The sequence below is a fragment of the Pseudomonas paraveronii genome, assembly GCF_963681955.1.
Lineage (GTDB): Bacteria > Pseudomonadota > Gammaproteobacteria > Pseudomonadales > Pseudomonadaceae > Aquipseudomonas > Aquipseudomonas paraveronii.
In genome coordinates this window covers 3313444-3365496 of the sequence record NZ_OY817130.1, presented here as the reverse complement: position 1 = coordinate 3365496, position 52053 = coordinate 3313444, and the positions used below count along the sequence as shown (strand labels likewise).

Below are 52053 nucleotides of genomic sequence, written 5' to 3'. Positions count from 1 at the left end.
CCCCTTGCCATCGACGAGTTCGCGCTTTAGAAGAGGCTGGAGTGATCAAGGGATACCGCGCCCACCTCTCTGCCCCCGAGCTAGGGCTCAATTTCTCTTCACTGGTGTTCGTGACGTTACAAGAAGGGCATCAGCAGGCCGTAGCAGACTTCGAAAAAGCCTTACCAAGCATTCCCTACATCGTCCAAGCTCAACGACTGTTTGGTGATCCGGACTATCTGCTAATGGTCGTAACCGCAGACCTTCCGGCGTTTCAGAAGCTCTATGATGAGGAGCTATCGAGGCTGCCAAATGTACAGCGGCTAACCTCGACCTTGGTAATGAAACACGTCATCACAGATCGCCCACTGCCGTTGGAATGAGCGCCACGAATCCGGTTGTGTCAACCTGACTTCACCGGACGCTTACGTATGGCCGCTGATCGATAGGCTTTGAGAGTACGCTTTCCAGATACAAGAAGCCCGGCGCTGGGCTGTGTTATCTGTTGACTCGGGCGAGGGAGTATTCAGGGGAGGGCATTGCCTTGTCTCCACTAGAGGGCATGGAAAGCGAAGCAGCAGGCAAAAAAAAGCCCGCTTGTGGGCGGACCAAAAGGGAATTCTTCAACTGAGTAGCGCGACTTTGCACTCTGTCCTGTAAATGCCAGGTGAAAAGGATGTCGCAGAAACGAAAGGTATGGTGCGGCGGTTAGTTTGAAGGTCGAGCTCAGAATGAAGTCGCGATTGCTGAGGCGAGTTGATGGTCAGTCATCAGCGGTGGTGCGTAGGTCGTGTGATAAAAGCGTACTGCCTGTTCAAATTGTGCGCCGCGAATCTCGCCTTTTGAGCCGATGAACGCAAGTGCGTCAGCCTTTGCAGGCTTGAAGTTATTTGAGGCCAGCATGGTAAGTCCGGTAGTTCCCGCAACGGTGTAGGTTGGAGCCATTAGCACTGACAGCATCGAGTTATTGTAGGAGTCATCGGACCCCTCTGAAGCATGAGCATTGATCGATACCATAAGGGCTGCTGCTACAATCTTCCATGTGTCCATTCTTCGATGCTTCCATTGCGGCCTTAGTGGGACGCTACCATAGCAGAGTGCGTTCTTGCTGGGACAAGAGGAGGGGACAGTCTTACGCCGACATCAGAACGAGGTCGCGATCGCCTGCGCCAGTTGCATGTCAGACATATGGGGCGATGTGTAGGCCGAGCGATAATACCGGGACGCCTGCTCAAACTCCGCGCCGCGAATCTCCCCGTCCGAACCGATGAAGGCCAGAGCGTCAGTCTTGGCTGACTTGAAAATCTCAGGCGGCTCGGTCGTGAGGGATGTGGTCGCCCCAATTAAAATGGTTGGCGCGGAAATTGTGAGAAATATCGCGGCAGCGATAGGGTTGGCGCCATCACCTGATACGGCCTGAGTGCTGACAGATGCCAGTAGGGCGATCGCCAGAGTCTTCCATGAGTCCATTCTTCGATGCTTCCGTTGCGATCCGAGGGCGCCACCATAGCAGAGTAGGGTGCTTGCCAGAAGCAAGACGCGCCGCCACATTATTCGTTTGAAACCAGAAGCACTAAAGCCCTGTAAAGCGCTAAAAACCAACCGATGCCAGTCCAGCCAGCAAGCAGGTTCAGCTTGAATATCGATATACGGGCTTTCTTGGCATAGCCGATTGCAGATATCGAAGGGTAGAGATACAGCGCTAACGCGCTGGAGAAGAACAGAGTGTTGGCAGGTATGGCGACCTCGCTGCCGCCGCTGCTAACCAGGTAGCTGAATGCGCACAATGGAATCAGAATACCAAGCCCAAAAACTTTCACCAAAACGCCTTCTACGCATAAATGTAATCAAGCCTTTTAGTGGCGTAATGGCATCAATGTACGTAGGGGCATATGAATTGGGTAATGGAGAAAAACTATCCGCTGGATAGGCAGATACAAGAAGCCCGGCGCTGGGCCGGGCTTGACTGCAAACAGCCCGCCAAAACGGGCTAGACTATTAATGGATTGACTCTGGTATCCCTTTCTTGATCTCTTCGAGGAGGCTGCTTCGGCTTTCAGCGGTGCTTGTAACCCTAACCCCCGGAAAGCCTTTGAGTTCCTGGCAAATTTCCCGAAACGCTTTGAGCAGCTTGGTCTTACCTTCCTCTGGCGGGCTAGCAATGAACAGCGTGTCTTGTGCTAGTTGCTCAGCAGAGCTCAGGCGACGAACCTTGGATATCCACGCATCGCCATGCTCAATGATCTTTGATGGCTCGTCGTGACCCAGGTGAATTGGCTTCAGTGCCTGAACGGGTTGCGCGCCATTTATCATCACGAATGGAAACTTGACCGGGTAATCAGCCGTGCCCAGCTTATGTTCGCTATAGCGCTGCTTTAGGTTGCTGGCCGATAAGAGCTTGCCAAGCTGGCGTTCCAAAATGGTTTCTTGGTACTCCTTGGTCGCGAAGCTGTGGTTCACGTAGTGATCAAATAGTTCGCTGACTGCCTGGTTGGCGTTTTCAATTGCCATCGTTCCAGGATCGCTGAAGCGCATCATCGTCTCGCGAGGATGAACAAGGTGCTTAAAGGTGCCAAGAAGCGAGTTCAGATTAGACCTGTTTGCAGTGAAGAAGCCACTAAGCCTCGTTAGCTCTGCCTCCATCTCGCGTCGAGCTCTGAGGAAAATCTTAGAATCCAGGCTAGGGAAGAAATTGGTGACACGCTGGCGCTTTTTCTCAATTTTGAAGCGAAAGTCTCCGTTATCGGCTATCAGGACGATACCAATATTCACAAATTCGCCTGTTTCCGGGTAAGGCAAGAACCGCAAAATTGAGTAGTTGCAAATGTGTTTCATAACTCTCCCCAGAACCGCTCTTCCTTGAACACTTCCAGCATTTCCAGCCTTTCAGCTACCGTCGGCTCTGTTAGATCGATGTTATCACTGTCGCGATAGAGCCAGTCGTCTGGCAGAAGGGCAGTGATCGTACCCCAGTCGCCTACGGCCTTACTAAGGATTTCCATGTGCTCCTGACGAACGACAAGGTCTCTGAAGAATGACCTGCACTCGCGAAAAACATGCGTCTCCATCAAGTCTGTGCCGCTGAATGTTCTGTCAAACGCCATATTGTGATCTATGACGCTCAGGCTTCCTGATGAGTCCAAGATTAAATTTACGTTGCCTCCTAGTTCGCCGAGGCACCGGTCGCCGTTTCTAACCCATAGGTCGAATAGGAGAACGCGCCGCCGCAGATCGACCGGCGTGCGATCAATATTGCTCACACTGAAGTCGGATGCATTCTCGACCGCTCTTGATGCAAATGCCAAACCCCCGCCTAGGTCGGTAACATTTGGTATAGCACTGAAGGCGATCAGCTCATTAGGCACACGCATCAACTTCCAGTCAGGGATGGGTAGCCCCAGGCGAATTCCGAGTTCCGCGCCGAGCACCTCGGAAATGAGCGCAGGGCCTCCGGCCTTCTCCAGCCCTTTCACGAAATAGGGCGCCCCATCATCACCTCGCACAATGAAAGGCTTTATGGAAATTCCCTGATGGCTTTGCCTGATTATCTCAACAGCTGTAATGCTCTCAGGCATTAGGTTTCTTCCATGCTCGAATGCGTCGCTTAAAAAATTTGAGTAGGCTGCACGCCTAGGCCTCGAGTGATATGCCCGGCCTTCACCTCATCCGCATAACCGCTGAGCTTTTCCTGATGGGCAGCGAGCAGGGCACACATCTTCATCAAGGCGATGGCATCTTCCGGTGATTTGGCGAGCCCCGCGACAGTGGTCAGCTCGGCTACCGACCAGGCTATAACTGCCGTCGCGTCTTCAAGGTCGTAGAACAGCTCCTGCTGGGCGGTCCTGGGGCCGTCGAGCTTTTCCATCAAATCTGCCATTTACCCGTCCTTCCCATAGAAGTGGTTCAGCGCTATCAGCTCAAACACAGCCACGAAAACGCAGAGCATGAGGAAGCCAGGGCTGAACACGCGCTTACGGCCGGATGAGCCCCAGCTAAGCCCGGCTGCGTCGGAGTAGCCGGGAATCATCATAAGCAACGCCAGGCAAGCAATGACCCCAACCTTGCTCCAGAAGCTCTGATTTCGCCATGCAGTCATTTGCGCTATTCCGCGACCCGCTTTATTCGGCCGGCCTTCACTTCCTCGGCATAACCCACCAACCTGTCGGCTTCCTCATAGAGCGTGCCCACCAGCCCCATCAGGGCTATGGCATCGGCATCGCTGAGCTTTTCCGCCAGCTTTCCCAGGTCGATACAGGACTGCTCAAGGTTGAAGGCGATGGCCTTGAGGTCGCGGCGTAGCTGCTGGTTTGGTTTGGTCAGAGCCATGGCGTTATACTGGCTGTCCGTTCCACACGTAGAGCACCCGAGCCAGGATGTGGGTGTCATCCACTCGGATGTCCTCGGGGTCATGGTGCTTGTTGTCCGAGATCATCTTGAAGCGATCCTTGCCTTTCTTCTGCAGGCGCTTCACGTACAGCATCTCGTCGTGGGAGAAGAGGTAAATACCGTCTCCAGTGAACTCCCGGATCGTGATGTCCACGAGCAGGGGGTCGCGATCTTTGATCGTCGGCGCCATCGACTGACCCCACCCAGTGATCATCTTGAGGTGGAAGTGCTCTTTGAACGTGACGCCCATCTCGCGCAGGTGCTTGGGGCTGACCCGTATGTCCTGAAGCATCTCTGGGAATTCGTGCGGGATCTGCCCGCCGCCCATCGCTGCGCGCACGTCGTAGTGGGCAATCCAAACCTCATCGCCGACCTGTCCGGGGCGAGAGAAGTCAACGGTGATTACGTTGCTCGATTTCGTCTCGGCTGTATCTTGGGCAGCCTCGGTAATTTTCTGTTTTGCCTCGTCAGAAAGGCCAGCGCCATGCTTGGCAAGCATGCGGCGAACTAACTCGGCGGCCGACTTCGGCTCTTCAACCCTGAACTGGTCATCGGCACCCACTTCCCCCTTCAAAGGGTAATCGGCCGATCCGAATTGAAGCCACTCAATCTTCACACCCAGGAAGTCTGCTATAGCCCGCATTTTCGCTGGGCCAGGCATTGACTCGCCGTTGAGCCATTTGCTGGCAGCCTTTGGCGTCACCTTTGTCACTTCCGCTAGGCGAGCGCCAGCTCCCCAATCATCAACACCCTTGGAAGCCAAGGATTGCTTTAGGCGGGCAACAAAAGCGGCGCGAATATCTTCTATGTGAACCATACGTTCACTATCGCATGCGCTTGCGTGTACTTTCAGTTCCGACATAATATGTACCGCAAGTTCATATATGACTCGGAGGCCTTATGCGGTCGCTCAAGAAATCGATTGAAGATGCCGGTGGTGTTCCGTCCGTGGCTATGGCCTGCGGGAAGACCCCGCGCGCTATCTACAAGTGGCTTGTTGCCGACGCATTGCCGCGCACCGAGTACACCGGCGAAACCCAATACGCCAAGAGAATTGCAGAACTGGCTGCCGCCAATGGCAAACCGTTCGAACCTTCTTGGCTTCTTTCTGAGGCTCATCCGAAGAAAACCGCCGCCTGACATCCCTGCCCACCGCTCCATTAAGCAAATGATCGCCTCTGCACCTAGCAGGGCGCCACGTAAAGAAATTCGAGGTTTTAGGCATGCAGGACTTTTTAAGGGCTTGTGACACCGCCGTCGAAGAGGCGAACACCAAGAATCTCGCCATGCTGATGAGCATGCCGCCGGTAAGCCTGCTTCAGCGCGCCAATGCGAATTACGACGGTGCCTGGTTCAACGTCAAGCACTTGTACTCCTTGCTGCTTCACACGGAAGACATGCGGCCCTTGGCTGCCCTGGCTGGAGAGTTCGGTTATTCGATCACGAAAACCACTCAGCCCATGGCGATTGACATCCATGAAGCGCTCGGGCGCGCAACGCTGGAGTTCGCCGAAATCACTGTCGAGACACATGCGGCGATGGCCGACGGCCGATGCGATCAGGTTGATCGCACCCGAATCCTTCGCGAGATCGATCACGCCGAGAAAGCACTGGCGCAACTTAAGGCCTCGGTGAAGGCCGCCTGAATCCCAGGCACAAAAAAGCCACCGGACGAGGGTGGCTGATTCGATAACACTTTGTGAGGCCGATTATATGCAAACCCAGCCACATATCAATAGCGCTACAGATCTCGCGCCACGTTTTCCGCAATCTGAAAACGTGGCGCGCAAAACTATGACCTCCCGCGAGATCGCCGAGCTGGTCGAATCTCGCCACGACAGCGTGAAACGCACCATCGAGAGATTGGTCGAACGGAAGGTTATTGGTTCTCCACCAATGGTGGAATACCTCGACGGCCTCGGTCGCCCGGCCGCCGAGTACCTGATATGCAAGCGGGACAGCTTCGTTGTTGTCGCGCAACTCAGCCCGGAGTTCACTGCCGCCCTCGTTGACCGATGGCAGGAACTGGAAGGGCAGGTTGCGCAACCACAACAGCTCTCCACCATCGAAATCCTGCAGATCGCCATGGAGTCTGAAAAGGCCCGCTTGATGCTCACCGCCCAAGTTGAGCAGCAGGCCACGAAGATCCACTCCCTGGAGAACCTCTTCAAGGAAGGCATGACCCATACCCAGTTCTGCAAGGCCCTGAATGGGGTCAACAATTACTTGGAAGCGCGCAACTGGCTCTACAACGAGAGCAAGTCCGGCACCCGTCACCGTGTTGGCTCTTACGCCCGCGACAAGTACATGACTGAACACCAGGTCGAGGTCACGCCTCACGGCAAAGATCCCTTCATCTCCTACACGCCTGTTCTGCTGAAGAAGGGCGCGGCACGCCTGTACGACCTGTACCTGGCCGGCGAACTGCCCATGAAGAAGACCTGGGACGGTTTATTTACCCACGACAAAGCACTGAGGGCTGCGTAATGGCCAGAGCACGCAACATAAAGCCCGGCTTGTTCAGCAACGAGCTGCTGGTCGAGCTTCCGGCATTTGACCGCCTGGCCTTCATTGGTCTGTGGTGTCTGGCAGATCGGGAAGGGCGCCTCGAGGATCGCGTGAAGCGAATCAAGATCGAACTGTTCCCGTGCGATGACTACGACGTGGAAGAAGGCCTCGCACGCCTTGCTGCCGCCGGGTTCATTTCTCGCTATCAGGTCTCGGGCTTCTCCGTCATTGAGATCGTGAACTTCCAGAAGCACCAGAGCCCGCACGGCTCGGAAAAGGACAGCACACTCCCGGACATTAACGGTTACCTCACTGTTTACGAACGGAAAAAGAACGTTGTAGTCGCAGGCTCTCAACGTAAGGTTCTTGTTGGTGAACAGACTTTTAACGTTAAAGAACCGTTAGAGCACGTTAACCCACCGTTCGATAACGCCCTGATTCCTGATTGTGGAATCCTGATTCCTGATTCCGTATTCACTGATTCTCCGAATCAAGACGAACACCACTCTCTCAACGCGGGCGAGGAAACTCCAGATTCCAGCAGTGAGGCGGGCGGCGCTTTCGAAGGCTTCGATGACCTTGAGGACCGTCCACCGGAAGAGTCCGAGAAATCTGTCGACCCAAAGGCCCCAGTGGAAATGACCCTGGAGTGGATGCCTGACGCCAACCTCTTGAAGACTTATGCCATTCACTACGGCATATCCCCTGACCTGTTTACCAAGGAGGCGGTGGCGCCATTCACCGCTCACCATGAAACCGATGGCGGCCTGAATACTCAGGCTAAGTGGGTATCCCTCCTGGTGAAGTGGGTCAAGAACGACCAGACCCGGGCGAGCAATATTCGCCAATTCCCGAAGCCACAAGCCATCTCCCGTCACACTCTGACCGAGAGCCGCGATTACAAAGCGGGCACCAAGGAGAACGCCAATGGCACGTTCCGTCTCTGACCTCGGCCCGCACCTGGACCGCAAGTTCGGCGTCATTGGCCGTCAGCCGGCGCGCTGTGACACACACGGGGAATACTCGGCGGTAATGCTCAGGGCTGGCGGTGTTTCTGGTTGCCCGATCTGCGCCAGTGATAAGCGCGATATGGAAGAGCTTGAGCGCAAGCGCTTTCAATTCCGGACGCTGCAGCACGACGCCGCCAAGATCCCCAAGCGTTTCGCGGATAAGTCATTCGCCGGCTTTGTTGTGTCTTCTCCCTCCCAGCAAGTCGCTCTGGACGCCTGCATGGAATACGTCGACAACTTCTCGAAACACAAGCGGGAAGGGCGCTGCATGTTGCTCCTTGGCAAGGTCGGGACAGGCAAGACGCACCTGGCCACGTCAGCGGCGAGCTTTCTGATCAACGAGCGCATGGTCAAGGCGATCTACCGCACTGTCGGCTCCGTCATTGGCGATATCAAGGCGACCTTCAGCGACAAGTCTGGCGACTCCGAGGCTCACATCATGCGCGAGTTGATCGGCGCCGACCTATTGGTGCTGGACGAAGTGGGCGCCACCAAGCAAAGCGAGTTCGAACTGGCCACGCTATTCAGCATCATCAACGGCCGCTACGAGCAGGGGCGCCCGATGATCATCGTCAGTAATCTATCGCCCGCTGAGCTGAACGATGCCCTGGGCGTGCGCTGTGTAGACCGCATCCGCGAGAACGGATGCATTGGCGTGGCGTTTGAGTGGGAATCTCAGCGCGGCAAGGAGGGGTTCTGACATGACCAAGCCGGCAAAGCCCCGCCCAATGCCCGTGTACCTAGTTCTGCGCCGCCTGGTCGATCCAGCGACCGGAAAGGAGGTGGCCGCGTTCGTGCCGTCATCCGACGCCGACCGGTCGATCCTTCGCGAGCGGGATTTCCGGATCAACACGAAGATCCGCGCCGACCTCAAGCAGCCGCGCAACCCACGGTTCAATGGCTTGGTCCACGGCCTTGGCCGGGTGCTGAGCCAGAACATCGACCGGTTCTCCGGCAAGCAGTCCCACGACGCAATCAAGGCCCTGCAACTTGAGTCGGGCGTGTACTGCGACGAGGAGCTGTTCGACATTCCCGGCCTGGGCCAACTCACCCGTAAAACACCCCGCAGCCTTTCCTACGACTCGATGGGAGAGGAGACATTCCAAGATTTCTGGCGCCAGTGCTGCGCGTACCTGGTGCTGAATGACTGGCCAACGCTCACGGAAGAGCGACTGACCGAAATGGCAGAATTTGAAGCATTTAAGGAGGCCGCATGAGCCATAACTTCAAGCCGGGCGACCTGGCGTTGACGCTGGTTTCGAAATACCAGATTCCGGCTATGGCCACTGTGTCGCTGGTCGTGTTCATTCCTGCCGGGGAGGGTGCGATCGAGCCGGATGGCTGTTTGTGGTTCGCTCCGCACGCAGGATGGGTCGTTGGACGTGATGATGAGGACGGCTACGGATTCTTCAGGGCAGCAGACCTGATGCCATTGAGGGGCGACTTTACCCCAGAGTTGCATAAAGCCAAGGAGGCTGTATGAAGCGCACCCCACTACAGCGCAAAACCCCGCTCGCGTCCGGCGGTCCACGCCGCCGGCGCTGCCCAGCGTGCCGAGTGATGTTCGTCCCCGTCCGCGCCTCCCAGGCCGTATGCGGGGAGATCGAGTGCGCCATTGCTCATGGGCAGTCGGAGAAAGGCCGGGCGATCGCCGGGAAGGCCTTGGCAGAAGTAGGGCGCCGCGAGATCAAGGTCCGCAAGGAGAAGCTGAAGAGCAGGGCGGATCACCTGCGCGAAGCCCAGGCGGCGGTGAATGAATACGTGCGTCTCCGTGACGCGCACCTGCCCTGCATCAGCTGCGACTCCACGCCGAACGATAACGACCTCATGACTGGCAGCCGCTGGGACGCCGGGCACTACCGGTCTGTCGGCGCCTGCCCGGAGCTGCGCTTCGAGCCGCTTAACATCCACCGCCAGTGCGTGAAGTGCAACCGCAACCTGTCCGGCAATGCCGTGGAGTACCGCATCCGTCTGGTGCTGCGCATCGGCGCCGAAAAGGTTGCGTGGATCGAAGGGCCTCATGAGGCGCGCAAGTACACCGTCGAAGAGATCAAGGCCATCAAGGCTGAGTACAGGGCAAAGACCAGAGAACTTAAGAAGGGGCAGGCAGCATGAAACTGATCAACGCAAGGCAGGTATGGACCGAAGCTCAGCACGAATCGAACGCGTCGATCAGCGCTGTGGCGATCGACAAAGCGCAATCGGCATCGATCAAAAAGGGGCAGCGCATGCGCCGCGCCGAGGCCGTGTTCGCTGCGCTGGGGGATGACAAGGAAGAGCGTATTCAGGTCGTGCGCCAGAAGATCAGCATCAGCGAGACGCGCGGCACCCCGTCAGGACGATCCACGGCCAGGGCAGCGCACCTGGCCACGATCGGCAAGGTGCTGCGGGCCATCGACACGCTTCCGTTCCAAGTCCAGCAGTTTGGGCACTACCTGTATCACCCGGCGATGAACATGAAGCACCTTCTGAACGCGGTGCTGCTGGTCACGGCCAAGGCGGCGCTACCAGACCTGACATCGGCCAAGCGTGTGAAAGCGCAGTACCTGGTTACCCTGGCCCTGCAATCGTATAAGGGGGAGGTGCATGGCGCGGCAGAGTGGGGGCCGGCGCGTGTCGCTGCTGAGATGATGACGTTCTTCGGGGCGTCAGTAGATCAAAACAACTGGAACCGGGACTGGCGAGATCTGTGGATTTCCCTGAGAAAGGTCATTGAGGAGGTGGATATACAGGCGCAACAGCCAATCTGGCAGGTGATCCACTCGGAAAAAGATCAAGAGGCGGCATAATGTTATTGACATGAATGAATAATGCGGGTACTTTTCCCATAGTGCACAAGTAACGCGAAACGCACACGAAACCATGAACCCGGCCAAGCGCCGGGTTTTTGTATTAAAGGTTTCAGCTTTGCAGACGACATACCGGCGTTGATATCAAAACGCCGGAGCTAAAAATGGGATTTTTCGATAAGGTCAAGGAGCTAGCTCTCAAGGCTAAATGCGGAGTTGGCATGCACGCCGGCGATTATGCGAAGGCAGTTAATGGTCCTGCGTGTCTGCTGGAAAAGACATGTCCTGACTGCTTTGAGCATGTCACCAAGCATAAGCACGAGCATGGAGAGTTCTCCTACAAAAACCATCACACTTGCACGATGATTCGCAACTGTGTGCATTGCGACCACGAAGACTCAAAGGTAAAGCATGAAGATTTCGTGGACATGGGAAGAGATGATTTTTGCAAGGTGCAGGAAAAATGCATCAGGTGCGGATTCACCCAGGTTAAAAAGGAAGACCACTACATGACTGAGGTCTCCCGTAACGATACGCACAAAACCCTATCCTGCATCCGCTGCAACAAGAGCGAGACGCAGAAGTTAGAGCGGTACTAGGTAGCAAAAGTTTTATAGAGCCCAGCCATCGCGCTGGGCTTTTTCGTTTTCGGCCCCGCCACACCCTTCGCTCTGAGCTGGGAGTGCCGCCGGGGCTGATTCAAATCTGCAGGTCATGGCCTGTCATATTCATAACTCCCTGACGGGGAGGAACCGAGATGTCCAACATGCCAGACAAACCAGACACATGGGCGATTGCGCTTGCGTGGTTGAGCCAGCATTCGCCAATCCTCTATGCGGCTGCGCTGTCCTGCGCCATGGCCGTCCTGCGCATCACCTACGGCGGCGGCACGCGGCGCCAGATGCTGGTGGAGGGCGCGATCTGTGGCGGACTGACGTTGACCATCATCAGCGGTCTAGATTTTTTCGGTCTGCCCCAGAGCATGGCCACCTTCGCAGGCGGCTGGGTTGGCTTCCTGGGTGTGGAGAAGATCCGGTCGATTGCTGACAGGGTGACTGACTTCAAACTGCCCAGTCGCAAGGTCGATTAATCCGCGCCACGTTTTTGAAAGCGCCAAATCGTGGCGCGAGACAGGTCACATGAAAGTAATCGTAACCAAGCTCCTGGGTTCGGCCGAAGTCGAGTTCCTGCGTCAGGGTGTGGTCGTTCATCGTGAGCGGTTCACCGGGAAGACCAACTCACGCTACGAGCGCACGATCGCCACCCAGGAAGAGTTCGACGCCCACCGGTGCCGGTTTGTGACTGCCATGCCTGCTGATCGGGCATTTCAGTATGAGGTCGCGCCGTGAGCAACGTCACCCGCCTGCGCCACGCACTGCCGATGAGCCAGGACATCAACAAAGCCCTTACCGATCTGGATGGTGCCATCGCTAAGGCAGTAGACGCAGCAAAGTCTGCCGGACTACCACAAGGCTTGGTGGTGGCAGTCCTACACGGGCACACTCACGAAATGGTGATTGTGTGACCGAGAAACTGATCGAATTAATCGTTGGGGATGGTGAGAGCCGGTACGCAAGGCTTGTAAATCTCATATCACCGCATTGCTAGGTCAGCAAATCGACTAAGTATCAAAGAGGTTGGCACAAGTAACGTTTCGCCTGCTGTGCTTTGTTTCAGTTCCACAGTTTCTGGCGGCGACGTATTGAGCAGGCAGAGGAAGTCTTCTGGGCTCAGGCAGTGTTGGCCGCGAATCCACACTGCGGGGTGAAATGAGCGTTTCGTAAGTTCGTCATGTGCGTCTCCATGGTCGGTTTTCGCCGAGCTCATGCCTTCTTCAGAAAGATTGTCGCCGCGCTGAATCAGGAGTTTCGCAGCGATATAAATCACAGCGACCTGTTCTATGGGGGCTGCCTGGTAATCAATGGGTTTCATTGGTAAATCCTATGTACGAGACGACTGATATGGGGTCTCAGGGCTGGAATTCCAATGGCTAAAAACTGTTTTGTATCCAGGCCAGTACCGCCGCCGGAAGTGCTTGAACTGTCCGAATTATCCCGCTTCGGTATCCATCTGGCTCCTGCGCCTGAGGTATGGGAGTGGCTCCAAACCGAGATCCTTGCCGACGCCGGCACCATTCACAACGAAGACCATGCCCATCTACTGGATGCAGACATCCGGGTCATGTGGGCTTCGTCGAGCTTCGAGAAGCAAGGCCGTACAGTCCTGGGCCAGACCGAGCAGGTAGCGTTTCGCGCGGGTGGTTGGCAGAAGGCGCGTATGGAGCAGCAGATGCGTGATTGGTTCGGCGATGTGCCGGCTTTCATCATCACGCTGGCTGCCGATTACTGCGCCCAGTGCAGCGACCTTGAGTTCTGCGCCCTGATCGAGCACGAGCTGTATCACCTGGCTCACGCGACCGACAAATACGGCCAACCAGCATTCACCCAAGACGGCACACCGAAGATCAAGCTGCAGGGCCACGACGTCGAGGAGTTCGTCGGTGTGGTCCGCCGCTATGGTGCAAGCCCTGACGTTCAAGCGTTGGTGGATGCTGCAAACAGTCCTGCCGAGGTGGGGAAATTGAATATTGCGAGGGCCTGCGGAACCTGTCTGCTCAAGTTGGCCTGATGTAAGACAGGCGTGAGACGGAATCTAACTTATGGCAGCCCTGAAAAATGAGGTGAAGAGCTTCATCGTTCAGGCTTTGGCGTGTTTCGACACTCCGAGCCAGGTCTCACAAGCGGTGAAGCAAGAATTCGATGTGGACGTAACCCGGCAGCAGGTTGAGCAGCACGACCCAACAAAGCGCGCCGGCTCCCACCTGGCGCTCAAGTGGCAGACCCTCTTTCACGACACTCGCAAGCGGTTCCGCGAAGAGACGGCAGAGATCCCGATCGCCAACCGCGCGTTCCGCCTGCGAGCCATGAACCGCTTCGTGGAGAAGGCCGAGACGATGAAGAACATCGGCCTGGCCATGCAGATCCTCGAGCAGGCAGCGAAAGAAACCGGCGACATCTACGTCAACCGGGCCAGGAAGGAAGAAGCTGGTGATGAACCGGTAATCCCGACCCGCATTCAGGTCGATGTGGTGGATGCGAGGAAGCCGAATGCCGAGCCTTAATGTCCCGCAGGCTCAGTTCCTCACGCTACCCCATAAATTCCGTGCGTTCGTTGCCGGGTTCGGCTCAGGTAAGACCTGGGTGGGATGCTCGGCACTGAGCAAGCACTTCATGGAGTGGCCCGGCGTCAACGCTGGTTACTTCGCACCGACTTACCCGCAGATCCGGGACATCTTCTATCCGACCATGGATGAGGTGGCCTACGACTGGGGGCTGAAGACCAAGATCAACCAGGCGAACCACGAAGTTCACATCTACAGTGGCCGGCAGTATCGCGGCACTGTTATCTGTCGGTCGATGGAGAAGCCACAGACGATCGTCGGTTTCAAGATTGGCCATGCCCTGGTGGATGAGCTGGACGTGCTGACTGCCGTCAAGGCACAGCAGGCCTGGCGCAAGATCATCGCCCGGATGCGTTACAACCTGCCTGGGCTGAAGAACGGGGTGGACGTCACCACGACGCCGGAAGGCTTCAAATTCGTCTTCCTGCAGTTCGTGAAGCAGTTGCGCGACAAGCCATCGCTCAAGGAAATGTATGGCCTGGTGCAAGCCAGCACTTTCGACAACGAGCTGAACCTGCCGGATGACTACATCGCATCCCTGATGGAGTCGTATCCACCACAGCTGATCATGGCGTACCTCAAGGGCCAGTTCGTCAACCTGACGTCCGGGACGATCTACACGGCCTACGATCGCAAGCTCAACGAATGCTTCGACACCGTAAAGCCTGGCGAGCCCCTGTTCATCGGCATGGACTTCAACGTCGGCAAGATGGCGGCGATTACCCACGTAAAGCGCAATCAGGGCTTGCCCAGGGCAGTAGATGAGTTGATCGACGGCTACGACACGCCTGACATGATCCGCCGCATCAAGGAACGCTACTGGCAGCACGACGGCAACGACTTCAAGAAGACGTGCGAGATCAGGATCTACCCAGATGCATCGGGCGATTCGCGCAAGTCCGTGAACGCCAGCATCACAGACCTGGCCATGCTCAAGCAGGCCGGATTCGCGGTCATCGCTCCAGCGGCAAACCCGCCGGTGAAGGACCGAATCAACGCAATGAACGCCGTCTTCTGCAATGCACAGGGCGAGCGCCGCTATCTGGTCAACCCGTTCACCTGCCCAACCTATGCTGATGGCCTGGAGCAGCAGGTGTGGGGCGCGAACGGGGAGCCAGACAAAACTGCCGGGATCGATCACGCGAACGACGCCGGCGGTTACTTCATCCACCGCGAGTACCCGATCATCAAACCGGTCACCGCTATCAAAATGGGATACGCCCGATGAGCAACGACGTCTCCTTCAAGCGGGCGGATTACATTGAAGCGCTGGACCGCTGGGCGACAGTCCGCGACGTCTGTGCCGGTCAGCACCGGGTTGTCGATCGGCTGCCGTACATCAACGGACACGATAAATCGCCGGAAAACGAAGACCGGAACCGGGCTTACCGTGAGCGGGCGGTGTTCAAGAACGCCACTGGGCACACTCGTAACGGGCTCTTGGGCCTGGCCTTCCACAAAGATCCGACGCTCACGGTGCCGAAGAAACTGGAATATCTGCAGGACAACGCCAACGGCTCTGGCGTCAGCATCTACCAGCACTCCCAGGGCACGCTTGAAAAGGTGCTTGAGGCTGGTCGGCATGGTCTGTACGTCGACTATCACCAGGACGACAGCATCGGCGGGCACTCGGTGATCCTGTCCTACTGCGCTGAAGACATCATCAACTGGCGCACCGGGATGGTGAACGGCCATAGCGTGCTGACGCTGGTGGTGCTGCGTGAGTCGCCGGAGATACCCGACGGTTTCGGCTTCAAGACAGTTGAGCAATACCGGGAGTTGGCGCTGGAGGATGACGGTTTTGTCTGTCGCGTCTGGCGCCGGTCCGGCCCGAAAGGTGGTGGGCCACTGGCGGTCACCGAAGAATTCAGGCCTGAAGGTGTCACCGGGCGCTTCAAAGAGATCCCGTTTACCTTCGTTGGCGCGCAGAACAACGACCCGAGCATCGACGAATCACCGCTGTACGACATCGCCATGATCAACCTGGGCCATTTCCGGAACAGCGCCGACTATGAGGACAGCGTTTTCTGGTGTGGACAGGCCCAACCATGGATCAGTGGCTTGGATGAGCAGTGGCGCGACTGGATGGAGAAGAACGGCGTCTATGTCGGCTCTAGGGCCCCGATGATGCTGCCAGTCGGCGGCGCATTCGGTTACGCCCAGCCCGCACCGAACACGCTGGTCAAGGAGGCGATGGCCGACAAAAACCAGATGATGATCGAGCTGGGCGCACGGATGGTGGTGGCGTCACTTGCCACCAAGACCGCTACGGAGTCCCGCGGCGATCAGTCGGCTTCCACTTCGGTGCTGGCCGGCTGCGTGGCAAACGTCAGTGAGGCTTACACCCGGGCAATCATGTGGTGCTGTGCCTACATGGGCATCGCTGACAAGAAGGTTGCCTACCAGGTGAATCAGGAGTTCGTCGAGTTGACGGCTGATCCGCAGATGATCACGGCCCTGGTCGGCTTGTGGCAGAACGGCGGATTCGCGAAGGCTGACCTTCGGGCCTACCTGCGGAAGCTGGGCCTGATCGCGCCAGAGCGCACTGACCTGCAGATCGACGGCGAATTGCAGGAGCAGGGCGACGGCCTGGGCCTGGACAACGAGGGCACACCAAATGGCGGCAAACCAAGCAATTCATGACGCCACCATCCGGCACGCGGTCTTCCTCGAAAAGCTGAAGGCGGGGGAGGTGGGCAAGTTCGCCCCCTTCCTCAAGGAGATCGATCGCTCGGTCCGCGACCGGCTCACCCAGTCGGACCTGACCGAGTACAACGTCAAACGCCTTGAGGCGCTGCTGAAAGAGGTGGATAGCCTGCTGCTGGGTATATTCGACCGCTACAGCGCGCAACTGAACCTCGACTTGGTGGATATCGCCAACTATGAGGCAGAGTTCGAAGCGACCAGCCTTGCCCGGTCGGCGCCGGTTGGGGTTTCGCTGGACGTGGTCGCCCCGACGGCTGCGGCAATCCGAACCGCAGTGCTGACGAATCCGCTCAGCGTGCGCGGTACCGGCGGCGGGAAGCTGCTGAAGGCCTTCATCAAGGGTTGGACCGGCGCCGAGCGAGAGCGCGTCACCGGCACGATTCGGCAGGGTTTCTTCGAGGGGCAGACGAACTTCCAGATCATCCGTAACGTTCGCGGCACTAAGGCGGCAGGCTACAAAGACGGCATCCTGGCGACCACCAACCGCAATGCCAGCACGGTCGTACATACCGCGATTCAGCATGTGTCGTCTCAGGCGCGCATGGAGGTGGCCAAGGCCAACACTGACATCGTGGAAGAAATCCAGATGGTGGCCACGCTGGACAGCAAGACCAGCCAGCAATGCCGCTCGATGGACAAGCGCAAGTTTCCGGTGGATTCAGGCCCACGGCCGCCGTTTCACCCGAACTGCCGCACCACTTTCATCTTGCTGACAAAGCTCAGCGCGTTGTTCGCCAAGGGCGCTACCCGGGCTTCGGTGGGTGCCAATGGCGGGCAGCAGGTAGGTGCTGACCTCGACTATTACCACTGGCTTCAGCAGCAGCCTGCGTCGTTTCAGGATGTGGCGATCGGGCCGGTGCGGGCCAAGCTGTTCCGCGAGGGCGGGTTGACGGTGGAGCGCTTTGCCGAGTTGCAGCTTGATCGCAACTTCGCGCCGCTGACCCTGGTGCAGATGAAAGCCCTTGAACCACTGGCATTTCGTAGAGCGGAGTTGTTAATGTGATGGGTAAATCCAAGGAGCGGTGCCCATACATGATTTTCAGTCTAACGATATCCGAAGAGTATGAAGTGGTAATGAAGTTCCACTTGTACCGCTCGGCCATTGCCGCGAAAAATAATGCGAGAGCCGCGGCTATTCTTTCAGAGCTAGACGTCATTGTTCAAAAAGCTCTGAATCAGGGCCGGTTGCCTGATGATGAGCTGAACAAAATTATTCTATTTACCGGGCAGCATCCGGAATTAAAAGATATGGCTAGCAAAAGCGGATTGGGGTATTCGTCCATTATTAATGAAGCGTATCCGCGACGACCCTACAACGCAGATGTCGCGAAGACTCTAGAGTTAATTTACTACTGATGATGATTTCCCAATAACCCGCTTCGGCGGGTTTTTTTATGCCTACAAGGCAGGCGTACCAAACCCAAGGGGTGCATAAACGTGGCAGAAGAAAACGAAATCGACCTGGAAAACCCGGCAATCAAGGCCGCTATCGCGACTGCCGTTGAAGCATCCGTTTCTGGTTTGAAAACCAAGAACTCAGAACTGCTGGGTAAGCTGAAGGAAACCTCCGGCAAGCTGACCCAGTTCGAAACCCAATTTGAAGGCATCGACATCGACGCCGTCAAAGGACTGCTCAGTCGAGCGGGCCAGGACGAAGAAACCAAGCTGCTGACCGAGGGCAAGGTGGACGAGGTCTTCAACCGTCGCACAGAGCGCCTGCGTGGCGACTACGACAAGCAGTTGAAGACCATCAGCGAGCGTGCCGAGAAGGCTGAATCCTTCGCTGCCAAGTTCCAGGGCAAAGTCCTGGGCGACTCGGTACGTGGTGCGGCTCTGAAGGCCGGCGCACTGCCGGAAGCAACCGACGACATCATCCTGCGCGCCAAAGGCGTGTTCACCCTTAACGAAGATGGCGATGCAGTCGCCGTTGATGAATCCGGTCAGGTCATCCTCGGTAAAGACGGCAAGACCCCTTTGACTCCGCTCGAATGGGCTGAGTCTCTGCGCGAAAGCGCACCTCATCTGTGGCCAAGGGCTTCAGGGACATTTGCCCCGGGCGGGGGTGGCGGCAAGGCTGCATTCAAGCGCTCCGAAATGACCTCCGAGCAGAAGCGCGACTTCCAGCGCAAGCACGGCCAAACCGCATATCTCGCATTGCCCAAGTAAGGGGATTGACCCATGGCTACAACCGTAAACAGCGACCTGATCATCTACAACGATGAGGCGCAAACCGCATACCTGGAGCGCGTACAGGACAACCTGGATGTGTTCAACGCATCGTCCAACGGCGCGATGGTGCTGGACAACGAACTGATTGAAGGCGACTTCCGCAAGCGCGCCCTCTACAAGCTGAACGGCTCGCTGGAGCACCGCGACGTCAACTCTGACGGCAAGGTAACTGCCAAGAAGATCAGCGCCGGCGAAGCTGTTGGCGTCAAGGCACCCTGGAAGTACGGCCCGTACCAAACCACCGAAGAGGCGTTCAAGCGCCGCGGTCGTCCGGTCGAGGAGTTCTCCCAGATCGTCGGCGCCGACGTTGCTGACGCGACCCTGGAAGGCTTCATCCAGTACGCGACTGCTGGTCTGCGCGCTGCCATCGGCTCCAACGCCGACATGGTGGTTTCGGCCAACATTGAAACCGACGGCAAGAAGACGCTGACCCGCGGCATGCGCAAGTTCGGCGATAAGTTCGGCCGCATTGCACTGTGGGTCATGCACTCCAGCGCCTATTTCGACATCGTCGACGAAGCGATCACCAACAAGATCTACGAAGAGGCTGGTGTCGTGATCTACGGCGGCCTGCCTGGCACCCTGGGCAAGCCGGTACTGGTGACCGACACCGCGCCGGCGGACGTGATCTTCGGCTTGCTGCCAAACGCCGTGACCATTACCGAGTCTCAGGCCCCAGGCTTCCGCTCCTACGAAGTGAACGATGAAGAGAACCTGAGCATCGGCTACCGCGCTGAAGGCACCGTGAACATTGATGTGCTGGGTTATAGCTGGAAAGCCACCACCGGCGGCTCCAACCCAACCCTGGCCGCAGTCGGTTCTGCTGCCAACTGGATCAAGCATGCGGGCAGTAACAAGGTCACCGCTGGAGTGATGATCACGCTCACTGCAACGCCTCCGGTCACTGGCGGCTAAGCCTCAAACTCAACGCGCGGTCAGCGATGGCCGCCTTGGAGAAACACATGGAACTGACTTACAGCAACCAACTGAACGGCTTCGACCCGGAGAAGCGGTACCGCAATCCTGAACACTTCGATAAGCCGGAAGCTGGTGTCACAAGTGTGCTGGTGATTGGTGATTGGCCCAGCGTAGTCGACGCTTATGAAGCGGCCGGCATCGACGTGTCCGTGAAGGAGGCGAATCGGGTGCAGATTGCTGGCGCGGCCAACCAGGCCGAACTGGAAAAAGTTATCGGGGCTTTGCGTGCTGAACATGGATCGATCCAGAACCTTGTTGATGGCCTGGATTCTGGTGAGATTCACCGTCCCGAGTCAGGCGAACTGGCGTTGCGCTTGTTTGAAGTGCTGGGCACCATTCATGGGTCGGTTGGCGAACTGACCGCTGAGCGTGACGGCCTGCTTCTGACGATCGACGAATTGCGCGGTGAGATCGAAGCGCTGAAGAAGACCGCCGTCACGCCGCCGGCTGATGAGGCTGGAGAAATCGCGGCGCTGAAAGCCAAGCTCGATGAGGCCAAGGTCCAGTACCGTGCCAATGCCTCTAAAGACTCCTTGGAAAAGCTCGTCACTGATCTGCCCAAGGCGTGATACTGCTGGCTGCCGGTGACCCGGCGGCCAATCTTCAAACCATTCCAGCGAGTTGACGCATGACACTCATCATCGAGGACGGCACCGGCAAGCCTGACGCCGAAAGCTACGCGAGCGCCGAGGATCTGGCCCTGTATGCCGTGAAGTTTGGCACGGTCATCCCTGCGGGTATCCCTGAACAGGAAGCGCTGCTGCGCCGGGCCGCCTTGGCGATGGATGGCATGACGTGGAAGGGGCGCAAGATGAGCAGCGAGCAGGCGTTGTCCTGGCCGCGCCGGGAAGTGCTGCTGGATCATGAGATCAAGCCGAACAACTACCTGCCGGCGCGCATCCAGTACGGCCAGATGGCCCTGGCCGGCGAGATTCATCAGGACGACATAGACCCGATCGACAAGCGCAAAGGCGCGGTAACGCTGGAGCGTGTCGAAGGCGCGGTGACTCGCGAGTACGCGACCATCCCGAACACCAGTGGCCGACTGCTGCCGGCGGCGCCTGATCGACCCAGCGCTACGCAGTTTTCCGACTATTTGCAGCGGCGCGGACTATTTGCCGTTAAGGCCTAGAATGGGCACCTGGAAACGATCTTCGATATTCTGGCCTGGAGATGGATGGAGGCAGTTGATTTGCTCATAGATCTAATTTCACTAGCTTTGATTTTAACGGGGATCACAGAGTGGTTTTTTCTGTGGCTGATTCTGTTTTTTAGCGCATCAGTGCGGAACCAAAGTTCGCACCGAAGCAGGCGACGAATGATTGCGTTATGCAGTCTGCCTTTGATTGCACTGTTTCAGGCGGTTATGTCGTACAAGTTTTACGACGATAGCCACAGCAATTGGCTGGTTGCTTTGTCTGCGGCCGCAATTCCCGCATTTGCTCTTCTATATTTGCGTGCTTTCTTTTTAAAGAGATCAGACTTTACGCACTAGAAACTTCTGGAGAAATCATGGCCACCTTCTACGATGAAATGGCCGTGATGGCTCTGGAGATGATCACAGAGTTCGGCCAGCCCGTGACCATCAGCAAGACGGAGCCGGGTGAGTACGACCCGGAGACGGGCGGCGAAGCGCCAGGCGCAACCGTCGAGCAAATTGCCCAAGGCATCGTGCTCGACTTCACTGGCCAAGAATTCCAAAACAACAGCCTCATCAAACAGGGCGACAAGAAGCTCAAGATCGCGGCGCAGGGTTTGGCCTGGGTCCCCGGCCTACTCGACAAAGTTGTGGTCCAGGGCCGCACCTGGTCCATCGTTCCGCCGCTGAAAGAAGTGAGCCCCGCCGGCACGCCGATCCTGTATGAGCTGCAGGTGCGGTCATGAGCCGGGCAGGGGCCGGTCAATCCGGCAGTTTCGCCCTGAGCCTGGCCGAGTTCGCCGCCCAGGCCAGTGAAGCAATCGACGCGAGCCTGCGCGAGATCATTATCGAGATTGGTAGCAGCATCATCCGCATGTCCCCGGTGGGCAACCCTGAGATATGGGCTGCCAACGTTGCTCATCGCGAGGCCAGCTCCCGCGCTGCCGATGACTACGACTTCAAAGTCGCCGTCCGCAATACGCTCATCAACCTGAACGAATCGAACTTCACGAAGGCGGGCAACCTCAAGCGTGGCGTGAAATACGCCAAGCCTCTGACGAAGACCGAGCGCGACCAGAACTTCAGCGTGAATGGAGTAGTCGCCGGCCAAAACTATGTCGGCGGTCGCTTTCGGGCGAACTGGAACTTCTCCATCGGCTCTGTCGACAACAGCTTCCGTATTCACCCAGACCCGACAGGGACCGAGGCAACCGCAAGGCTTGTCGCGGGTGCCATTGAGTTCAAGGCCGGGCAAACAGCTTTCATCGTTAACAACTTGCCCTATGCGATTCCGCTGGAGTTCGGCCATTCCACCCAGGCCCCCGGCGGCATGGTTCGGGTAACCGTGGCTCGCTTTCAGCAGATCGTGCTGGAGGCCATCAGGAACAACCAGGTATGAGTCACGCACGCGCCCGTCAGGCCATCGAAACGAAGCTGGCCGCATGGGCGGCTGTGCGCCCGATAAGGGTGGCCTACCCAAATCAACCGTTCACTCCGGGTTCTTCTGAAACCTACCTCCGAGCCTTTCAACTTCCAGCCAGCACCACCTGCCGCTATCTCGGCGGGGAGGCCTACGAGTACGCCGGTGTTTATCAGGTCAGCATCGTTTGTCCGTCGGCGCAGGCTATGGCCACCGCCGAGACGCTTATTGATGAACTGACCCGGCTGTTCCGCGTCGACACGCCCCTGACCCGTAACGGTTTCGAAGGCCTGATCACTGAGCCAGTAGATCAGGGACCCACTATCACAGAGTCGGCGACCTACACGGTCCCGGCCAGCTTCACCTATCAGGGTGTCGCAGACCAACCGCCCGCCGGGGCATAACCTACCGCCGCCAGGCGGGCACTCAAGAGGAAATACAACATGGCCGCACGCTTCCCGCTGCCGAACGGCGCTGTGCTGGAGATCGCCAGCGTTATGGGCTCCGCAGTTGCTTTCACCGCATTGACCAATGCGAAATCGCCAGTCGCTGCGTCTGTAGGGCACAGCATTGAAAACGGCGACGTCCTGCTGATCAACTCTGGCTGGGCGCTCATCAACGACCGCGCAGTAAAGGCTTCCGGCATTACTGCTGATGCTTTCGCTCTGGCCGGTCTCAACACGACCAATACCGACAAATACACCGTCGGTGCAGGCGCTGGCTCTGTGATCCCGGTGTCCGGCTGGACGCAGATCTCGAAGGTCACGTCTTTCACATCTTCTGGCGGCGAGCAGCAGTACCAAACCGTCGGCTACCTGGAAGATGACGACGACAAACAGTTCCCGACAAACCGCAATCCGACCACGATCACCATCGTGGTGGAGGACCAGCCAACGGCTCAGTACGTCGAGACCGTCGAAGGGTACGACGACACCAAGGAGCTGGCGGTGGTCCGCATGAAGTTGCGTAACGGTGACCAGATTCTCTACCCGGGCTATGTGAGCATTACCCCTGACCCAACCATGGAGCGCAACAACGTCATGACGCGCACCATCAGCATCGGGCTTTCCGCTCGTTCGCTCCGTTATTTGGCTGGCGCATAAGGATTTCCCATGGCAAAGATCAGGATCGCCCAGAACCCTACATTCAAGGCATTCGTGCTGATCCCAATTGTTGGAGAGGAGCCCGAGAAAATCGAGTTCACCTTCAAGTATCGGGATCGCCCGGGGCTTGCGGCCTTGTTCGATGAGTGGAGCGCAAAGGGAAAGGAGATGCGTGAGAGCTTCGGCGAAGCCACCACTTTGTCCGATGTCGTTTCTGCCGAGACCGAGCTTCAGGTGCAGCAAATCAAGGATCTCGTCGTTGGGTGGGGGTTCGATGACAAGTTTGACGACAAGAGCATCCAGGCCCTTGTTAAGTCCTGTTATGGCACCGCCGAAGCGGTCGTGAGCGCCTATCAGAGCGCATTCAGCCAGGCTCGCCTGGGAAACTGATAGCGGCAGCCAAAGCAATGTACGGAAGCGGCCAATCTGCTGAGCAATTGGCTGCTCTCGGGCTGACGGCTGCCGACCTCGATGAGGACGATGTGGAAGTCTGGCCCTGCAACTGGCCGGCCTTCCTCCTGTTCAACAGGATGTCCACTCAGTGGCGGGCAGGCACCGGCGGCGCGATCGGTCTCGACTACAGCAGCATCCGCGACGTGGCCAGCTTCCTTGGCATCAAGAAAAAGAAACTCGCTGAAATCTTCCCTGACCTTCAAGTCCTGGAAGGCGAAGCCCTGCGCGTCATGGCGGAGGAAAGGGAAAACAGCCCGTAACCACGGGCACTTATTCAAGGTGAGTCGATGAACATTGCAGAACTCGGCGTCAAGATCGACTCGGCCGATGCGATCCAGGCCAAAACAAGCCTGGATGAGATGGCGAAGGCTGGCGGCCGGGCCGAGCAGTCCGCCGTCTCGCTGATGAACGAAATGGAGGCGCTGGAAAAGTCGCTGTCCACCAGTGCCAAAACTACCCAGGACCTGGCAAAGCAGCGTGATGCTCTCGCCAAGCTGACCAAAACCGGCGCCTATGGCGAGGCAGAAGCGGCGAAGATCTCCGCGCAGCTCGACAAGCAGCAGGTGGCCCTGGCCAAGTCCGCTCTGGATGAGCAAAAAGCTCTCAACAGCTTGTTGGGGGCAATTGACCCGGCCCGCGCGGCGCTGGCGAAACTCGACACTCAAGTCGAGCAACTGGGCAAGCACTTGGACGCGGGGCGCCTGAGTCAGGACGACTACAACAAAGCCCTGGGCAATATCGACAAGGACTATGCCAAGCTCGAAAAAACCGCCACCGGTTTCGACAAGCTGCGCCTCGGCACCCGCCAGGCGCAGGAGAACGTTACGCAGCTTGGCAACGCGCTGTCTTCTGGTGACTGGGGGAGCGGTGTTCGTGCTGTTCTTCAGCTTGGCGCAGGTGCTGGCGCATCAGCCGCCGGCCTATTGGCCATGCTGGCGCCTATTGCCCTTGCGACAGGCGCTGTCGCCGCTCTTGGGGTCGCCTACTACAAAGGCAGCGAAGAGCAGGACAAGTACAACAAATCACTGATCCTCACCGGCAACTATGCTGGAGTTAGCGCAGGGCAACTGGGCGACATGGCGCGGCAGGTCAGCGCAACCGTGGGCACCACCGGCCAGGCTGCTGCGGTTCTCGCGCTGCTGGCCGACAACGGCAAGATCGCTGGCGAGAGCTTCACTGGCATCACCCAGGCCGCTGTGTCGATGCAGGAAGCCACGGGCAAGGCGGTGAGTGAGACAGTCGCCGAGTTTTCCAAACTGGCCGACGACCCGGTCAAGGCGTCCGCCGCGCTGAACGAGCAGTACCACTACCTGACAGCTTCGGTTTACTCGCAGATCACGGCGCTGGAAGAGCAGGGCGACCACGCTGGTGCGGTAAAGCTGGCGACCGAGTCTTACGCTGACGCGATCAACGAGCGCACCCCGAAGATTCTGGAAAACCTGAGTTTCTGGGAGAAAGGCTACAACGCCGTAGCGCGCGCCGCCGATAACCTCAAGAATCTCGGTCGGCCAGACATCGGCGCCGATATCGAACAGGCGCGCCGTGACCTGGCCGAAGCCCAGAAGGGCAACGTTGGTGTCTTCCAAAACAAACAGGTGATGGTCGATTACTACACCAACCAGTTGAACATGCTGGAGGATCAAAAGGCCGCGCAAGCCGATATCGCCAAGTGGGAGAGCGAGCAAGCGAAAGCGCAGGGCGATGCAGTGTCGTCCATGGCGAAAATCGACGCACTGACCAAATCGTCATGGACGAATGAGCAGAAGCGCGCCGAGGCAATCAAGGAGTACAAGCAGCAGCTCGAAGACATCCGCAAGGTCGACCCGAAGGATTCTCGCCTCGATCAGGCGGCGATCGACAAGAACATCTCCAACATCAACGACAAGTTCAAAGACCCGAAGGCCTCGGGTTCTCAGGTCGACCTGACCGGCTTCAACGACGCCAAGAACAGCCTGGCGGCCATCGCCGCGGACTACAAAAACTACCAGAAGGAACTGGACGCGGCGCAGAAGGCCGGCCTGGTATCCGAGGCTGACTACCTGCTGCGCCGCCAGGCCCTGATCGGCAACGAGCGCGATCAGGTGACGGCAGCCTACGAGGCGGAAATCACCGCGCTGGAAGCCGCCAAGGGCAAGAAGACCACGTCGGCCGCGCAAAGCATTCAGCTTGACCAGAAGATCGCTGACGCACGCGCAGGGATGACCAAGGCGCAGAAGGAAGCTGACAGCCAGCTTGAAGTGTTGGCTATTGCCGAGAAAGGGCGGATCGACAAACAAACGCTCAACATCCAACGGTATGTCGACGCTCTTGGCGAGCAGCAGAAAGCCCTGGTGCTTGCCGGTCAGCGCGCAGTCGTTGGCGTTGGACAAGGGGATAGGCAGAACGCGCTATCGGGTGAGCTGAATGGGCAGCAGGACAGCTATGCCAAGCAGGTTCGCGAGCTTGAGAGTCAGCAGTCAGATCCATCTCGGAAGATGGACCCCGAGGAATTCAAGCGTAAGTCGCAGGCGCTCGCCGATGCGAACAAGGCGGCGACCGACCAAATCCGGCAGAACTACGCGGATGTGGAAGCTGCCCAGGGCGATTGGACGAAGGGCGCGACGGCAGCTTGGGACAATTACCTGGATTCGGCGCGGAACATCGCCGGCCAGACGAAAAGCCTGTTCGGCAACGCCTTTAGCTCCATGGAGGATTCGCTGGTCAACTTCGCCGTTACAGGCAAAGCGTCGTTCGCGGACTTCACCAAGTCGATTTTGGCGGACATGGCGCGCATTGCGACACGTCAGGCCAGTTCCGCTTTGCTGGGCAGCCTGGTGGGGGCTGCGGCGAGTTACTTCGGCGGCAGTGCCGCCGGCGGCAACGGGCTGGCCGCTGGATCTGCTGGTGCTACATCTTCCAACCTTGGCGCTTCAGCGGGGGGCTACTCGGGCAGCTACTTCCCGCAAGCCCTGGGCGGTGCCTGGTCGGGCGGCGTGCAGATGTTCGCCGACGGCGGCGCGTTCACCAACTCCATCGTCAGCAAGCCCACGGCATTCGGTATGGCCAACGGCAAAACCGGGGTCATGGGTGAGGCTGGGGAAGAAGCGATCATGCCCCTGACCCGGACGTCCAGCGGCAAGCTCGGCGTTATGGCCATGGGCGGCGGGTCCGGCGGAACGCAGATCAATGTCGAGGTGCATATCGACGGAGAGGGCAACGCATCGTCCTCCGCCGACGCGCCTGGCTACGACCTGTTTGGCAAGGAGCTGGCGGCGTTTGTTGAGCAGAAGTACCAGCAGATGCGCAACAAGGACATGGGCCAGGGCGGCGTCATCAACAAAGCAATCAAGGGGCGCTGATGGCAATCGAACGATTCACCTGGGCAACGGAAAAGGGCGCGGAGGGTGATGTGACCCAGCGCGTCCGGACCAAGCAGTTCGGCGATGGGTACGAGCAGTCGGTCGAGGATGGTCTCAACAACCAGTCCCAATCCTGGCCGCTCACTTTCACTGGTGCCAAGGCTCGCGTTCTGGAAATCAAGGCGTTCCTCGATCGGCACAAGGGCGCCAAGGGCTTCCTGTGGGAACCCCCGCTGGGAGTGCTTGGCCTCTACAAGTGCAACGGCTACAAACCAGTTCACCGTGGCGGTCAGGTCTACGCCATCACCGCCACCTTCAAGCAAACCTTTCATCCCTGAGGCCTATCCATGGCACTGATCACGGACATCCAGAAGCTGGAGCCCGGCGGCGAGATTCGCCTGTTTGAAATTGACGGGACTGAGTACGGCGCGGATTACCTGCGCTTCCACGGGCACGCCATTCCGCACACACCTGAAGAGCTGCTGGCCTACGAGCATTCGGAAGATGATCTGCCGGCGAAGTCGATCTGGTGGCAGGGCGAGGAGTACGCGGCCTGGCCGGTACAGATTGAGGGGATTTCCTCGAGTAGCGACGGCACAGCCTCACGGCCGACATTCGCTGCTGGCAACGTCAACGGCCGGGTCACGGCACTGTGCCTGGCCTTCGAGGACATGCTCAAGTTCAAGCTGACGGTTCGCGAGACCCTGGCCCAGTATCTGGACGCGGCTAACTTCCCCGACGGCAACCCGACTGCAGACCCGACCCAGGAAGCGCTGGAGATCTGGTACATCGACCAGAAAACCAGTGAGGACGGCGAGGCCGTGGTCTGGGAGCTGTCTTCCCCGGGAGAGATCGTCAACCACGGGTTGCCCGGACGCCAGATGACGACGTTTTGCCACTGGGCCATGACCAATGGATACCGTGGGCCTGACTGCGGCTACACCGGCGCGGCCATGTTCGACGATGAGGACAACCCCACGGATGACCCTGCCAAGGATCAGTGCAAGGGCTGTCTGTCGTCGTGCAAGTTGCGCTTCGGGGAGAACAACGAGCTGTCCTTCGGTGGCTTCCCCGCCGTTTCCCTGATAGCCAGGAGCTGACCATGCGCAAACACATCATTGCGGCGATCCAGGCGCACGCGGCAGCGGAGTATCCCCGCGAGTGCTGCGGGCTGTTGTTGGCCATAGGGCGCGCGCAGAAGTACTTCCCATGCCGGAACATCGCCACGGAGCCGAACGAAGAGTTTCGGCTTGACCCCGAGGATTACGCTGCGGCAGAAGATTTGGGCGAGGTGATCGGCATCGTCCACTCACACCCCGACGCTACCAGCCGGCCGTCACCGCACGACTTGGCCATGTGCGAGGCCACTGCCTTGCCGTGGCACATTCTGTCGTGGCCCGAGGGGGATCTCCGCACGATCACGCCAACCGGCAGCACGCCGCTGCTCAATCGCCCATTTGTTCATGGGGTTTGGGACTGTTGGGGTATTTGTGCCGAGTGGTACCAGCGCGAATGGGGTCTGGAATTCGAAGCCTTCCAGCGCGCCGATGGCTGGTGGGAGAGTGCGGAGAACGCCAGCCTTTACGAGGCGAACTACGATGCTGCCGGCTTTGTACGCGTAGATCGGCCACAGCGAGGGGATCTGATCGTTATGCAGGTAGGGCGCACGGTTCACCCCAATCATGCAGGCATCTATCTGGGCACTGATCCTGCGCTACCAGGCGAAGAGTCGGGCACCTTCGGCCCTGGCCCCTTCCTGTTGCATCACCTGTACTGCAGGCCGTCGGAAATTATCGTCTTCGGCGGGCCATGGCATGACCGGACGCGCCTGATCCTGAGGCACAAAGACGCACAACAACCAACATGGCGCCGCAGCGCATCAGGAGAAAATCATGAATAAGAACGAAGCGATTACAAAGGAGTTGGAGGAACTCAAGCGTGAAATTCAGGAATTGAAGGCTCGACTCAGTCAGGAGTCGAGCCATAGGGCCTCGGCAGACGAAAGTCTTTCATCTCGAATTTATATGCTTTCGGCCGGCGCTCATTAGCAAGTGTGCTCCTTCGCCGCCTCTTCCTTCGCCAACTGTTCAATTTGAGCGATGGTCAAGGAGTTGATCGGCGCCGTTGGCTTAACCCAGATTTGAGTTTGAGTGCCTGACGCATTGCTTTTGAGAGCAACCAACAGACGACCATCTTCCGCGATAGCTACGTTTGTAATATGAAACGACATTTGACCTCCAGGTCATAAACGCGCCGATATTGGCGCTATCCCAGTCCTTGGGCTTGCAGGCGAAGGACTGGGGAATCCTTTACGCTTTTGTTTCTGTCTTGACGATCAGGCGCCACTCAACCTTTGAGCCGAGCAGGCCATCGTGTTGGTGATGGTTTTGTGGGGGAAATTTGTCACCTTTGTTCGAGGTGATTTCATCGCCACAGCCTTCGCACCGGTAGATGCCCGAGGCTGGAACTATGCTCCCGATCTGGTGTAGGTCGTTCCAGTCGCCGCCGCCGAGAATGGTTGGCTTGGCAGTAAAAACGTGTTTCGCCGTATCTTTGGTGACAAGTGCCATTTTCCGTCCTGCCCTGGTTAGAAATGAGGCACAACGCTACTACGCCAAACACTCGACCAGTTACTGGAATTCCATCCACGCTGGATGCCTGGACAGGTATCAGGTTAATCTGATGCTTTAAAGTGAGGGATCACCATGGTTAACGCAGTTTCATTGCCCATTTCAGGTCAAGACTTCAAGAGTATTCCTGCCAAAAGGTCTCTGGGGATTTTCGCTAACGCGCAAGACTTCGGACGCTGGATAGGCGTCGACTACCTAATTCTTTGCACCGAACATTGCCCAATGTGGGTGGCGAAAATTGATGAAATCTTGATGCCGAGAGAGGAAGGCGGACCACTAATCTTCCGCTTCACTCAAATCAGGTCGATCGCAGGTATGGGCGGCGATCCTTCTTACGAAGCGGCGTTTAAGTCTTTCCGCTCTAGTCAACATAACCCGACACTTGTCGCCTTTGACGATGCTTCGTTTTTCACTATTGGAGAGGTTGTTCCGTTTCAGGCTCAGCCAGATACTTTGGGTCCTTTCAGCATGGATGAGGCCATAAGGTGTCTCGCTAAAACATATGGCGTTGGTGTTGATCAGGTGGATATCACTATTCGGTCGAGACCTCAGACCGCCGAGGCCGATCATTAAAACTGGGCTCAGCTTGACGCCAAACCAAAGAGGGAACGACATGCGGATTTTGATAGCAGCGGTAGCGGTGGCGATGCTGGCGGGGTGTGTCTCGCCTGGCGACCTTGAGTCGAAAGCGCCGAGCATTTCAGCAAGTACCGGGAAAGACCCGAAGCGGTATGCGTTATGTGTTTTCCCGCGCTGGCAGGATGCACGTAGCGACGTGACGATGTCCGAGACGGAGTATGGCTATCGCCTGATCGCGGCCAGCAGCAACATGACCGACGAATTGCTGAGTATCCGAAAGACCGCGAAGGGTAGCGAGGTCAAGCTTTATCAGCGCCTGGCGTGGGGGCCGGGATGGGGAAGGGGTGACATGGAAAAGGCGGTTAAAAGCTGTCTGTAAGAGAATCAAAACAAGCCGCCTCCGGGCGGTTTTTTATTATCCGGAGAAAACCCGTGCCAGCACTCGCGATAAACTATCAACCCATGACCACCATACTGCTCTACGGTCAGCTCCGGCAGTTCGGAAGGTCGTTCCGACTCTCCGTGCGCTCACCAGCGGAGGCAATTAAGGCTTTGTGTGTACAGATCCCAGGATTGGAGAGGTTCATCTCGAACGCGAAGTCACGGGGCATTGAGTTTGCCGTGTTTCGCGGATCGAAGAACATTGGGGCTAAAGAGCTGGGATATACAGGTACGGAAGTAATTCGTATAGCCCCAATCATTACTGGCAGTAAGAGGGCTGGCCTTCTTCAAACGATCGTCGGAGTGATCTTGATCGCCGTTTCTTTTATCCCTGGTTTTCAGGCTCTTGCCGCGCCGGGCATTGCACTTGCTGCCGGCGGCGTCATCCAGATGCTCAGCCCCCAGGCCAGCGGCCTCAAGACCAGCGCCGCGCCAGAGAACACCCCCGGTTACGCCTTCGGCAGCGCCAAGAACACGACTGCATCGGGCAACCCGGTACCGCTCTGCATAGGCGAGCGCCGGTGGGGTGGCGCAATTATCAGCGCCGCCATCTATGCTGAAGACCAGATGTAGCAGAAACCCGCAGCACCGCAGCCGCCTATGAGGCGGTTTTTTATTGCCTGGAGGAATGCATGGGCGCAGCACGCAAGATTGATATCCACGGCGCCAAGGGCGGCGAAGAGAAAGCAAAAACGCCAACGGAAGCCCCGGATAGCCTGCGCTCTGTTGCCATCGCCAAGATGCTGATTGCCATCGGGGAGGGTGAGTTCGAAGGCACGCCCACCGCGCGCGACATCTACCTCGACAACACCCCGCTGCAAGACCCCCAGGGCAACATGAACTTCCCGAATGTGAAGTGGGAGTGGCGCACCGGGGCCGTGGACCAGACCTATATCCAGGGCATCCCGTCGATCGAGAATGAGACCACCATCAGCACTGAGTTGCGTAGCGGCACACCGTGGGTTCGGGCAATCAGTAACACCCAGCTTTCGGCTGTGCGCGTGCGCTTTGCCTGGCCGGCGCTCCAGTCCGTAGATGCCAGCAACAACATCAACGGCTACCGGATTCAGTACAAAGTTGAGCTCGCCACCGACGGCGGTGCTTATCAGCAGGTGCTGAGTGAGGCTGTCGACGGCAAAACCACCAGCACTTACGAGCGCACCCGCCGTATCGATTTGCCCAGGGCCACCACCGGCTGGCTGATGCGCATCACCCGTCTGACGATCAACCAGAACAACAACAAAATCTCCGACACGATGCAGATCGCCGGCTTCACTGAGGTTATCGACGCCAAGATTCGCTATCCGAACACCGCGCTGCTCTACATCGAATTTTCGGCCGAGCAGTTCCGCAGCATTCCGGCGGTAACCGTCGGCTGCAAGGCTCGCAAATGGCAGGTCCCAAGCAACTACGACCCCGTGTCGCGGACATACAGTGGTATCTGGGACGGAACGCTCAAAGAGGTCTACACCAACAATCCGACGTGGGCTACATACGGCATCACCACGGCCGACCGCTTCGGCCTGGGCCGTCGCATCAAACCGTGGATGGTGGACAAGTGGGAGCTCTACCGCATCTCGCAGTACTGCGACCAACTGGTGCCAGACGGGAAGGGCGGCCAGGAGCCGCGCTTCATCTGCAACCTGAACCTGCAGAGCAAGGCTGATGCCTGGTCGCTGCTACGCGACATCTCTGCGATTTACCGCGGCATGACGTACTGGGCCCAGGGCCAGGTCTTCACCCTGTCGGATATGCCGCGAGCCACCGACTTCGACTTTGCCTACACCCGGGCGAATGTGATCGACGGCAAGTTCACCTACTCGAGCGCGTCGGAGCGCACTCGGTACAGTCGCGCCCTGATCAGCTACGACAACCCGGCGAACAACTACGACACCGACGTCACTGCCGTTACGGATGCCAAGCTGCAGCGACGCTACGGCGACAATCCGCTGGAGATCAGTGCCATCGGCTGCACCCGCGAGTCGGAGGCTCAGCGCCGAGGCAAGTGGGCGCTGCTCACCAACTCCAAGGACCGGGCCGTTACCTTCAAGGTCGGCCTCGACGGGCGCATCCCGCTACCTGGCTACGTGATCCCGATCGCCGACGAACTCCTGGCCGGTCGGCCGGTGGGCGGGCGCATCTCTGCGGTGAACGGCAAGGTCATCACGCTGGACCGTGATACCCAGGCCAAGCCCGGCGATCGATTGATCCTCAACCTGCCCGACGGCAAGTGCGAGGGGCGTACCGTGCAACTGGTCAGCGGCCGGCAGGTCACCGTTACCGTGGCCTACTCCGTTGCGCCCGAACCCGAACTGGTGTGGGCGCTGGATGCCGACGACCTCGCCATCCCGCTGTACAGGGTGGTGAGCGTGGCCCGGCCGGAGCCCGGCGTGTTCGAGATATCGGCCGTGCAGTATGACCCGAGCAAATTCGCGCACATCGACACCGGCGCGCGCCTGGAAGAGCGCCCAATCAGCGTTGTGCCGATCACCGTCGTTCCGGCGCCGGCGAGTGTCACCCTGACGTCGAGCTACGCTGTGAACCAGGGCATCGCCATCAGCACCATGAACATTTCGTGGCCCGCCGTGACTGGTGCAGTCGCCTATGACGTGGAGTGGCGCAAGGACAGCGGCAACTGGATCAAGGTGCAGCGCACCGGTTCGACCAGCGTCGACGTCACTGGCATTTACTCCGGCGCCTACGTGGCCCGGGTCAGGTCCGTGAGTGCCTTCGAGATTTCCTCGATCTGGAAGAGCTCCAATCTGACCAATCTGGAAGGGAAGGTTGGCCTGCCGCCGGCGGTGGCGTTCCTGACCACCACCAGCCTGGTCTATGGCATTGGCATCCAGTGGGGCTTCCTGCCGGGCGCCGAGGACACCCAGCGGACGGAGCTTTGGTACAGCCAGTCACCGGACCTAACCACTGCGGTGAAGCTGAGCGACTTCAGCTACCCGCAGGCCAAGCACGAGATGCAGAACATCCTGGCCGGCGCGAGCGTCTACTTCTGGGCTCGCCTGGTGGACCGTACCGGCAACGTCGGGCCGTTCTGGCCGATCCCGGGAGCCGTGAATGGCCGGGCCAGTTCTGACCAGACCGAGTACGACAAGTACTTCGCCGAGAAGATCGGCAAGGGCGCGCTGTACCAGAGCCTGCGGGAAGAGATCGACCTGATTACTGGTGATGGGCCGGGCTCGGTCAACGATCGCCTGGAGAAGGCCAAGCAGGAGCTGGAGGATCTGATCTCGGAAGTTGTCGACGCTCTGGAGTACGCCTCCACAAAGGCCTACGCTAAAGGCGACATGGTCCGGGTAGGCCAGCAACTGTTCCAGGCCACCAAGGCGGTACCGGTCAACACCGCACCGCCGAACGCCAACTACTGGTTCAACCTGGGCACCATCGCCGAAACGAATGCGGCGATGGCACTGGAAATCAGCCAGAACAAGGCGGCCATCGAAGAGGTGGACGGCAAGGTCACGGCCACCGCCGAACGCTTGGAAGGCGTCTATGCGCTGGTGAAATCCGACTCTGCAGGCTCGGAGCAGGGCAGTGCGGGCGATGACACCGCCTCGGCCGGGGCCTGGTCGCTGATGTCCGCAATTGCTGAGCGGGATTTCGCGCAGTCGCAGCGTACAGATATTGTCGAAGCGAATGTGGCGGCGAACGCGGCAAGCATCACGACCGTGCAGACAGCCATGGCAACTGACAAAGCTGCCACTGCCGAAGAGATCAAAACCCTTAAGGCGGTCGCCGGTGATAACTCGGCAGCTATTCAAATCGTCAGCAAGGCCCAGGCCACGACCGACGGGAAGGTTTCGTCGATGACGACGATCAAGGCCGAAACCACCAGCAACGGCAAGAAGGTAATGGCAGGGCTTTCCCTGGGCTCTGACGGCAATACATCGGAGATCCTCGCGTTTGCTCAACGCTTCGCAATTGTGGATGAGGTGAGCGGGCAACTGATAACGCCATTCGTGGTGAGTGGTGGCCAGGTCTTCATAAACCAAGCGGTCATCAACAAGGCATTCATCCAGGAGATCATTCTGGGGATGACGCTGAAATCAGAGACGGTCGACTCCAAGGGGCGGCCGTTGCTGGAAATCAACGTGAAGGCCGGCACGTTCACGCTTCGCAGCGCCGGCACCGGTGGCTCGACACTGCTCAATAACGATGGCCTTTCGGTCTACGACATCAACGAGCTTCTGCGTGTATTGGTGGGGAGGCTTTCGCCATGACTTATGGAGTAAGGACGTGGAGCGCGAATGGCGTGCTCGAAATGGATACCGACAGCTACACCTATCAGGTGCTGCACAATGCAGTCTATACGCTCGCCATGGGCGCCGTAGTTACAGCAAACATTGCCGGGTTCAACCCGGCAACATGCACAGCCGTCATACTTCCTACCCAGGCCGCAGCTAACAACTACTGCTACAGCGCTATGCCGTTTATGTCGGTAGGCGTCGGTTCGGTTGTTGTACGCTCAAAACACCCCAATGAGCCGGACGCTATAGGATCAACAATACAGTTCAGGTTGCTTGTAATGAGGTTCAAAAATTGAATTTCGGTCTATCTGTTGTAAACGATGGAAGCTATGTACAGATAGACTCAGAGCAACCTAGGCTTTGTGCGCTGTACAGTGGAACGTATCAGGCATCCGGCAGTTCATCGGTGTCAGTGTCGTTCCCATTCGCCATAACCACGCCGGAGCCGCCGTGCGTATTCATTCAGAACAGCTCGGCTAGACCGAATGAGCTATATACGAGCATGACCATTAGTGGCGGTCCTGGTGTTTGGACTGGGTTTTCAATAACGTCCCTGAACATTAACTTCAGGCCAGCAGGCAAGTGGTTTGCGGCGGTATTCGCGTCAATCACTAAGGCCGATTACGGGCTCAGGATGTGGGGCGCAAATGGCGTGCTGATTTTCGACTCAGGGGCCGCTCCGGTGATCTTCACGAGGGCCAATAACTCATGGTCATATCAGGGTCAGGTAGTTCTAAATGCGACAGCACAGGCTTACTACTGGGCGAATGGATCTGTTGCGCCACTGCAATCTGATGAGTACTTTATGATCAATCCATTCTCGCGAGGAATACTACAGAACCACACAAACTGGCTTACATCAGCTGTAAGGTTCAACTATTCAGAGAACAGGCTGCAGGTGTTTGGGGTTAGCGCTCTCTCACCATGGATAAATATCGGCGCCCCCGGCGCTGTATTCGCCAGACTCCCCGGCACCTGATCGGGCACTCATCAATTGATCTACACCACCCGCTATGCGGGTATTTTTTCGCCTGGAGAAAACCATGGCAAGACAAGAAATTATTCTCGGTACGCCGCCTACTGGTCTCGGTGGCGACACGCCGCGCGTGGCGAGCTCGAAGATAAATGCGATGACCTTGGAGCTCTATCAGGGCATTGGCACGCCTGCCGCACCGCTGCCATTGGAGCGAGGTGGCACTGGCGGGAAGACGCAGGCAGCCGCTCAGGCAGCCTTGGGCCTGGTTCCGGTTGGGGCGACCAATGACGTCAACCCTGGCCGACTAATGATCGTGGGGTATGGCGGGGTGGGTGGGCAGTTACAGAACAGGTCAAACACTCCCGATGCAGCGTTAACCTTAATGTCGGGCGCATCATTCTCCTACGGGGGGCAGGGCGGTTCATATCCTACAGGGGCTACGGACGGCGCACTGATAAGCCTTAGCTATGAGACTACTGGATCGTTTGTTTATCAGATGCTGGGGGACTGGCGAACCGGAAATCTATATCGTCGAGGGCGGGCAGGTGGAGTGTCTGGCACCTGGGCAAAAATATATGATGATGTAAACGCCTTTGTTGATCCGGCAAGCGGCGGGTTAATGTCTAGAACTACCGTTTCTGGGTTTGATATTTTTAAATATGCAAACGGCAAGATCGAACTTATTGGCCCAATACCGACCAGCGCAACAATAGCGGCAAATAGCAATGGCTATCTTGACGTAACAATTCCAAACGTCCTTGACGCTAGATACTTTGCAACAGTTAGCGCATCACCAGCGCCGTCTATGACATGGGACGTTGGCGGCGCAATGGGCATTTTAACCTCGGCAACAACTGTAAGGGTTTTACTTCGCAATGGCGCAACGGCGCAGACGTTCACAGGTGCAATTCAAGTTTCTGGGCGGTGGAAATAATGAAAATTAAACTTTGGCCAGACCTTGTCGAGTGGCCGCTTGAAGCGTCTGTTAGTGGCGACGTTATTACCATTAATGGTGAGGCTATAGATTTGTCAGTCATCCCTGACGGTTATCGACTTCCTGGCAGTGCGGTTGGTAATAAGTTCTTCGTTGAAACTGAATACGTTGAGCGCAAGGGCAAGACCTTGTACTTCACCCTTCGACTTCCTGTCGATTGGAACAGCCCCGAGGAATACCGCAATCCAGTAGAGCCAATCGTAATCGAAGCGCGCAGCGGTCCGGTAAAGTTCCCCGACACCTCGCCACCCGCGCCCGCCGTGATTGAGCTACCAGAAATTCAGGAGGAACAAGAAAATGGTGGACTGGAGCAAGCTTGAACCGGTCAAGTCAGAGCAGGATCGTGCGAATGAGGTCAGCCTGGAGCGGGCCCACGCATACCTGAAGGAAACTAACTGGCATGCCTTCGCCCTGCTTGAGGATGGCACGCCCATCCCGGACGAAATCAAAGAGGCACGCACAGCCGCACGCGCAACCATCAACCGGCTGGGCCTTCCACCAGCGTCTTGAGTTTCTGCCGAACACCGTCACCCGCCATGAGCGGGTATTTTTTTGTCTGGAGAAAAGCAATGGCCCGACTTTCCGAATCACTCGCCGACGGCCGTAACGCGTTGGCGTTCCTCGACATGCTCGCCTGGAGCGAGGGCACCAGTACATCTTCGGCCACGGCCATGGATGGTTACGACGTGATCGTCACCGGCGCCGATCGTAAGCCCGAGGTCTTCAAAGACTTCACAGATCACCCGTTCGCCAAGGGGCGTGCGTCGAAGGTCATCAACAGCAAGGGGCTGACGTCCAATGCTTCCGGCCGATACCAGCAGATGCTGAAGGACTGGCCGCACTACAAGGCGCTGCTCAAGCTGCCGGACTTCAGTCCGATCAGCCAAGACCTTCTGGCGCTGCAGCACATCCGCGAGTGCCGGGCTTTGCCCGACGTGGTGGCAGGGCGGATCGAAACGGCTATCACGAAGTGCCGGAACATCTGGGCCAGTCTGCCCGGCGCGGGATATGGGCAGCGCGAACACCGACTGGAGGATCTGCTAAAGCAGTACCGGCTGGCGGGCGGGGTGATGTCGTGACGCCCGGGCAGATCCTGGCCGCGATCCTGCTGACGATGGCCATCGGCTTTGGCGGCGCCTGGCAGGTGCAGGACTGGCGCATGGGAAAGAAGCTCTCCGAGCAGGCCGGCCTGCACAAGGACGACCTGGCGGAGATCACCAATGCCGCCGCCGCCCAAGCGCGCACCGAGACCGACAAGCGCCTGGCCCTGGAGCAGCAGCTCGCCGGCCAGGACCAACAACACACCAGGGAATTATCCGATGCCCAACGCAACCAGGCTGTTCTGCGCGATCGCCTTGCCACTTCTGATGTCCGGCTGTCAGTCCTTCTCGACGCCGCGGATTCAGCCAGTGGCTGCAACGTGCCTGCCGCCCCCGGCGCCGTCGGCGTGGTTCATGGAGCCGCGCGAGCCCAACTTGACCCAGCGCATGCTCAACGAATTCTCGCCATTACCGGTGACGGCGATCAAGGATTGATCGCGCTGCGGGCGTGCCAGGCGTATGTCAGGGCGATAGCCCGCTGACCGTCTGATCACTCAGGAGCCATGAGGACGGCCAGGGTAAGCTTGATGAACTCTTCGTTCTCATCGATTGTGTGCAGAGCGCCGCGCACGTTCTCGGCCACATCGGCGGAGCCACGCTGCTCGACCCAGTTCGAGATCTCCATGATGGACGCCTCAAGGGCCAGCTGGTTTTCGTAGAGCTTGGAGAGTAGGGAGGGGAGTAGGTCTGAGTTGGGCATCGGCGGTCCTCTGGTTGAGTGAACAGCTTAGCAGTCGGTGTTCTTTGGGGTGTTTGTGTTCGGTCGGCAGGACGCCGGGGGAGGTTTGAAACAGTTCCGAAACAAAAAGTAGAGTCCGCATTCTGCGCGGTCTCCAGGGCATATTTTTTGCCATGGTTTCGGAACGTAATTTCTCTACAGGCCGCAGCCCACTTGATTTTCACGCTCGGATTGCAAATCCGCCTACGCCGGTTCGATTCCGACCTCGGCCTCCACTCTTAGAAACCCCGTAGATTAACGTCTACGGGGTTTTTTATTGTCTGTGATTTGGGAAATGTTCCGCAACCCCAAGGTTTTTTGATCGAAACCAGAGTGCAGCTAGCGCTGGCCTTTTCGCATCTGGCTTCCAGTGTTAGATTCGTCGCATTAATACCCACAAGGACAGTGCAATGGCCCGCTATTTCAAAAAACCAGGCAGTGACCAAGTTGAAGAGGTCGATGCATTTCAGGTTCTGGCGATATTCTTTCTCGGTGCGATCTATCTGCTCTTCGCCGGCCTTTGGCGGCACTTGCTAATCTGGGGTATCGCCATAGGCTTGGGTATTTTTGCCGGTCCGCCTTGGATGGCTATCCCTATCGCCGGATTGCCCATCATTTACTGCTTTTTGATACGTAAAATCGTGGCTGACGAGTATTTGAAGACGGGTTGGGTGGAGGTGCCCGATCCAAAGGTTGCACTCAAGAAAGCAGCGCCAGGCGCTCAGTCTCTCGCAGAGTAGTTGTTTCGAAGCAGGCCCAGATAGTGTTGGGCCTTTTGCCCCTGGTTTCGGCTAAAAAATCGGCCGTGTAAATGTTTAGTAAGCGTCTGCTACTTTTTTGGCTCGGTTCTTGAGGTGTCTAACTCGTTTTGTAGCGAGCGGAGACGGTTGTCATTTGGATGTTTGAGTTTTAGCTCATTCAGATTTGTTTGCGCCGTTGAGTATTGGCCGACCTTTATTAGATTTCGGACCAGAACTATTTGAGTTATTCGCCCTGGCGCAATATCAAAAGCCGCTTGGTTAAATACCAGGGCTTTGTCGAAGTCAGCGTACTGTTTACCGTTGTCACCCATATATAAGAGACCCAGTACGTTATTCGCCGCGAGTTGACGAGGGTTGATTCTGACCGCTTGTTCCAGGCGCTCTCGAGCTGTCGGGATTCTGCCTTGCATCAGATCCGCATCTGCCATGTTGACGAGATAGTCGTAGGAGCCCGCAGGGTAATAGCTGGCAGCTTTTGCCGCATAGTCTCCCGAGCGCTGGTAGTCACCTAACTCATAGTAGCTAAGGGATATATATCGTAAGGCGGATGCCTTTTGTTGATTGCTGGCCGCCGGGTCGGCTTCAATTTTTTTAAAGTTTTCAATGGCTTCGGTGCTATTTCCATTGTCTTGAAGTGCCTGGCTTTGCGTGAAGTTGGTATTTATTTCTTTTTTATGTTCGTTGGCCTTCACGAGTTCTTGAACCTTGTCGCAGCCGGACACTGTCAGGCAGAAGCAAATCATGGACATTATTTTGGCTTTGCGCATTTCAAGCAGCCTTAGCATCAAAAAGTTTGGATGGACTCAGGGGGGAATGATGCTCAGCCTCGCACCATTTTGGGAAGAGGGAGTCAGCCGTTGCTGATAAATTTTCCAGAGCGAGGGCGCGTTCAATATCTTAAACTGCGCCTGCCACAACAATCACCGAAATCGACACCGGCTTTTTTGCCTCTGGCAATACCTGACCTAAAAACGAATGGAGTAACACCCCATGGAAGGCAACAACACCCCAAACGAATACCGCAAGCCCAATAACCTGGCCGGTCTCGGGCGGCGTTTGGGCGGTCAGTGTATCGACTCGCTGATGACCTTCTTTCTGTTATTCGCGGTAGGGCGCACGGCTGAGGTTTTTGGTTTTGCGTCTGACGTGGCAGGGGTTCTGGCTGTGGGCGTCGCTGCGACGTACTACCTGTTTTCCGACGCTCTGCCCAACGGTCAAAGCTTGGGTAAAAAGCTGCTGGGGATGTCGGTGATCGATGAGCGCAGCTACCTTGGCTGCAATCTATTCCAATCGTTTATGCGCAATATCACGACGCCCTTTCTGAGTGTTCTGGACTGGATTTTTATTTTCTTTGGTTCACGCAAGCGTCTAGGCGACATGCTCGCATCCACGGTAGTGATCCGATCCAGGTAATCAGTCTATAGCGGCCAGGTATTTGTAGCCTTTACAACACAATCCCTACCATCAAGTTACACGATAAGCGTGACGCACTTCATTTTGAACGGTCTTATCCATCGAGCATTAAAGCTTGTGGATAGAGAGTCTTGTGATGAAGTTGAACAACCTAACTAAGGCGGCACTGATTGTCGCGTTGTTATCGTCCCTGTCGGGCTGCTGGATATTCATGCCACCGGGCGGTGGTGGTGGCGGTGGTGGTGGACACGGTCAGGGCGGCGGCCATGGCGGCCCAGGCGGTCCCGGCCCGCGTTAAGTAGCGGCTTATCAGGGCAAGCCACGCTATTCATCTTGATGAGGCGTGGCTTGCTTTTTTTTGCCTGGCTTAAATCACGGGCAAAGAAAAGCCCGCGATGGGGAGTGCGGGCTAAAAGGTGTTTCTCTAGGAGCTGAAACAACATTAGACGCTCATCTGTGAAAGCCTTGTGAAAGGGCAGACTCAACGTACCTCGATGTATTTTAGGTCGATCTGCTCAGACGGATAAGGCATCTGTCACAGACATGTACCCCCGTTTGCATGCCGCTCCATCTTCATGTCCACCCGCCTGCTGTCAGTCTTTATGCTGTTGGAGAGGGGCTGCGTTGACGTCAGACGGGCGAGATGGTCGCCAGCAGACCGATACCGATGGTCAGCACCAAAAAGCCAAACAGGAAAATTGCCATCTTGGTCATAAGGCCTCCGAAGGGAAGGGGGCGGCCGGAACATTCCTGCCGCGCTCGACAAGGGTGTCGGGAGTGGCCCTATTGTCCGCCCCGTTGAAATTTCGATACAGGCGCAGATAGCAAAGAAAAAACCGTATCAGATGCCTGCGCAAGGCTTTGGCCTGGGGGGTTGGCGAGGGCCGGGGTTATCAAGATCAGCGTGTGAGCCAGGCCTTGAGGGTATGGCGCGCCACCTGAGACAGCCGCTGCATTTCCCCCTAAGATGGCGCCCACAGCCTCAACAATAAGAGAGGGCCAACCCTCGATGGAAAGACGTCAATTCAGCGGCGGCATGAAAGGCAAGAACCTGCGCTACCTCAATGAGCCTTCCGGCCAGCCGGCGTCGGCCACCCGCGTCGGCTTCCTGCTGCTCGAACACTTCTCCCTGCCGGCCTTCACCCAGACCCTCGACACCCTGGTCACCGCCAATCTCCTGCGTCCCGAGCTGTTCGCATCGCGCACGTTTGGCTGGGGTGACGGCGAAGTCATCAGCGACCTGGGCCTGGTGATCCGCCCCGATGCACGCCTCGACGTGGCGGCATTGCAAACGCTGGAATTGCTGGTGATCTGCGGCGGCTTTCGCACCGAGCTGAAGGCCAGCGACGACTTCATCCACCTGCTGCGCTGTGCCGCCGAGCAGGGCGTCAGCCTTGCCGGCTTGTGGAACGGCGCCTGGTTTTTAGGTCGCGCCGGCCTGTTGCAGGACTACCGCTGCGCCATCCACCCCGAACATCGTCCGGCGCTGGCGGAAGTCTCCAAGGCTGCCCACGTTACCAGCGAGCCGTATGTCATCGACCGCGACCGCCTGACCGCATCCAGCCCGTCCGGGGCGTTCCACATGGCGTTGGATTGGATCAAGGGCCTGCACGACAAGGCGTTGGTCGAAGGCATCGAGGATATCCTGGCCTTCGAGGAGTCCCGCTACCGGCGGATCAAACCGACGGAAAACGTCAGCGTCAGCGCGCCGTTACGCGAGGTGGTGAAACTGATGGACGCCAACCTCGAAGAGCCTCTGGAACTCGACCAGCTCGCCGTCTACGCCGGCCGCTCCCGCCGTCAGCTCGAACGGCTGTTCAAGGAACAACTGGGCACCACGCCGCAGCGCTATTACATGGAACTGCGGGTGACCGAGGCGCGCCGGCTGTTGCAACACACCGAGTTGTCGCAGGTGGAGGTGCTGGTGGCGTGCGGGTTTGTTTCGCCGAGTCATTTCAGCAAGTGTTATAGCGCGTATTTTGGCTACAGACCGTCGAAGGAAAAGAGGTTGGTCAAGTAGCGCGAGTGAAGCGTATCGATGAGATCTGTGTTGCCAGGTAGGCAGGGGGGAAATGTGTTTATTCATGGCTGCGGGCTCATGCAGAAGAAGGCCGCTTGGGGTTGTATCAATTACGTTTTGGCTCAGGGGGGGCGAATAGTTACGTGATGTTTATTCAGTGTATGAAGCCAAGACCTGCGGCGAATTCGGCTGTGAAAACCCGGCGCGAGAAGGAGGGGGAGGCTGCGCGGAGTCCTTGCCACGTCGGCGTTGCTAAGGCATCGCGCAGCTTCTGTGCAACACGCTCCTACAAGGGTTGTAGGAACTTTCTGGATTTTCAGCGCGGCACTTTTGGCGCGGAGCCTCTTAGAACCGCGCCAACCGATACCCCCCCAGTTCCGGCAAACCCGACAGCAGCGGCCGTTCTGAAGCCAGTTGCGCGATGATGTCTGCCGTCACCGCCGCCTGCGTCAACCCCAGATGTTGATGCCCGAACGCTAGCAGCACCTTGCCATCTGCGACCCGATCGATAATCGGCAGCGAGTCCGGCAGCGAGGGCCGGAACCCCATCCATGGCGTGGCGTCCTGCGCATTGAGGTCTTGCCGGAACAACCCTTTGCTCAGGCGATGCAATTGCCAGGCGCGTTGCATATTTGCCGGGCGCTCAAGACCGGCGAACTCCACGGTGCCGGCCAGGCGTAGCCCGCCGGTCATGGGCGTCATGATGAACTTGCGCTCCAGGGAGGTGACGGCGAAGGGCAGGCGCTGATGTTCGTGGGGCAGCATCAGGTGGTAGCCGCGTTCGGTGTCCAGCGGGACGTGCTTACCCGTCAAGGCCGCGGTGAGTTTCGCCGAGTGGGCACCGCAGGCGATCAGCACCTGGCGTGCAGCCAGCGGGCCTTGATCGGTGATCAACGTAACGCCCTGGGTGTTGATCTGCCCGTCGAGCACCTTGCGGGTGAGGAATTGCACGCCACTGGCTGTGGCGGCGTTCACCAGTTCGCACACCACCCGGTACGGGTCGAGAAAGTGCCCGGTGCCCGCAAAGAACAGCCCGCCCTGGATGTGCTCGCTCAGCTGCGGCGCGGTGTTGCGTATGGCCTCACTCGACCAGAACGCCACGGGCACGCCTTGTTGCTCCATTCGCTGGCGTAACGCGTCGATGGCGCCCCGCGAATCCGCCCGCTCGAACACCAGCAACGAGCCGTCTTCGCGCAGCAACTCCGGGCGGTCGATGCCTTGCAGCAAGCGCTGCCATGCGCCCAGGCTGGCTTCATTCAGTGCGCGAATCCCGGCAACTGTGCGCCGGTAGCTGGCCGGGCGCAGGTTCAGCAGCAAACGCGCAAACCAGGGCAGGGCGCGGGGCAGGTATTTCCAGTCCAGGTGCAGCGGGCCCATGGGGTCCATCAGCATTGCGGGCAAGCGCTTGAGGATCGATAGGTCGGCGATGGGGAACACTTGCTCGGTCGCCAGGTGGCCGGCGTTGCCATAGGAGGCGCCCATGCCGGGTGGCTGTGGGTCGATGACGATGACCTGGCGCCCTTGGCGTGCCAACTGCAAGGCGCAGGCGACGCCGATGATGCCCGCGCCGACCACGGCGATGTCGGCGCTTGGGGTTTCAAGCGACATTCTGTTCAGCCGACCAGTTGGCGTACCACTGGCGGAACAGCGTGTACTGGCTTTCGGCATAACGACGCTGGGCCTCGCTGAGCCGGTCGGTTTCGTTGAAGTGCAGGGCGTAGCCGCGGTCACCGTTGAGCACCATCAGGTACTTGTAATACAGCACCAGATCGCAGCCTTCGTCGAAGGACGAGAGCACCGCCAGCGCGGCTTCCAGCTCCAGTGCCTGGCGACGCGCCTTGGCATCGCCCTTGGCGGCTTGCTTGCTCAGCGCCACCAGTTGCAGCACCTCCCGTGGCAGGGCGTTGCCGACACCGGTGATGGCGCCAGTGGCGTTGCAGTTGACGAAACCGTGGACCACCTGGGTATCGACGCCGACCATCAGGCTCACGTTTTCGTCCTGGGAGGTGATGTGTTCGGCGGCGTAGCGCAGGTCGGCGGCGCCGCCGAACTCCTTGAAGCCGATCAGGTTCGGGTGTTCGCGGCGCAGTTCGAAGAACAGCTCGGCGCGGGTGGCGAAGCCGTAGTAGGGGCTGTTGTAGATCACCGCCGGCAGGTTGGGCGCGGCCTTGAGGATCGCAGCGAAGTGGGCCTTTTGCGCGGTCGCCGACGCCCCCCGCGACAGCACGCGGGGAATCACCATCAACCCCTGGGCGCCGACCTTGGCCGCATGCGCCGCGTGGGACAGCGCTTCACGGCTGTTGACCGCGCCGGTGCCGACGATGGTCGGCACGCCAGCGGCCGCCAGGCGCGCCACGCCTTCCTGGCGCTGGGCTTCGGTGAGCAACGGCCAATCGCCCATCGACCCGCAATACACCACGGCACTCATGCCGATATCGATCAATTCGCGGCCCTTGGCGACCAGCGCGTCGAAGTCCGGTTCGCGCGCGGCGGTACACGGGGTCATCAGCGCGGGGATGCAGCCGGTGAAGATGTTGTCGCTCATGGTACTGACTCCTTGGAATGCTTAGTCACATAGCGCGGGGCTCAGATGCCCCAGGCGAAAGGGTCCTGCTCATCGATCAGCAGAGTGCTGTCGGCGGTCATGTAGGCGCGGCCGGTGATGAACGGGCGCACGCGTTCGCCGTCCCATTCATAGCGACCTTCGAACTGGCTGCCGGTGATGCTGGCTTGTACCCAGGTTTCACCCGGGGCGAGTTTGTTGTCGGCGGCCAGGCAGGCGAGCTTGGCGCTGGTGCCGGTGCCGCAGGGCGAGCGGTCGTAGGCTTTGCCCGGGCACATGACAAAGTTGCGGCTGTCGGCGTGGGCGTCGTCGGCAAACAACTCGATGTGGTCGATCAGGGCGCCGTGTTCCCCCCGGATGCCCTGGGTTTCGAGGGCCTTGAGCATCGCCCAGGTGTAGTCGGTCAGGGCGTCGACGTTGTCCATCTGCAGCGCCTGGCCGTGTTCCCAGACCAGGAAGAACCAGTTGCCGCCCCAGGCGATATCGCCATGGACCACGCCATGGCCCGGCACGTCCACCGCTATCCGTTGGCGAAAACGGTAGGCCGGCACGTTACACAGGGTCACGGCGCCGTCCTCGTGCAGCGTGGCCGCCACTGGGCCGACCGGGGTGTCGATGGTATGCACGCCGGGCGCAATGCGCCCTAAATAGTGCAGCGAAGCAACCAGGCCGATCGTGCCGTGGCCGCACATGCCGAGGTAGCCCGCGTTATTGAAGAAGATCACGCCGCATAGGGCGCCTGGCGTGACCGGCGCGCAATACAGCGCGCCCACCAGCACATCGTTGCCCCGTGGTTCCAGCAGGCAGGCGCGGCGCCACTGGTCGTGGTGGGTGCGCAGGCTGTCGAGTTGCGCGGCGATGCTGGTGCCGGTCAGCGCGGGGAATCCATCCATCACCAGGCGCGTGGGTTCGCCGCCGGTGTGAGAGTCGATGACGTGCAGTCGTTTCATGACGCGCTCCATTCAGGGCTGAGCCGGGCGCAGCGGGCGCCTTCCTGTGAGTGACGGGATAGGCAGGCAGTGGCGCTATCGTGAACGCATCGGCGTTGCTGGCGATTGATGTTTTGCGCTGTGTCGGATGACGAATTCAGCACAGTTTTCCACGCTCGACAGCGTCCTGTGCATGCGGCAATCTGCTGGACGTCGAGGCGCAAAGTGGAGGGCCGAAGTGATGTTGCAGAGCGCGTTTGCAGCCCTGTGCCAAGGGAGTGAGGCGAATCGCCCGCAGAGCATCGAGCAGTTGTTGGCCGGCGTCATGCAACTGTTGCCGATGCTGGATGTGATCCCCAATGCAGCGATCTTCATCAAGGATCTCGACGCCCGTTATGTGCTCGCCAACCGCACCTTGGTGCAACGTTGCGGGCTCAAGCAACTAGAACCGCTGCTGGGCAAAACCAGCGCCGAGGTGTTCCCCGAGCAACTGGGGCCGGGCTATACCGAACAGGATCGGCGGGTGCTGCAGCAGGGGTTTGTCCTGGCGGATCAGCTCGAATTGCATCTGTATGGCAGCCGCGAACCGGGCTGGTGCCTGACCCATAAATGGCCGCTGTACAACCATGTCGACCAGATCATCGGCCTGGCCGGGATCTCGGTCGACCTGCAGTCAGCCAGCCAAACCCACCCGGCCTACCAACGCCTGGCCGCTGTGGACGAGCACATTCGCAGGCACTTCAATCGGCGCGTGACCGTGGGTGAACTGACACGGATCGCCGGGATTTCCGTGGCGCAACTGGAGCGTTACTGCAAGCGTGTGTTCCACCTGACGCCGCGACAAATGATCCAGAAAGCGCGCCTGGAACAGGCTCACCGCTTGCTGCACGGCGACCTGCCGATCACCGACGTGGCGCTGCAGTGCGGTTATACCGACCACAGTGCATTTACCCGCCAGTTCAAGGCGTCGACGGGGTTTACGCCCAGGCAGTACCGCCAGTTGGGCTAGTCGCCGGCATTGCGATGCAACGAATAGCCCCGGTCGCCGCTCCTATGCTTACGAGTAACCTTTTCACGACGACAGGTAATGGGCTTATGACGGCGGCGGACAACGATCATGTGAACTGGCTGGTGCAACAGTCGATGCTGCACGCGGCGCGTCAACGGGCCAAGCTCTACTCGGGGCAAGGCCGCATGTGGCAACAGCCGTATGCGCACACCCGGCCGCGCGATGCGTCAGCCTTGTCGTCGGTGTGGTTTACCGCGTACCCGGCGTCGATTGTCACGCGTGAAAATGGCACGGTGCTGGAGGCGCTGGGCGATGAAAGCCTGTGGCATGCCTTGTCGAAGATCGGTATCCAGGGCATTCACAACGGCCCGCTGAAAAAGTCCGGCGGCCTGGCCGGGACGGAACACACGCCGACCATCGATGGCAATTTCGACCGCATCAGCTTCGACATCGACCCGCAGTTGGGCACCGAGGCGCAGTTGCAGGCGTTGACGCGCATGGCGGCTGCCCACAACGCGGTGATCATCGACGATGTGATCCCGTCGCACACGGGCAAGGGCGCGGATTTCCGCCTGGCCGAGATGGCTTACGAGGACTATCCGGGGCTCTACCATATGGTGGAAATCCGCGAGGAAGACTGGCCGTTGCTGCCGGAGGTCGCAGGCGGGCGCGATGCGCAGAACCTCAGCCCGCTGCAGGTGGACGCGCTGCGCGATAAGCACTACATCGTCGGTCAGTTGCAGCGGGTGATTTTCTTCGAGCCTGGCGTGAAGGAAACCGACTGGAGCACCACGCCCGTGGTCATCGGCGTCGATGGCAAGCCGCGGCGCTGGGTCTACCTGCATTACTTCAAGGAGGGCCAACCGTCGCTCAACTGGCTCGATCCATCCTTTGCCGCGCAGCAAATGATCATTGGCGATGCGCTGCACGCGATCGATGTAATGGGCGCGAAGATCCTGCGCCTGGACGCCAACGGTTTCCTCGGTGTCGAGCGCAAGCTCGACGGCACGGCCTGGTCGGAAAGCCATCCGCTGTCGATCACCGGTAATCAATTGCTCGGCGGCGCGATTCGCAAGGCCGGCGGTTTCAGCTTCCAGGAACTGAACCTGACCGTGGACGATATCGCCTCAATGTCCCACGGCGGTGCTGATCTCTCCTACGACTTCATCACCCGGCCGGCGTACCAGCATGCGTTGCTGATGGGCGATACCGAGTTCCTGCGCTTGATGCTGCGCCAGATGCACACCCTCGGCATCGACCCCGGCTCGCTGATCCATGCCTTGCAAAACCATGATGAACTGACCCTGGAACTCGTGCATTTCTGGACCCTACATGCCCATGACAGCTTCCTCTACCAGGGGCAGACCTTTCCCGGCAACGTCCTGCGCGAGCATATCCGTGAGCAGATGTACGAGCGCCTGGCCGGCGAACATGCACCGTATAACCTCAAGTTCGTCACCAATGGCGTGTCCTGCACCACCGCCAGCATCATCACGGCAGCCCTCGGCATTCGTGACCTGGAGGCGATCACGCCGGCTGATATCGAGCAGATTCGCCAGATCCATTTGCTCTTGGTGATGTACAACGCCATGCAGCCCGGCGTGTTCGCCTTGTCCGGCTGGGACCTGGTCGGTGCATTGCCGTTAGCGGCGGATGAGGTCGCGCACCTGATGGCCGATGGCGATACCCGCTGGATTCACCGGGGTGCCTACGACCTGGTGGACCTGAACCCGCAGGCCGAGCTATCCGCTGGGCAGATGCCTCGTTCGAAAAGCCTGTACGGCAGCCTCAATCGCCAATTGCAGGACCCCGATTCGTTTGCTTCGCAATTGCAGAAAATCCTCGCCGTGCGCCGTGCCTATGACATCGCCGCCAGTCGCCAAATCCTGGTGCCGGACGTCGAACATCCTGGCTTGCTGATCATGGTCCACGAACTGCCGGCCGGCAAAGGCACGCAAATCACCGCGCTGAACTTCGGTAGCACGCCGCTCACCGAAACCCTGCACCTGCCCAATATCGCGCCGGGACCGGTGGTGGACATCATCAATGAACGGGTCGAAGGCGACCTGACGGCCGAAGGGGAATTCACCATTACGCTGGACGCGTATGAAGGGCTGGCGTTGCGGGTAGTCAGCAGTTCGCCGATGCTTTAGCGCAGATCAAGTGATGACCGCCACCGACAGGTCAAACTGGTTCGGTGCAGGTTGCCACGCGGGTCGAGGGCAACCCGGCACGACGCTAATCCAGCCATAAGAGGAACCTGACCATGTTGTTTGATGCATATGCTGAAGAGTCGCTGAACGGTATCGGTCATGTCGTCCAGGATATCGAGGACGTTGCGCAGTACACCGAAGGGTTGCGAGCACGTCTTTCTGAACTCTTCGCGTCTACGCACAGCCGTTTTGGCGTGAGCTTTTCCGTTCCGCCAGAGGGTTACTTCCAGGTTGAAGGCCACTTCGGTTTGGTCAGAGCGAATCTGCTCTATGCCAATGAGGGCAGCGGCACCTTTGGTCGTGTGGTGCTTCGCAAGCACACGCTGGACGAGCAGGGAAGAGACGCCTGGCCGGAAATCTGGGCGTTTCGGATTCTGAAGGATGGCGATGTCTGGGAGAGTGACAGCGGCCCGGTGCTCTACAACGAGAGGAATACGCCAAACGAGCACAAGTTCGTCGCCGTTCGGCGTCTCGTCGAATCAATCGTGCTGTCTGCAATGAAACCACGCTAGATCCGCCAGGCAGTCAACAAGCAACCCCTGCGGGAAGCGAGTGAACGCGCTTACCCGTGAGGGTTGCGTGCGCGCTCGTTTCTCGCAAGTGCCACGGCCGCAGTGATTGCTGCGCGGGCTTGAGGGCTGTTCTTCCAGCATGTCGAGCCTAATGCCGCAGAGGCCTGGGCCAGGATGTCTCCCACGTGTGATTGGCTGAGAGCGTCCAGCGATTCGATGCCCATCTGTTCAAGCCGGGTAATCACTGTGGGGCCTACGCCCTTGAGTGCGAGCAACGCAGTTCTTTCTTCCAATGAGAATGGCATCGGTAAATTCCTTTTTCCAAGAGCCCCGGAGTGTGCCGGATGCCGGGGAGTGTTTCAATAAACCGAAGTTGATTCGGTACATCGTACTACCTGGCTGTCGACACGTGGGCTTGCTGTTTTTTGATTGTTTAAGGGCCATATAAAGAGCGTTACATTTTTGACATATAAATGTAACGCCATTAAAAAATAAAATAGCTGACTTTTAAGTCAGCCTACAAAAACGGGACCATATTAAAAGTAGGGAAAATAGTTTCCCTCTTAGAATAGGTGATCCCATTGGAATATACATATCCAAACGAGTTACACGAAAAATCCAGCGTGAAAGCGGTGCTCGTGACTGATAACAAAGTCATTAGTACATCCGAGTATATTGAGATCTTCTTAATAACCAGGGGTTATGACACGACCCCTGAAAATAGGCTCAGGGTCTCGGAAAGCCTGGCTCACGTACCTGCGCGCGAGCGCCATTCCTCCTCTGAGCTGGACCACTGGCTTGATTGTCACTTCAAAAGCTGACTGCCGCTTTCACAGCGGTATTTAACGTAAGCGTGATAATCAAAGGGTAATGCCAAGTGCTTATGCAGACTGATTACGAGATACATTACATAAAGCGTGGCCACAAAAACGTCAGAAGGATCAGGGCCAAACACATGATGGAGGTTGATGCGTGGAAAGTTGCCATTATTGCGGAGGGCGGCAGCCGTGAAGAGACTCTTTCCTTAGTTTGTTTGGCACAGGTTAAAGCACTGGCGGCTAGGTACGATGTAAGCTCAGTCCGGTGGAACAAAGCGATACATGTAAAGAACCTGGAAACGGTCATGTCAAATAGAGGCATAACGCGGGAGGATACGGGCGAGCGTACCTTGGATCCGTTGGCTCAACCCCAGGACAACGTCACACCCGATCAATCAGACTGACAGCAAGCAACCGAGTGCTGCTCGACGCGAAAAGGCCTGGACGTGTTCCAGGCCTTTTCATCGAGCAGAGCCGTTTCATTATTTGGCATTCCTTTGCGTGATCTGGTTTTGTTGAGCCACAAAAAACCCCGCACTAGGCGGGGTCTGCCTGCATCACCGATGCAGGGGGCGGAAATGATGCTGGGAACTTCCCCCAGCTTGCCCCTGTGGGGCGTTTTAACAAACCTGCCATCAAGCAGGCTTTGTTGGGACTCGGTCAGCTGTTGGAACAACCGTTACCCATCACGCTGTATTGCATGACGTGTTCATGGCCTTGGTGGTCCAGGTAAGTCATCTGGACAGGCACTACCGCACAGACATTGTCAGGGATAGAGTCCACGTGAATCACTTTGGCGATGTCGAGGTGCGAGCTGTAGCTGTACTGCTCGACGGCCGGTTGATCGGCAAACGCCATCTGGCTGCCCAGCATTACAAAAGAAGCAGCAATCAACATTTT

The 52053-nt window shown here is 58.1% G+C and carries 71 protein-coding genes (1 of these 71 only partly in view); 52 read left to right on the top strand and 19 right to left on the bottom strand.

The window, feature by feature from the left end; translation table 11 throughout:
* Positions 1-362, top strand: the 3' portion of a protein-coding gene (locus U5A08_RS15410) for an Lrp/AsnC family transcriptional regulator (protein WP_040266815.1). It extends 94 nt beyond the left edge of the window; only the last 362 of its 456 coding nucleotides appear in the window; the start codon falls outside the window, past its left edge; the stop codon is at positions 360-362.
* Between the two features lie 343 nt (positions 363-705).
* Here U5A08_RS15410 and U5A08_RS15405 read toward each other — a convergent pair whose 3' ends face one another.
* From U5A08_RS15405 to U5A08_RS15365, 9 genes are all read right to left on the bottom strand, one after another.
* A complete protein-coding gene (locus tag U5A08_RS15405; RefSeq protein WP_321847316.1) occupies positions 706-1029 on the bottom strand; it encodes a DUF2388 domain-containing protein in 324 nt (107 codons plus the stop codon).
* A 93-nt stretch (positions 1030-1122) separates the two neighbouring features.
* The gene (locus U5A08_RS15400; RefSeq protein ID WP_253400393.1) at positions 1123-1449 is read right to left on the bottom strand and encodes a DUF2388 domain-containing protein; all 327 of its coding nucleotides are present in this window, start codon (positions 1447-1449) and stop codon (positions 1123-1125) included.
* A gap of 80 nt (positions 1450-1529) precedes the next feature.
* A complete protein-coding gene (locus U5A08_RS15395; protein ID WP_321847315.1) occupies positions 1530-1799 on the bottom strand; it encodes a superinfection immunity protein in 270 nt (89 codons plus the stop codon).
* Between the two features lie 178 nt (positions 1800-1977).
* Positions 1978-2814: a DUF3037 domain-containing protein gene (locus U5A08_RS15390; protein WP_321847314.1), complete on the bottom strand. Its 837-nt coding sequence runs from the start codon at positions 2812-2814 to the stop codon at positions 1978-1980.
* Positions 2811-3554: a HipA family kinase gene (locus U5A08_RS15385; RefSeq protein WP_321847313.1), complete on the bottom strand. Its 744-nt coding sequence runs from the start codon at positions 3552-3554 to the stop codon at positions 2811-2813. The genes U5A08_RS15390 and U5A08_RS15385 overlap by 4 nt, the downstream gene beginning before the upstream one ends.
* Before the next feature lie 29 nt (positions 3555-3583).
* Positions 3584-3856, bottom strand: coding sequence for a hypothetical protein (locus U5A08_RS15380; RefSeq protein ID WP_321847312.1), 273 nt, complete (start codon positions 3854-3856; stop codon positions 3584-3586).
* Complete coding sequence (locus U5A08_RS15375) at positions 3857-4075, bottom strand: hypothetical protein (protein WP_321847311.1); 219 nt, start codon at positions 4073-4075, stop codon at positions 3857-3859.
* Positions 4076-4080: 5 nt separating this feature from the next.
* Entirely contained in the window at positions 4081-4305 is a 225-nt protein-coding gene (locus U5A08_RS15370; protein ID WP_321847310.1) for a hypothetical protein, read from the bottom strand.
* 4 nt (positions 4306-4309) lie between these two features.
* Complete coding sequence (locus tag U5A08_RS15365; protein ID WP_321852232.1) at positions 4310-5182, bottom strand: S24 family peptidase; 873 nt, start codon at positions 5180-5182, stop codon at positions 4310-4312.
* Between the two features lie 83 nt (positions 5183-5265).
* Here U5A08_RS15365 and U5A08_RS15360 point away from each other — a divergent pair, with 83 nt between their 5' ends.
* The 13 genes from U5A08_RS15360 (at position 5266) to U5A08_RS15300 (ending at position 12197) form a co-directional block, all read left to right on the top strand.
* Complete coding sequence (locus U5A08_RS15360) at positions 5266-5505, top strand: helix-turn-helix domain-containing protein (protein ID WP_321847309.1); 240 nt, start codon at positions 5266-5268, stop codon at positions 5503-5505.
* Between the two features lie 83 nt (positions 5506-5588).
* On the top strand, positions 5589-6011 hold the full coding sequence (locus U5A08_RS15355) for a phage regulatory CII family protein (RefSeq protein ID WP_321847308.1): 423 nt from the start codon (positions 5589-5591) through the stop codon (positions 6009-6011).
* A 67-nt stretch (positions 6012-6078) separates the two neighbouring features.
* A complete protein-coding gene (locus tag U5A08_RS15350) occupies positions 6079-6852 on the top strand; it encodes a Rha family transcriptional regulator (RefSeq protein WP_321847307.1) in 774 nt (257 codons plus the stop codon).
* Entirely contained in the window at positions 6852-7820 is a 969-nt protein-coding gene (locus tag U5A08_RS15345; RefSeq protein ID WP_321847306.1) for a DnaT-like ssDNA-binding domain-containing protein, read from the top strand. Before U5A08_RS15350 ends, U5A08_RS15345 begins: the two co-directional genes overlap by 1 nt.
* Positions 7801-8583 carry an ATP-binding protein gene (locus U5A08_RS15340; RefSeq protein ID WP_321847305.1) on the top strand — a complete coding sequence of 261 codons (783 nt, stop codon included), beginning with the start codon at positions 7801-7803 and terminating at the stop codon, positions 8581-8583. The genes U5A08_RS15345 and U5A08_RS15340 overlap by 20 nt, the downstream gene beginning before the upstream one ends.
* Before the next feature lies 1 nt (position 8584).
* Complete coding sequence (locus tag U5A08_RS15335) at positions 8585-9100, top strand: hypothetical protein (protein ID WP_321847304.1); 516 nt, start codon at positions 8585-8587, stop codon at positions 9098-9100.
* A complete protein-coding gene (locus U5A08_RS15330) occupies positions 9097-9366 on the top strand; it encodes a hypothetical protein (protein ID WP_167655238.1) in 270 nt (89 codons plus the stop codon). Before U5A08_RS15335 ends, U5A08_RS15330 begins: the two co-directional genes overlap by 4 nt.
* Positions 9363-9998 (top strand): recombination protein NinG, encoded by a 636-nt coding sequence (locus tag U5A08_RS15325; protein WP_321847303.1) that lies wholly within the window; start codon positions 9363-9365, stop codon positions 9996-9998. Before U5A08_RS15330 ends, U5A08_RS15325 begins: the two co-directional genes overlap by 4 nt.
* On the top strand, positions 9995-10672 hold the full coding sequence (locus tag U5A08_RS15320) for a bacteriophage antitermination protein Q (protein ID WP_321847302.1): 678 nt from the start codon (positions 9995-9997) through the stop codon (positions 10670-10672). The genes U5A08_RS15325 and U5A08_RS15320 overlap by 4 nt, the downstream gene beginning before the upstream one ends.
* Positions 10673-10836: 164 nt before the next feature.
* Complete coding sequence (locus U5A08_RS15315; RefSeq protein WP_321847301.1) at positions 10837-11271, top strand: hypothetical protein; 435 nt, start codon at positions 10837-10839, stop codon at positions 11269-11271.
* A gap of 158 nt (positions 11272-11429) precedes the next feature.
* Positions 11430-11762 carry a phage holin, lambda family gene (locus U5A08_RS15310; protein WP_104902921.1) on the top strand — a complete coding sequence of 111 codons (333 nt, stop codon included), beginning with the start codon at positions 11430-11432 and terminating at the stop codon, positions 11760-11762.
* 49 nt (positions 11763-11811) lie between these two features.
* Complete coding sequence (locus tag U5A08_RS15305; protein WP_321847300.1) at positions 11812-12021, top strand: hypothetical protein; 210 nt, start codon at positions 11812-11814, stop codon at positions 12019-12021.
* Entirely contained in the window at positions 12018-12197 is a 180-nt protein-coding gene (locus U5A08_RS15300) for a hypothetical protein (protein ID WP_321847299.1), read from the top strand. Before U5A08_RS15305 ends, U5A08_RS15300 begins: the two co-directional genes overlap by 4 nt.
* 68 nt (positions 12198-12265) lie before the next feature.
* On the opposite strand, the gene U5A08_RS15295 is transcribed toward U5A08_RS15300, so the two are convergent.
* Positions 12266-12604, bottom strand: coding sequence for a hypothetical protein (locus U5A08_RS15295; RefSeq protein ID WP_177030284.1), 339 nt, complete (start codon positions 12602-12604; stop codon positions 12266-12268).
* 54 nt (positions 12605-12658) lie between these two features.
* Here U5A08_RS15295 and U5A08_RS15290 point away from each other — a divergent pair, with 54 nt between their 5' ends.
* The 21 genes from U5A08_RS15290 (at position 12659) to U5A08_RS15190 (ending at position 29266) form a co-directional block, all read left to right on the top strand.
* Complete coding sequence (locus tag U5A08_RS15290) at positions 12659-13300, top strand: putative metallopeptidase (protein ID WP_321847298.1); 642 nt, start codon at positions 12659-12661, stop codon at positions 13298-13300.
* 31 nt (positions 13301-13331) lie between these two features.
* Positions 13332-13793, top strand: a complete 462-nt coding sequence (locus U5A08_RS15285; protein WP_104902926.1) for a DUF2280 domain-containing protein — start codon at positions 13332-13334, stop codon at positions 13791-13793.
* Positions 13780-15081: a terminase large subunit domain-containing protein gene (locus U5A08_RS15280; RefSeq protein ID WP_321847297.1), complete on the top strand. Its 1302-nt coding sequence runs from the start codon at positions 13780-13782 to the stop codon at positions 15079-15081. Before U5A08_RS15285 ends, U5A08_RS15280 begins: the two co-directional genes overlap by 14 nt.
* Positions 15078-16496, top strand: coding sequence for a DUF4055 domain-containing protein (locus U5A08_RS15275; protein ID WP_321847296.1), 1419 nt, complete (start codon positions 15078-15080; stop codon positions 16494-16496). The genes U5A08_RS15280 and U5A08_RS15275 overlap by 4 nt, the downstream gene beginning before the upstream one ends.
* On the top strand, positions 16471-17562 hold the full coding sequence (locus U5A08_RS15270) for a minor capsid protein (protein WP_321847295.1): 1092 nt from the start codon (positions 16471-16473) through the stop codon (positions 17560-17562). The genes U5A08_RS15275 and U5A08_RS15270 overlap by 26 nt, the downstream gene beginning before the upstream one ends.
* A 29-nt stretch (positions 17563-17591) precedes the next feature.
* Positions 17592-17915 (top strand): hypothetical protein, encoded by a 324-nt coding sequence (locus tag U5A08_RS15265; protein ID WP_321847294.1) that lies wholly within the window; start codon positions 17592-17594, stop codon positions 17913-17915.
* Positions 17916-17996: 81 nt separating this feature from the next.
* Positions 17997-18725: a hypothetical protein gene (locus U5A08_RS15260; RefSeq protein ID WP_017479625.1), complete on the top strand. Its 729-nt coding sequence runs from the start codon at positions 17997-17999 to the stop codon at positions 18723-18725.
* A gap of 12 nt (positions 18726-18737) precedes the next feature.
* Entirely contained in the window at positions 18738-19703 is a 966-nt protein-coding gene (locus U5A08_RS15255) for a major capsid protein (protein ID WP_122822492.1), read from the top strand.
* A 47-nt stretch (positions 19704-19750) separates the two neighbouring features.
* Positions 19751-20335 (top strand): hypothetical protein, encoded by a 585-nt coding sequence (locus U5A08_RS15250; protein ID WP_321847293.1) that lies wholly within the window; start codon positions 19751-19753, stop codon positions 20333-20335.
* Positions 20336-20394: 59 nt separating this feature from the next.
* Positions 20395-20898 (top strand): DnaT-like ssDNA-binding protein, encoded by a 504-nt coding sequence (locus U5A08_RS15245; RefSeq protein ID WP_321847292.1) that lies wholly within the window; start codon positions 20395-20397, stop codon positions 20896-20898.
* A 380-nt stretch (positions 20899-21278) separates the two neighbouring features.
* Complete coding sequence (locus tag U5A08_RS15240) at positions 21279-21650, top strand: hypothetical protein (RefSeq protein WP_321847291.1); 372 nt, start codon at positions 21279-21281, stop codon at positions 21648-21650.
* Positions 21647-22303, top strand: coding sequence for a hypothetical protein (locus tag U5A08_RS15235; RefSeq protein WP_321847290.1), 657 nt, complete (start codon positions 21647-21649; stop codon positions 22301-22303). The genes U5A08_RS15240 and U5A08_RS15235 overlap by 4 nt, the downstream gene beginning before the upstream one ends.
* Positions 22300-22728: a phage tail terminator-like protein gene (locus U5A08_RS15230; protein ID WP_321847289.1), complete on the top strand. Its 429-nt coding sequence runs from the start codon at positions 22300-22302 to the stop codon at positions 22726-22728. Before U5A08_RS15235 ends, U5A08_RS15230 begins: the two co-directional genes overlap by 4 nt.
* Positions 22729-22767: 39 nt before the next feature.
* Complete coding sequence (locus U5A08_RS15225; protein ID WP_046382985.1) at positions 22768-23427, top strand: phage tail protein; 660 nt, start codon at positions 22768-22770, stop codon at positions 23425-23427.
* A 9-nt stretch (positions 23428-23436) separates the two neighbouring features.
* Entirely contained in the window at positions 23437-23817 is a 381-nt protein-coding gene (locus U5A08_RS15220; protein WP_104902938.1) for a phage tail assembly chaperone, read from the top strand.
* 17 nt (positions 23818-23834) lie between these two features.
* Positions 23835-24140 (top strand): DUF1799 domain-containing protein, encoded by a 306-nt coding sequence (locus U5A08_RS15215; RefSeq protein ID WP_321847288.1) that lies wholly within the window; start codon positions 23835-23837, stop codon positions 24138-24140.
* A 27-nt stretch (positions 24141-24167) separates the two neighbouring features.
* Positions 24168-27218, top strand: a complete 3051-nt coding sequence (locus U5A08_RS15210) for a phage tail tape measure protein (protein ID WP_321847287.1) — start codon at positions 24168-24170, stop codon at positions 27216-27218.
* Positions 27218-27556 (top strand): phage tail protein, encoded by a 339-nt coding sequence (locus U5A08_RS15205; protein WP_177032908.1) that lies wholly within the window; start codon positions 27218-27220, stop codon positions 27554-27556. The genes U5A08_RS15210 and U5A08_RS15205 overlap by 1 nt, the downstream gene beginning before the upstream one ends.
* 9 nt (positions 27557-27565) lie before the next feature.
* A complete protein-coding gene (locus tag U5A08_RS15200) occupies positions 27566-28318 on the top strand; it encodes a phage minor tail protein L (RefSeq protein WP_321847286.1) in 753 nt (250 codons plus the stop codon).
* A 2-nt stretch (positions 28319-28320) separates the two neighbouring features.
* Positions 28321-29118 (top strand): C40 family peptidase, encoded by a 798-nt coding sequence (locus U5A08_RS15195; RefSeq protein ID WP_321847285.1) that lies wholly within the window; start codon positions 28321-28323, stop codon positions 29116-29118.
* The gene (locus tag U5A08_RS15190; protein WP_321847284.1) at positions 29111-29266 is read left to right on the top strand and encodes a hypothetical protein; all 156 of its coding nucleotides are present in this window, start codon (positions 29111-29113) and stop codon (positions 29264-29266) included. The genes U5A08_RS15195 and U5A08_RS15190 overlap by 8 nt, the downstream gene beginning before the upstream one ends.
* Here the strand turns inward: U5A08_RS15190 and U5A08_RS15185 are convergent.
* Positions 29263-29448, bottom strand: a complete 186-nt coding sequence (locus tag U5A08_RS15185) for a hypothetical protein (RefSeq protein WP_167665090.1) — start codon at positions 29446-29448, stop codon at positions 29263-29265. The genes U5A08_RS15190 and U5A08_RS15185 overlap by 4 nt on opposite strands.
* Positions 29449-29527: 79 nt before the next feature.
* Positions 29528-29788: a protein L gene (locus U5A08_RS15180; RefSeq protein WP_321847283.1), complete on the bottom strand. Its 261-nt coding sequence runs from the start codon at positions 29786-29788 to the stop codon at positions 29528-29530.
* A gap of 135 nt (positions 29789-29923) precedes the next feature.
* Between U5A08_RS15180 and U5A08_RS15175 the strand changes: the two genes are divergently transcribed.
* The 10 genes from U5A08_RS15175 to U5A08_RS15130 all read left to right on the top strand — a co-directional run bounded on the left by U5A08_RS15175 (position 29924) and on the right by U5A08_RS15130 (position 38679).
* Complete coding sequence (locus U5A08_RS15175; protein ID WP_275958737.1) at positions 29924-30421, top strand: hypothetical protein; 498 nt, start codon at positions 29924-29926, stop codon at positions 30419-30421.
* A 40-nt stretch (positions 30422-30461) separates the two neighbouring features.
* Complete coding sequence (locus U5A08_RS15170; RefSeq protein WP_321847282.1) at positions 30462-30806, top strand: hypothetical protein; 345 nt, start codon at positions 30462-30464, stop codon at positions 30804-30806.
* A gap of 53 nt (positions 30807-30859) precedes the next feature.
* On the top strand, positions 30860-31441 hold the full coding sequence (locus U5A08_RS15165; protein ID WP_321847281.1) for a tail assembly protein: 582 nt from the start codon (positions 30860-30862) through the stop codon (positions 31439-31441).
* A 59-nt stretch (positions 31442-31500) separates the two neighbouring features.
* Entirely contained in the window at positions 31501-35100 is a 3600-nt protein-coding gene (locus U5A08_RS15160) for a TipJ family phage tail tip protein (RefSeq protein ID WP_321847280.1), read from the top strand.
* Positions 35097-35423: a hypothetical protein gene (locus U5A08_RS15155; protein ID WP_321847279.1), complete on the top strand. Its 327-nt coding sequence runs from the start codon at positions 35097-35099 to the stop codon at positions 35421-35423. The genes U5A08_RS15160 and U5A08_RS15155 overlap by 4 nt, the downstream gene beginning before the upstream one ends.
* A 747-nt stretch (positions 35424-36170) precedes the next feature.
* Positions 36171-37037, top strand: coding sequence for a hypothetical protein (locus U5A08_RS15150; RefSeq protein ID WP_321847278.1), 867 nt, complete (start codon positions 36171-36173; stop codon positions 37035-37037).
* On the top strand, positions 37037-37417 hold the full coding sequence (locus U5A08_RS15145; protein ID WP_321847277.1) for a hypothetical protein: 381 nt from the start codon (positions 37037-37039) through the stop codon (positions 37415-37417). Before U5A08_RS15150 ends, U5A08_RS15145 begins: the two co-directional genes overlap by 1 nt.
* Complete coding sequence (locus U5A08_RS15140) at positions 37395-37607, top strand: hypothetical protein (protein WP_321847276.1); 213 nt, start codon at positions 37395-37397, stop codon at positions 37605-37607. The genes U5A08_RS15145 and U5A08_RS15140 overlap by 23 nt, the downstream gene beginning before the upstream one ends.
* Before the next feature lie 59 nt (positions 37608-37666).
* Positions 37667-38176: a glycoside hydrolase family 24 protein gene (locus tag U5A08_RS15135; RefSeq protein ID WP_321847275.1), complete on the top strand. Its 510-nt coding sequence runs from the start codon at positions 37667-37669 to the stop codon at positions 38174-38176.
* Positions 38173-38679, top strand: a complete 507-nt coding sequence (locus U5A08_RS15130; RefSeq protein ID WP_321847274.1) for a lysis system i-spanin subunit Rz — start codon at positions 38173-38175, stop codon at positions 38677-38679. The genes U5A08_RS15135 and U5A08_RS15130 overlap by 4 nt, the downstream gene beginning before the upstream one ends.
* 8 nt (positions 38680-38687) lie before the next feature.
* Here the strand turns inward: U5A08_RS15130 and U5A08_RS15125 are convergent, their stop codons facing one another.
* On the bottom strand, positions 38688-38897 hold the full coding sequence (locus U5A08_RS15125) for a hypothetical protein (protein ID WP_253396067.1): 210 nt from the start codon (positions 38895-38897) through the stop codon (positions 38688-38690).
* 428 nt (positions 38898-39325) lie between these two features.
* On the opposite strand from U5A08_RS15125, the gene U5A08_RS15120 reads away from it, so the two are divergent.
* Positions 39326-39655, top strand: coding sequence for a hypothetical protein (locus tag U5A08_RS15120; RefSeq protein ID WP_321847273.1), 330 nt, complete (start codon positions 39326-39328; stop codon positions 39653-39655).
* Positions 39656-39744: 89 nt separating this feature from the next.
* Here the strand turns inward: U5A08_RS15120 and U5A08_RS15115 are convergent, their stop codons facing one another.
* On the bottom strand, positions 39745-40443 hold the full coding sequence (locus U5A08_RS15115; RefSeq protein ID WP_321847272.1) for a tetratricopeptide repeat protein: 699 nt from the start codon (positions 40441-40443) through the stop codon (positions 39745-39747).
* Between the two features lie 223 nt (positions 40444-40666).
* Between U5A08_RS15115 and U5A08_RS15110 the strand changes: the two genes are divergently transcribed.
* From U5A08_RS15110 to U5A08_RS15100, 3 genes are all read left to right on the top strand, one after another.
* Entirely contained in the window at positions 40667-41089 is a 423-nt protein-coding gene (locus tag U5A08_RS15110; protein WP_321847271.1) for an RDD family protein, read from the top strand.
* A 136-nt stretch (positions 41090-41225) separates the two neighbouring features.
* Positions 41226-41387 carry a hypothetical protein gene (locus tag U5A08_RS15105; protein ID WP_253396063.1) on the top strand — a complete coding sequence of 54 codons (162 nt, stop codon included), beginning with the start codon at positions 41226-41228 and terminating at the stop codon, positions 41385-41387.
* A 738-nt stretch (positions 41388-42125) separates the two neighbouring features.
* Entirely contained in the window at positions 42126-43109 is a 984-nt protein-coding gene (locus U5A08_RS15100) for a GlxA family transcriptional regulator (RefSeq protein ID WP_321852230.1), read from the top strand.
* Between the two features lie 345 nt (positions 43110-43454).
* Here the strand turns inward: U5A08_RS15100 and U5A08_RS15095 are convergent, their stop codons facing one another.
* The 3 genes from U5A08_RS15095 to U5A08_RS15085 are packed head-to-tail and all read right to left on the bottom strand — an operon-like array spanning position 43455 to position 46622.
* On the bottom strand, positions 43455-44717 hold the full coding sequence (locus tag U5A08_RS15095; RefSeq protein ID WP_321847270.1) for an NAD(P)/FAD-dependent oxidoreductase: 1263 nt from the start codon (positions 44715-44717) through the stop codon (positions 43455-43457).
* Positions 44707-45654 carry a dihydrodipicolinate synthase family protein gene (locus tag U5A08_RS15090; RefSeq protein ID WP_321847269.1) on the bottom strand — a complete coding sequence of 316 codons (948 nt, stop codon included), beginning with the start codon at positions 45652-45654 and terminating at the stop codon, positions 44707-44709. The genes U5A08_RS15095 and U5A08_RS15090 overlap by 11 nt, the downstream gene beginning before the upstream one ends.
* A 41-nt stretch (positions 45655-45695) precedes the next feature.
* Positions 45696-46622: a 4-hydroxyproline epimerase gene (locus U5A08_RS15085; protein WP_321847268.1), complete on the bottom strand. Its 927-nt coding sequence runs from the start codon at positions 46620-46622 to the stop codon at positions 45696-45698.
* Between the two features lie 220 nt (positions 46623-46842).
* On the opposite strand from U5A08_RS15085, the gene U5A08_RS15080 reads away from it, so the two are divergent.
* The 3 genes from U5A08_RS15080 to U5A08_RS15070 all read left to right on the top strand — a co-directional run bounded on the left by U5A08_RS15080 (position 46843) and on the right by U5A08_RS15070 (position 50335).
* Positions 46843-47610, top strand: coding sequence for an AraC family transcriptional regulator (locus U5A08_RS15080; RefSeq protein ID WP_321852228.1), 768 nt, complete (start codon positions 46843-46845; stop codon positions 47608-47610).
* Positions 47611-47696: 86 nt separating this feature from the next.
* On the top strand, positions 47697-49763 hold the full coding sequence (treS, locus tag U5A08_RS15075) for a maltose alpha-D-glucosyltransferase (protein WP_321847267.1): 2067 nt from the start codon (positions 47697-47699) through the stop codon (positions 49761-49763).
* Positions 49764-49876: 113 nt separating this feature from the next.
* Positions 49877-50335 carry a hypothetical protein gene (locus U5A08_RS15070; protein WP_253396044.1) on the top strand — a complete coding sequence of 153 codons (459 nt, stop codon included), beginning with the start codon at positions 49877-49879 and terminating at the stop codon, positions 50333-50335.
* A 50-nt stretch (positions 50336-50385) separates the two neighbouring features.
* Here U5A08_RS15070 and U5A08_RS15065 read toward each other — a convergent pair whose 3' ends face one another.
* Both U5A08_RS15065 and U5A08_RS15060 read right to left on the bottom strand, forming a co-directional pair.
* Positions 50386-50640, bottom strand: coding sequence for a helix-hairpin-helix domain-containing protein (locus U5A08_RS15065; protein ID WP_253396043.1), 255 nt, complete (start codon positions 50638-50640; stop codon positions 50386-50388).
* Between the two features lie 1173 nt (positions 50641-51813).
* Entirely contained in the window at positions 51814-52050 is a 237-nt protein-coding gene (locus U5A08_RS15060; RefSeq protein WP_253400390.1) for a DUF2790 domain-containing protein, read from the bottom strand.
* Between the last annotated feature and the right edge of the window lie 3 nt (positions 52051-52053).

What these genes read in the sequence shown, in the direction of transcription:
- U5A08_RS15405 (WP_321847316.1), bottom strand. Translation starts at nt 1,029, where the DNA reads ATGGACACATGGAAGATTGTAGCAGCAGCCCTTATGGTATCGATCAAT.
- U5A08_RS15400 (WP_253400393.1), bottom strand. Translation starts at nt 1,449, where the DNA reads ATGGACTCATGGAAGACTCTGGCGATCGCCCTACTGGCATCTGTCAGC.
- U5A08_RS15390 (WP_321847314.1), bottom strand. Translation starts at nt 2,814, where the DNA reads ATGAAACACATTTGCAACTACTCAATTTTGCGGTTCTTGCCTTACCCG.
- U5A08_RS15385 (WP_321847313.1), bottom strand. Translation starts at nt 3,554, where the DNA reads ATGCCTGAGAGCATTACAGCTGTTGAGATAATCAGGCAAAGCCATCAG.
- U5A08_RS15380 (WP_321847312.1), bottom strand. Translation starts at nt 3,856, where the DNA reads ATGGCAGATTTGATGGAAAAGCTCGACGGCCCCAGGACCGCCCAGCAG.
- U5A08_RS15375 (WP_321847311.1), bottom strand. Translation starts at nt 4,075, where the DNA reads ATGACTGCATGGCGAAATCAGAGCTTCTGGAGCAAGGTTGGGGTCATT.
- U5A08_RS15370 (WP_321847310.1), bottom strand. Translation starts at nt 4,305, where the DNA reads ATGGCTCTGACCAAACCAAACCAGCAGCTACGCCGCGACCTCAAGGCC.
- U5A08_RS15365 (WP_321852232.1), bottom strand. Translation starts at nt 5,182, where the DNA reads ATGGTTCACATAGAAGATATTCGCGCCGCTTTTGTTGCCCGCCTAAAG.
- U5A08_RS15360 (WP_321847309.1), top strand. Translation starts at nt 5,266, where the DNA reads ATGCGGTCGCTCAAGAAATCGATTGAAGATGCCGGTGGTGTTCCGTCC.
- U5A08_RS15355 (WP_321847308.1), top strand. Translation starts at nt 5,589, where the DNA reads ATGCAGGACTTTTTAAGGGCTTGTGACACCGCCGTCGAAGAGGCGAAC.
- U5A08_RS15350 (WP_321847307.1), top strand. Translation starts at nt 6,079, where the DNA reads ATGCAAACCCAGCCACATATCAATAGCGCTACAGATCTCGCGCCACGT.
- U5A08_RS15345 (WP_321847306.1), top strand. Translation starts at nt 6,852, where the DNA reads ATGGCCAGAGCACGCAACATAAAGCCCGGCTTGTTCAGCAACGAGCTG.
- U5A08_RS15340 (WP_321847305.1), top strand. Translation starts at nt 7,801, where the DNA reads ATGGCACGTTCCGTCTCTGACCTCGGCCCGCACCTGGACCGCAAGTTC.
- U5A08_RS15335 (WP_321847304.1), top strand. Translation starts at nt 8,585, where the DNA reads ATGACCAAGCCGGCAAAGCCCCGCCCAATGCCCGTGTACCTAGTTCTG.
- U5A08_RS15330 (WP_167655238.1), top strand. Translation starts at nt 9,097, where the DNA reads ATGAGCCATAACTTCAAGCCGGGCGACCTGGCGTTGACGCTGGTTTCG.
- U5A08_RS15325 (WP_321847303.1), top strand. Translation starts at nt 9,363, where the DNA reads ATGAAGCGCACCCCACTACAGCGCAAAACCCCGCTCGCGTCCGGCGGT.
- U5A08_RS15320 (WP_321847302.1), top strand. Translation starts at nt 9,995, where the DNA reads ATGAAACTGATCAACGCAAGGCAGGTATGGACCGAAGCTCAGCACGAA.
- U5A08_RS15315 (WP_321847301.1), top strand. Translation starts at nt 10,837, where the DNA reads ATGGGATTTTTCGATAAGGTCAAGGAGCTAGCTCTCAAGGCTAAATGC.
- U5A08_RS15310 (WP_104902921.1), top strand. Translation starts at nt 11,430, where the DNA reads ATGTCCAACATGCCAGACAAACCAGACACATGGGCGATTGCGCTTGCG.
- U5A08_RS15305 (WP_321847300.1), top strand. Translation starts at nt 11,812, where the DNA reads ATGAAAGTAATCGTAACCAAGCTCCTGGGTTCGGCCGAAGTCGAGTTC.
- U5A08_RS15295 (WP_177030284.1), bottom strand. Translation starts at nt 12,604, where the DNA reads ATGAAACCCATTGATTACCAGGCAGCCCCCATAGAACAGGTCGCTGTG.
- U5A08_RS15290 (WP_321847298.1), top strand. Translation starts at nt 12,659, where the DNA reads ATGGCTAAAAACTGTTTTGTATCCAGGCCAGTACCGCCGCCGGAAGTG.
- U5A08_RS15285 (WP_104902926.1), top strand. Translation starts at nt 13,332, where the DNA reads ATGGCAGCCCTGAAAAATGAGGTGAAGAGCTTCATCGTTCAGGCTTTG.
- U5A08_RS15280 (WP_321847297.1), top strand. Translation starts at nt 13,780, where the DNA reads ATGCCGAGCCTTAATGTCCCGCAGGCTCAGTTCCTCACGCTACCCCAT.
- U5A08_RS15275 (WP_321847296.1), top strand. Translation starts at nt 15,078, where the DNA reads ATGAGCAACGACGTCTCCTTCAAGCGGGCGGATTACATTGAAGCGCTG.
- U5A08_RS15270 (WP_321847295.1), top strand. Translation starts at nt 16,471, where the DNA reads ATGGCGGCAAACCAAGCAATTCATGACGCCACCATCCGGCACGCGGTC.
- U5A08_RS15265 (WP_321847294.1), top strand. Translation starts at nt 17,592, where the DNA reads ATGATTTTCAGTCTAACGATATCCGAAGAGTATGAAGTGGTAATGAAG.
- U5A08_RS15255 (WP_122822492.1), top strand. Translation starts at nt 18,738, where the DNA reads ATGGCTACAACCGTAAACAGCGACCTGATCATCTACAACGATGAGGCG.
- U5A08_RS15250 (WP_321847293.1), top strand. Translation starts at nt 19,751, where the DNA reads ATGGAACTGACTTACAGCAACCAACTGAACGGCTTCGACCCGGAGAAG.
- U5A08_RS15245 (WP_321847292.1), top strand. Translation starts at nt 20,395, where the DNA reads ATGACACTCATCATCGAGGACGGCACCGGCAAGCCTGACGCCGAAAGC.
- U5A08_RS15240 (WP_321847291.1), top strand. Translation starts at nt 21,279, where the DNA reads ATGGCCACCTTCTACGATGAAATGGCCGTGATGGCTCTGGAGATGATC.
- U5A08_RS15235 (WP_321847290.1), top strand. Translation starts at nt 21,647, where the DNA reads ATGAGCCGGGCAGGGGCCGGTCAATCCGGCAGTTTCGCCCTGAGCCTG.
- U5A08_RS15230 (WP_321847289.1), top strand. Translation starts at nt 22,300, where the DNA reads ATGAGTCACGCACGCGCCCGTCAGGCCATCGAAACGAAGCTGGCCGCA.
- U5A08_RS15225 (WP_046382985.1), top strand. Translation starts at nt 22,768, where the DNA reads ATGGCCGCACGCTTCCCGCTGCCGAACGGCGCTGTGCTGGAGATCGCC.
- U5A08_RS15220 (WP_104902938.1), top strand. Translation starts at nt 23,437, where the DNA reads ATGGCAAAGATCAGGATCGCCCAGAACCCTACATTCAAGGCATTCGTG.
- U5A08_RS15215 (WP_321847288.1), top strand. Translation starts at nt 23,835, where the DNA reads ATGTACGGAAGCGGCCAATCTGCTGAGCAATTGGCTGCTCTCGGGCTG.
- U5A08_RS15210 (WP_321847287.1), top strand. Translation starts at nt 24,168, where the DNA reads ATGAACATTGCAGAACTCGGCGTCAAGATCGACTCGGCCGATGCGATC.
- U5A08_RS15205 (WP_177032908.1), top strand. Translation starts at nt 27,218, where the DNA reads ATGGCAATCGAACGATTCACCTGGGCAACGGAAAAGGGCGCGGAGGGT.
- U5A08_RS15200 (WP_321847286.1), top strand. Translation starts at nt 27,566, where the DNA reads ATGGCACTGATCACGGACATCCAGAAGCTGGAGCCCGGCGGCGAGATT.
- U5A08_RS15195 (WP_321847285.1), top strand. Translation starts at nt 28,321, where the DNA reads ATGCGCAAACACATCATTGCGGCGATCCAGGCGCACGCGGCAGCGGAG.
- U5A08_RS15190 (WP_321847284.1), top strand. Translation starts at nt 29,111, where the DNA reads ATGAATAAGAACGAAGCGATTACAAAGGAGTTGGAGGAACTCAAGCGT.
- U5A08_RS15185 (WP_167665090.1), bottom strand. Translation starts at nt 29,448, where the DNA reads ATGTCGTTTCATATTACAAACGTAGCTATCGCGGAAGATGGTCGTCTG.
- U5A08_RS15180 (WP_321847283.1), bottom strand. Translation starts at nt 29,788, where the DNA reads ATGGCACTTGTCACCAAAGATACGGCGAAACACGTTTTTACTGCCAAG.
- U5A08_RS15175 (WP_275958737.1), top strand. Translation starts at nt 29,924, where the DNA reads ATGGTTAACGCAGTTTCATTGCCCATTTCAGGTCAAGACTTCAAGAGT.
- U5A08_RS15170 (WP_321847282.1), top strand. Translation starts at nt 30,462, where the DNA reads ATGCGGATTTTGATAGCAGCGGTAGCGGTGGCGATGCTGGCGGGGTGT.
- U5A08_RS15160 (WP_321847280.1), top strand. Translation starts at nt 31,501, where the DNA reads ATGGGCGCAGCACGCAAGATTGATATCCACGGCGCCAAGGGCGGCGAA.
- U5A08_RS15155 (WP_321847279.1), top strand. Translation starts at nt 35,097, where the DNA reads ATGACTTATGGAGTAAGGACGTGGAGCGCGAATGGCGTGCTCGAAATG.
- U5A08_RS15150 (WP_321847278.1), top strand. Translation starts at nt 36,171, where the DNA reads ATGGCAAGACAAGAAATTATTCTCGGTACGCCGCCTACTGGTCTCGGT.
- U5A08_RS15145 (WP_321847277.1), top strand. Translation starts at nt 37,037, where the DNA reads ATGAAAATTAAACTTTGGCCAGACCTTGTCGAGTGGCCGCTTGAAGCG.
- U5A08_RS15140 (WP_321847276.1), top strand. Translation starts at nt 37,395, where the DNA reads ATGGTGGACTGGAGCAAGCTTGAACCGGTCAAGTCAGAGCAGGATCGT.
- U5A08_RS15135 (WP_321847275.1), top strand. Translation starts at nt 37,667, where the DNA reads ATGGCCCGACTTTCCGAATCACTCGCCGACGGCCGTAACGCGTTGGCG.
- U5A08_RS15125 (WP_253396067.1), bottom strand. Translation starts at nt 38,897, where the DNA reads ATGCCCAACTCAGACCTACTCCCCTCCCTACTCTCCAAGCTCTACGAA.
- U5A08_RS15120 (WP_321847273.1), top strand. Translation starts at nt 39,326, where the DNA reads ATGGCCCGCTATTTCAAAAAACCAGGCAGTGACCAAGTTGAAGAGGTC.
- U5A08_RS15115 (WP_321847272.1), bottom strand. Translation starts at nt 40,443, where the DNA reads ATGCGCAAAGCCAAAATAATGTCCATGATTTGCTTCTGCCTGACAGTG.
- U5A08_RS15110 (WP_321847271.1), top strand. Translation starts at nt 40,667, where the DNA reads ATGGAAGGCAACAACACCCCAAACGAATACCGCAAGCCCAATAACCTG.
- U5A08_RS15105 (WP_253396063.1), top strand. Translation starts at nt 41,226, where the DNA reads ATGAAGTTGAACAACCTAACTAAGGCGGCACTGATTGTCGCGTTGTTA.
- U5A08_RS15100 (WP_321852230.1), top strand. Translation starts at nt 42,126, where the DNA reads ATGAAAGGCAAGAACCTGCGCTACCTCAATGAGCCTTCCGGCCAGCCG.
- U5A08_RS15095 (WP_321847270.1), bottom strand. Translation starts at nt 44,717, where the DNA reads ATGTCGCTTGAAACCCCAAGCGCCGACATCGCCGTGGTCGGCGCGGGC.
- U5A08_RS15090 (WP_321847269.1), bottom strand. Translation starts at nt 45,654, where the DNA reads ATGAGCGACAACATCTTCACCGGCTGCATCCCCGCGCTGATGACCCCG.
- U5A08_RS15085 (WP_321847268.1), bottom strand. Translation starts at nt 46,622, where the DNA reads ATGAAACGACTGCACGTCATCGACTCTCACACCGGCGGCGAACCCACG.
- U5A08_RS15080 (WP_321852228.1), top strand. Translation starts at nt 46,843, where the DNA reads ATGTTGCAGAGCGCGTTTGCAGCCCTGTGCCAAGGGAGTGAGGCGAAT.
- treS (WP_321847267.1), top strand. Translation starts at nt 47,697, where the DNA reads ATGACGGCGGCGGACAACGATCATGTGAACTGGCTGGTGCAACAGTCG.
- U5A08_RS15070 (WP_253396044.1), top strand. Translation starts at nt 49,877, where the DNA reads ATGTTGTTTGATGCATATGCTGAAGAGTCGCTGAACGGTATCGGTCAT.
- U5A08_RS15065 (WP_253396043.1), bottom strand. Translation starts at nt 50,640, where the DNA reads ATGCCATTCTCATTGGAAGAAAGAACTGCGTTGCTCGCACTCAAGGGC.
- U5A08_RS15060 (WP_253400390.1), bottom strand. Translation starts at nt 52,050, where the DNA reads ATGTTGATTGCTGCTTCTTTTGTAATGCTGGGCAGCCAGATGGCGTTT.